Source organism: Bordetella saccharivorans (assembly GCF_045862855.1).
Lineage (GTDB): Bacteria > Pseudomonadota > Gammaproteobacteria > Burkholderiales > Burkholderiaceae_B > Bordetella_A > Bordetella_A petrii_F.
Map to the genome: position 1 here is coordinate 3,728,351 of NZ_BAAFZO010000001.1, position 54,062 is coordinate 3,782,412.

Here is a 54,062-nt window from a genome sequence, read left to right on the forward strand (position 1 = left end):
CGGCTTGCCGGCGTTGTCGGTGATGTACGGATTGGGCGCGGGGTTGAAGCTGGGCTGCAGCAGCATGACGCGCAGGCCGTCGTACGGGAACACCGTCACGCCCGGTGACTTCTTGAGCTTGTCCAGGTCGGACACCGACACCTTGTCGATCACATCCACGTCGCCGGCCAGCAGCGCGGCGGTGCGGGCCGCGGCGTTGTTGATGTAGCGGTAGTTGACCTTGTCCCAGACCTGCTTTTCGCCCCAGTAGCTTTCATTGCGCGCCATGACGACGCGGTCGCCCGGCGTGTAGGACACGAACTTGTACGGGCCGGTGCCGATGACGGCCTTGCCCGAGTTGTAGTCTTCGGTGCTGGATTTTTCGCCGACGTGCTTGCTGACGATGTGCACCGAGGCCAGGTTGAGTGGCAGGTCGGGGTTGGGGATCTTGGTCTTGATGACCAGCGTCAGCGGGTCGGGCGCCTGCATCGATTCGATGGTGCGCAGGTAGCCGGCGAAGGTGGCGACACTGCCCGGCACGTCGCGGGCGCGCGTATACGAGAAGATGACGTCTTCGGCGGTGAACGGCTGGCCGTCCTGCCACTTGACGTCGGGGCGCAGCTTGAATTCCCAGGTGGTGTTGTCGAGCGGCTTCCAGCTCACGGCCAGGCCGGGCTGCAGCTTGTTCCACTTGTTCTCGACCAGCAGGTCCCAGAAATGCAGGTCGACCGAGCGGTCGCCGGCGTGGTTGTTCAACTGCGGGTCCAGCGATGAAAGGGGGTCGGCGAAGCCGATGCTCAGGTCGTCCGCGGCGGCGGCGGCCGACAGGCCCACGAGGGCGGCGGCGAGGGAGGTCAGGATCAGGCGCTTCATGGTTCGGGTTTCCATTGGGAGGATTGGGGGCGGCGGCGAGCCGGCCGGTTCATTTCCCGTCATTCAGGTGACAGGCGCTCAGGTGGTTGATGGCAATGCCTTTCAGCGTGGGCGCTTCGACTTTGCAGCGCGGCATGGCGTGCGGACATCGCGGATGGAAATGACAGCCGGTGGGCGGGTCCAAGGGGCTGGGGATCTCGCCCTTGATGGCGGTGAAGGTCTTGTGGCGCGCGTCCAGGCGCGGGATCTCCGCCAGCAGCGCCTGGGTATAGGGATGGTTGGCACGGCGGAAAACCTGCTCGACCGGTGCGCTCTCGACCACGCGCCCCAGGTACATGATGACCACGCGGTCCGACAGGTGTTCGACCACGCCCAGGTCGTGGCTGATGAACAAGTACGTCAGGTTGAGTTCCTCGCGCAGGTCCATGAACAGATTGAGGATCTGCGCCTGGATCGATACGTCGAGGGCGGCCACGGCCTCGTCGCAGACCAGTGCCGACGGTTGCACGGCCAGCGCCCGCGCGATGCCGATGCGCTGGCGCTGGCCGCCGCTGAACTGGTGCGGGTAGCGATGGCGCAGCGCCGGGTCCAGGCCGGCGCGCCGCAACTGGGCGCTGACATAGTCGTCCAGTTCGCCGCGGCCGGCGATGCCGTGGATGGCGGCCGCCTCGCCGACAATCTGGTCGACGCGCAGCCGCGGGTTCAGGCTGGCGTACGGGTCCTGGAAGATCATCTGCACCTTCAGGCGCGCGCGATGCGCCTGGCGGGCATCCATGCGGCCGCGCGGCAGGCCGTCGAACCACACTTCGCCCGCCGAGGGCGGCAGCAGCCCGGCGGCGATGCGGCCGAGCGTCGATTTGCCGCAGCCCGACTCGCCCACCAGGCCGACCACTTCGCCGGGCCGCACCAGCAGGTCGACGTGGTCGACGGCGCGCGTCACCGCAGGCGGCCGGGCCAGCCCGAGCCGCTGTGCCAGCCGTCCGGCGGCGCCTACGCGGCGTTCGCCGAAGCGCTTGCTGACTTGCCGCAGTTCGATCATGGGCGCCGGCGCCATGGCGGGAGCGTTCATGCCACCTCCGCGATCTTGAGAGTCGGGTAAAAGCAGCGCACCAGGCGGCGCGGCACGGGTTGTGTCATGGCGGGACGCTCGCCGCAGGCGGCGCCGGCGCGCGGGCAGCGCGCCGCGAACGCGCAGCCGGCCGGCAGCTCGAGCAGGTTTGGAGTCATGCCGGGGATCTGGCGCAGGCGCTGGCCGCGGCGGTTGTTGCCGGGCAGGCTGCCGATCAGGCCGGCGGTGTAGGGGTGCAGCGGCGCGTCCAGCACGTCATCGACGGGACCGTGCTCGACGATGCGGCCGGCGTACATTACGGCGACTTCGTCGGCCAGCCCGGCCACCACCGACAGGTCGTGGGTGATCCAGATCAGGCTGGTGCCGTGCTGGCGCGCCAGCTTCTGCACTTCGGACAAAATCTGCGCCTGGATGGTGACATCCAGCGCGGTGGTCGGCTCGTCGGCGATGATCAGGTCGGGGCGGTGCAGCAGCGCGATGGCGATCGCCACGCGCTGGCGCATGCCGCCCGACAACTGGTGGGGGTAGGCGCGCAGCCGGTCTTCGGGGCTGGGGATGCCCATCATGCCGAGCGTGTCGCGCGCCAGCGCGCGCGCCTGCGCGCGCGTCATGCGGCTGTGGGCGCGTACGGCCTCGATCATTTGCGCGTCCACCCGCAGCACCGGGTTGAGCGTCATCATGGGGTCCTGGAAGATCATCGCAATGCGGTTGCCCTGCAGGGCGCGCAGTTCGCGCGGCGCCAGGCGGGCCAGGTCGCGGCCCTGGAACAGCACTTCGCCGCCGACGATGCGGCCCGGCGCATCCACCAGCCCCATGATCGAGAAGCCGGTCACCGACTTGCCCGAGCCGGACTCGCCCACCAGGCCCAGGATGCGGCCGCGCTCCAGCGTGAAGGACACGCCATCGACCGCCGGCAGCACGCCGGCGCGCGTGAAGAAGTGGGTGCGCAGGTCGCGCACTTGCAGGGTGGCCGGTGCGCCGGCGGCAGGCTGGGGCGCGGCGGTCATTTGTGCGTCCTTGGGTTCAGCACGTCGCGCAGGCGGTCGCCCACCAGGTTGATGGCCACGATGGTCACCAGCAGCGCGATGCCGGGGTAGAAGCTGATCCAGTAATCGCCCGACAGCATGTACTGGTAGCCGTTGGAAATCAGCAGGCCCAGCGACGGCTCGGTGATCGGCACGCCCAGGCCCAGGAAGCTGAGGGTGGCCTCCAGCGTAATGGCGCGCGCAATCTGCAGCGTGCCGATCACGATCAGCGGCGGCAGGCAATTGGGCAAAATGTGCCGCAGCATGATGCGCCAGCCGGGAATATCCAGGCAGCGCGCCGCCTCGACGTATTCGCGGCGCCGTTCGACCAGCGCCTGGCCGCGCGCGGTGCGCGCGTAGTAGGCCCATTCCAGGATCACCAGCGTCAGCACCACGTTGCCGACTCCCTTGCCCAGGTAGGCCAGGATCATCATCGCCACCAGGATCGAGGGGAACGACAGCAGCAGGTCGACCACGCGCATGATGAGCGCGTCGACGCGCCCGCCGGCGTAGGCCGCCAGCAGGCCCATCAGCGTGCCCACCACGCCGGCGATCAGCGCCGAGCCCACGCCCACCATCAGACTGATCCGCAGGCCGTACAGGATGCCGGAATACAGGTCGCGGCCCTGGCCGTCGGTGCCCAGCAGGTAGACGTAGGTGCCCAGGCCGTTTTCCGAGCCGGGCGGCAGGCGCGCATCGAGCACGTCCAGCTGCAGCAGGTCGTAGGGGTTCTGCGGCGTGATCCACGGGGCCAGCGCGGCGGCCAGGATCAGCACCGCCGACACTGCCAGGCCCAGTACCGCGACCCGGGAGGCGAAGAATTCCGCCAGGTTGCGGCGCCACGGCGATTCGCGGCGCAGGGGGATGGCGACGGTATTCATCGGGCGGCCTCCGCTTCGAGCCGCACCCGCGGGTCCAGCAGCTTATAGAGAATGTCGACGGCCAGGTTTAGCGTCACGAACAGGCAGACGATCACCACCAGGTACGACACGATGACCGGCCGGTCCAGGGCGTTGATGCTGTCCAGGATCAGCTTGCCGGCGCCCGGCCACGAGAAAATGCTCTCGGTGACGACCGCGAAGGCGATGGTCGAGCCCAGTTCCAGCCCCAGCACCGTGACCAGCGGGATCAGTGTGTTGCGCAGCACGTGCACGCCGACTACGCGCAGCGGCGACAGGCCCTTGGCGCGGGCGAACTTGACGTAGTCGAGCGGCAGCACTTCGCGCACGCCGGCGCGGGTCAGCCGGATCACCAGCGAGATCTTGAACAGCGACAGGTTCAGCGCCGGCAGGATCAGATGGCGCAGGCCGTCGAGCGTCAGCCATGACCACTGCGCGCCCAGCAGCTCGCGCGTCGCGCCGCGCCCGCTGGCCGGCAGCCAGCCCAGCGATACGCTGAAGGCCATGATCAGCATCAGGCCGACCCAGAACGTGGGCAGCGAAAAGCCCACGATGCTGCCGGCCATCAGCGCCTTGGACAGCGGGTGCTCGGGGTACAGGCCGGCCAGCAGCCCGAGCGGCAGGCCGATCACCACCGCCAGCAACAGTGCGGCCACGGCCAGTTCCAGCGTGGCCGGCATGCGGTCGAGGATGAGCTGGATGGCCGGCATGTTGTAGACGAAGCTGTTGCCCAGGTCGCCATGCAGGGCGCCGGACAGGAAGGCCAGGTACTGGCGCCACAGGGGCTGGTCCAGGCCCAGCCGGGCGATGATGCGCGCGCGCTCGACCTGGTCGACATCCTGGCCGATCAGGATGTCGACCGGGTTGCCGATGGCGTGCAGGCCGATGAAGACGATCAGCGTCATCAACAACACCACCACGAGCGCCTGGGCCAGGCGGCGAAGCAGCCAGGCGGTCATGCGAGCGGCTCCTGCACGCCCTCGGCAGGCACCCATTCGTCGCCGTACACCTCGGGCTCGGCAAAGGCTTCCATGTTGGCGTAGTGCTGGGCCACGTCCTCGCGGTAGAGCAGGCCGGCGATGCCCTGCGCCAGGCGCTTGGCGCCGTCGCTGATGGCGGGGATGTCGCCCGACACGGTGCCGTGCGTCAGCGCGGCGGGGTAGGCGAAGCAGTGCACGCGCTCCAGGCCCGGGCAGGCGCCCGGCGCTTTTTCCTGCAGCTCGAAGGCCGGGCCGAGGTCGGGGGAGTCGGTGAGCTCCTGGTCTTCCTGGCCGGGCGGCGGTGTGTAGCGGTCTCCCCAGGCGCGCACGTGCGGCGCCAGGGCGGCGAACTCCGGCCGCGCATGCCAGTCGATGCGGAATCCGGTCGACAGGATCAGGAAGTCCAGCGCGAACACGCCGCGCGGCGTGGCGATGCGGATCTCGTCGCCTTGCATGCTGGCATCCAGCACCGGGCAGCCGAGGTTGAAGCGCGCATTGGGGTGGGCCGACACGCGCAGGGTGCTGCCGCGCGGCGGCGGCACCTGCTGCACATTGATGTAGTGGCGGATCTTCCATTTCCAGTCGTCGGGCAGGCCCAGGTGGCCGTGCACCAACCCGGCATTGCCGGCGCCCTTGCCCTTGTTGACGCGCGGGATGTCGGCGCGGCGGATCAGCAAGTCGACGCTGGCCGCGCCGGCTTCCAGCGCGGTGGCCGCGCTGTCCATGGCCGAGGCGCCGGCGCCGATCACGCCGACCCGCTTGCCGGCCAGCGTGGCGTAGTCCATCGGGTCCGACGAATGCGCCCAGCGGTTGCGCGGCAGGGCGCGCGCGAATGCCGGCACATAGGCGCCGCCCAGGCCGTCGCGGCCAGTCGCCAGCACGACGCGGCGCGCCAGCACGCAGGCCGGGCCCGCCGGCGACAGGATATCCAGTTGCACCACGCCATCGCCGCGCGGCGCCACGCGCTGCACGTCATGCAGGTTGCGCACGTCCAGGTCCAGCACGCGGCGGTACCAGCGCAGGTAGTCCATCCATTGCAGGCGCGGGATCTTGTCCAGCTCTTCCCAGGCCCGCGCGCCGAACTGCGCCTCGAACCAGGCCCGGAACGTCAGCGCCGGCAGGCCCAGGGCAGGACCGGTCAGTTGCTTGGGCGAGCGCAGCGTTTCCATGCGCGCGGTGGTGGCCCACGGGCCTTCATAGCCTTGCGGCGCGCGATCGAAGACAGGGGCCTGCACGCCCAGGTGATGCAGCGCGGCGGCCGCCGCCAGGCCGGCCATGCCGCCGCCGATGATGGCGACGTCCAGCACGGGTTGGCCATCGACGGTACAGGGCGGCACCCAGCGCCGGGCCGGCAGGTCCAGCCAGGCCAGGTCCTGGCGCAGGCGCGCTTCCAGCGCGGCCAGGCCCGGCGGAGAGCTTGCGGCGGTCAAGGTCATGATGCGGAATCCGAAAGAGGGGCGGGATCGCCGTAGATCAATTGCAGCAGCGCGGCGTGCTCGCTGGCCGCATGGCGCACGAAGCCGGGCAGCAGTTCGGCGGCGGCCTCGGCCAGCGCTTCGGCGGTCGCCAGGACGGCGGGCAGGGGCGGCTGCGACTGCGGCGTGATGACGCCGAAGAAGAAGGGAATCTCCACGTCGAGCAGGCGGATCGCCACGCCTTCCATGGGCGCGCCGTAGGCGGTCACCGGTTCCAGCACCGCGGCGCCCAGCCCGGCCCGCACGGCCGCCAGCGCATTGACCGACGAGTTGGTCTCGATCAGGCCCGGCCGCTTGCCGCCGCGGTCGGCCAGCGCCTGGTCGAGCCGGCGGCGCAGCCGATAGGGGTTGGCCATGGTGATCAGGCGGCGGCCGGCCAGCGCCTCGGCCGGCACGGTGGCCTGCGCGGCCAGCGGATCGCCGGCTGGCAGCGCCACCACGCATGGCGCCTGGCCGATCCAGTGGACCGTCAGCCCGCGGTGTTCCAACGGCAGGCTGGTGGCGCCCAGTTGCGCGGCGCCGGTCAGCACGTCGTGCAGCACGCGCTCCGGCGAAGCGCTGCGGATGTGGATGTGCGAGGTGGCGGTATGCGCTTCGATGCGCTTGAGGGCGGCCGGCAGCAAGCCGGTGGACAGGGCCGAGGTCGCCGCCAGGCGCAGCGGCCGCGCGTCGCCGCGCGCGATTTCCTCGGCGCGGTTGCGGATCTGCTGCAGGTTGACCAGCGCCCGTTCGACGTCATCGTAAAGAAGAAAGCCTTGCTCGGTCGGCGTGACGCGCGGGCCGTTGCGGGTAAACAGCGCATAGCCGATCTCCGCCTCCAGTTCCTGGATCAGGCGGCTGATCGCGGGCTGCGAACGGCCCAGCAACCGGCCGGCAGCCGTCACGCTGCCGGTGGACATGACGGCCGCAAAGGCCTCCAGCTGGCGTAATTCCATTTCTTTGGTTTATGTCAAAGACGAATTCTTACGCCGCTAGTATGTGCTCTACAAATACTTAAATGACATAAGTAAATTCCCCTAGCGCTGGCCGTGCCAGCTGCCCGGCGCACCCGGGAGGCCGTCCGGAATTGTTGTGTAGGCGGAACACGCGCCGATGTGCAAACGTTACGCTGCTTGTACCGACGCCCGGCCGCAACCAAAATACCCGGGATTAATTGTTTTCCCCAGCGACGGTAGGGCCAATGACCGATGTAGCCAGCGCAGTGCCGGAAGCAGGTATGCCGAAGACGGCCGTTCTTGTCGTGGACGACAATGCCACCGTGCGCTGGCTCCTGGCCGAGCTTCTGGCGGTCGAAGGCTACGAAACATGTGAAGCCGGCGACGCCGACGAGGCGATGCAATGCATGGCATTGCGGCCCGATATCCAGGCGGTGGTGACCGATATCGAGATGCCGGGTTCCATGAACGGCCTGGCCATGGCGGCGAAGATCCGCGTCGCCTATCCCGGGACGGCCATACTGCTCACCTCTGGTCGTCATCACCCTGCGGCCGCCGACCTCCCGCCGGGCAGCATGTTCCTGCCCAAGCCGTGGCAGCCGGGCGACATCGTCGCCAAGCTGCAGCAGTTGCTGTTGCCCGGCGAGGATGCGGCGTGAATCGGCGCGTCCGCCGCCGCGGCGGCGGATGGCGCGGGCGGTTCAAGCGGCCGGCGCCACCCGGGGAAAGCGCAGGGTGAATGTCGTGCCGGCGCCCGGGGTGCTCGAGACATCAATATGCCCGCCTGACTGCGAGACGTAGCCGAACACCTGGCTGAGCCCCAGCCCGGTGCCCTGGCCGGCCGGCTTGGTCGTGAAGAAGGGTTCGAATATCTGGCCAAGCGTCTCCGCCGGCATGCCCGTGCCGCTATCCTTGATCACGATGGCTACTTGCCGCTCGCTGTCATGGTGGCCGTGCTGCGCTTTCCGCGCAACGTCGACACAGCGCACTTCGACCTCGATCCCGCCGCCCGACGGCATGGCATCGCGCGCGTTGATCACCAGATTCAGGAGCGACGTTTCGAGTTGGCTGCGATCGGCGCAGATGAAGCAGGGCTCGTCGACAAGCCGGTAGTCGAGCCGAATCGCCGAGCCGACCGTGGCGTCGAACAGCGGCTTCATTCCGTCGATGCAAGCGCGCACATCGAATGCGGTCGGCTGCAGTGGCTGGCGGCGGGCATAGGCGAGCATCTGCCTGGTCAACTGCGCCGCGCGCCGCGTCGTCTCTGCAATGGAGTCCAGATGGTAGAGGCGCTTGTCCGGCGGCAAGGCCGGGTTGCGCAGCAGCTCGGCATTGCCGCCGATGACCGACAGAAAGTTGTTGAAGTCGTGGGCCAGCCCGCCTGTCAGCCGGCCCAGCGCTTCCATTTTCTGGGCCTGGTGCAGCGCTTCCTGGGCGGCGCGCAGCTCTTCCCTGGCCTGGCGCTTGTCGGTTATGTCCCGGGTGATTTTGGCATAGCCTATCAGCCTGCCTGCATCGTCGCGGATCGGGTCGATGACCACGCTCGCCCAGAACTGGGATCCATCCTTCCGGACGCGCCAGCCTTCCGCTTCGAAGCGCCCCTCGGCGGCTGCGGTCTGCAGCGCCCGGCGGGGCACGCCGGCGGCGCGGTCGTCCGGTGTATAGAAGCAGGAAAAATGCTTGCCTATGATCTCGGCGGCGCGGTAACCCTTGAAGCGCTGCGCGCCGGCATTCCAGCTGGCCACGAAGCCGTTTGCGTCGAGCAGGAAAATGGCATAGTCGAGCACCGCGTCCACCAAGATCTTATAGCGGTAGGGCTCGTCGAGGCCGGCGAGGTTGGTGACTTGATTCTTTTCGTCCAGCCCGGCTCGGCGCGTGGTCATCGGGATTCCATGGGTAAGGCTGCTTGTCGCTGGAAGGCGCCCGAACCGATGGCGATCGATGCAGCTGATGCGGGGCCGGCTTGGCGTGCCCACCGCGCGGGCAAAGAAGCATACTCTCTATCCAGCATGCGCAGTTGGCAGCGTGGGGGCGGGACTGCTGATGGCCTTGCATATCCGGCAGGGCCGGGCGGCGCCCAGGCGGCGGCGCGCCGCGAGGGCGGTCACATTCCCTCGCGGCGCATGCCGCAAAAGGCATCGCACCCATTGCCATGGCGCGATGCCCGGGCGCTGGTGCAACGCGGCCGGCGCGCTCAGAAGTCCATGGCTTCGGCCGGCGCGGCCTGCCGCTTGGTCTCTTCCGGCACCTGGGCCACGGTGGCGTCCGTCGTCAAGATGAGCCCCGCGATCGACGCCGCGTTCTGCAGCGCGGTCCGCGTGACCTTGGTGGGATCGACGACGCCGATATCGACCAGGTCGCCGTATTCGCCCGTGGCGGCGTTGTAGCCGTAGTTTCCTTTACCGTCCGCCACCTTGGCTACTACGACCGACGGCTCGTCGCCGGCGTTGGCGACAATCGCGCGCAAGGGCGCCTCGAGCGCTTTCAGGACGATGCGGATCCCCGCCTCCTGATCGGCGTTGGCGCCCTTGAGCTGCGTAATCGCCGCGCGGGCGCGCAGCAGCGCCACACCTCCGCCCGGCACGATGCCCTCTTCGACGGCGGCACGCGTGGCATGCAAGGCGTCTTCGACCCGGTCTTTCTTTTCCTTCATTTCGACTTCCGTCGCGGCGCCGACCTTGATGACCGCCACGCCGCCGGCCAGCTTGGCCACGCGTTCCTGCAGTTTTTCGCGGTCGTAGTCGCTGGTGGCGTCTTCGATCTGCTTGCGGATCGACTTGACGCGAGCCTCGATGGCGTCCTGCTTGCCGGCGCCGTCGATGATGATGGTGTCTTCCTTGCGCACCTCGACTCGCTTCGCGCTGCCCAGGTCTTGCAGCGTGGCTTTCTCCAGCTGCTTGCCGGTTTCTTCCGAAATGACCGTCGCGCCGGTGAGGATCGCGATGTCTTCCAGCATCGCCTTGCGGCGGTCGCCGAAGCCCGGCGCCTTGACGGCCGCCACCTTCAGTACGCCGCGCATGGCGTTGACCACCAGCGTCGCGAGCGCCTCGCCTTCCACGTCTTCGGCCACGATGAGCAGGGGCTTGCCGGCCTTGGCGCTGCTTTCCAGCACCGGCAACAGCTCGCGCACGCTGGAGATCTTCTTGTCGTGCAGCAGGATGAGCGGATCCTCGAGCTGGGCGACCTGTTTCTCGGGGTCGGTCATGAAGTACGGGCTGAGGTAGCCGCGGTCGAACTGCATGCCCTCGACGATATCGAGTTCATTGTCCAGCGACTTGCCGTCTTCGACCGTGATCACGCCCTCGCGGCCGACTTTTTCCATTGCGTCGGCGATGATCTTGCCGATCGCCTCGTCCGCATTGGCCGACAACGCGGCCACCTGCGCCGTTTCCTTGCTGGTGGAAATCGGCTTGGACATCTTGCGCAGGGATTCGACCACTGCGGCTACGGCCTGATCGATGCCGCGCTTGAGATCCATCGGGTTCATGCCCGAAGCCACGTACTTCATGCCTTCCTGGACGATGGACTGCGCCAGGACTGTCGCGGTCGTCGTGCCGTCGCCGGCCACGTCGGCGGTTTTCGAGGCTACTTGCTTGACGATCTGCGCGCCCATGTTCTCGAACTTGTCCTGCAGTTCGATTTCCTTGGCCACAGAAACCCCGTCCTTGGTGATGACCGGCGCGCCGAAGCTGCGCTCGAGCAGCACGTTGCGCCCCTTCGGGCCGAGGGTGACCTTCACCGCGTCAGCCAGGATATTGACGCCCTTGACCACCCGGCTGCGGGCGTTATCGTGGAACTTAACGTCTTTGGCACTCATGTCTTGCTCCTTGATCTGTCATTGGCTTGGCGGGCTTTACGCCGCCTTCTTCAATTGATCATTTTGGGAAGCGAGCACGGCGAAGACATCTTCTTCGCGCATGACCAGCAGCTCTTCGCCCTCGACCTTGACAGCCTGGCCGGCGTATTTGCCAAAGAGCACCTGGTCGCCGACCTTGAGTTCGAGGGCGCGTATCGAACCGTCGGCATTGCGCTTGCCGCTGCCGACCGCGATTACCTCTCCCTGCTCGGTTTTTTCCGCCGCCGAGTCGGGAATGACGATGCCGGAGGCTGTCTTGCGCTGCTGTTCGATTCGCTTGACGACAATCCGGTCATAAAGGGGACGGATATTCATGACTCTATCTCCTTAAGTCTTGAATCATCAAAAAGTGAATTCCAGCGCGGCCGGGCGCGGCCGCATGCCGTACCACCCAGAACGGGTGCGCGAGAAATTTATGGGCGCCCGGAAGCGCTTCAAGAGCCTAGTTTGATTCTCGACGAAACCTATTGAATCAAAATGTTTCTTCCGCGGCCAAGGCGATAGAGCACCCGGCGGCGCAGTTGCCGCCCGTCCGCCTGTACAGGCACGGGACAAGGCGCCGAGCGCCCGCCATCGGCATCCAGGGTGCAATCGTCGTCGTCCAACTGCTTCCAGAGCCCGCCTTTCCGGGGCCTGAACAGCCAGCGCAAATAGCCGCGCCGGGCCGCCAGCTCGAGCAGCATCTGCTGGTCCGGGGCGTCGAGGATGACCGCGTTGTCGGACTCCGGCAGGTCGGAATAATCGCCAAAGGCCCGGTGGCCGGCCAGTGCTTCGGAGACGGGGGCGTTCAGGCGCCACCACGCCGGCCGGGCCACCCGCTCCACGTCCCAGGCGCCCAGCTTCCAGCCGGCATCCAGCACCGCGCGGTCGATATCGGCGTAGTCGTGCCAGCGCTGATTGATTTGCACCGCCGAGCCGGCGACGGAATCCAGCTCGCCCGGCCTCTGCCCGCTTTTGCGAAAGCCGTGCCAGTGCATGATCACCATGACCGGCGTGTCGGATTTCTGTATGGCGGTCGCCGTGACGGCATAAAGCGGCAGCCGCAGGGCGGCCGCGTGCGTAGCGATGGTCTCGAATATATCCATCCGTATACCTCATCGAGTTCGCCAGCCTTGCAACAAGGCCGAGGCAACGATATCGCTCGGATTAATTTATCGCCTCACATGGCGATGCTCAAGCCGACGGCGCGGCGACTTGAATCCGGGCGGTCCGCCCCTATATCGCCATCGCAGTCCGCCTGGTCCCCCGCCGGACCAGCAGGCTTTTCGTTGATTCTGATTCCCTAGTGACTCAAGGCGTGCCCTTTCTTGACGAGGGCAGAGAACATTTTGTGCTTAGGAGAATAAACGTTGAGCAACAACAGGCTAATCAGCACCGTCGTGGCCACTCACAACCGGCCCGACTTCGTGGTCAGGACGCTGCAGTGCCTTGCCCGGCAGACATACCGGCCGACAGAGGTCATCGTCATCGACGACGGTTCGCAACCCGATACCGAGCAGGCCATAGCGGCGTGGCGCCGCGCCTGTCGCCCGAATTTTCCGCTGGTTTATCTGTGGCAGCCCAACTCGGGTCCGGCCGTCGCGCGCAATCGTGGGGTCGCGGTGAGTTCATGCGATCTGATTCATTTCATCGACGATGACGACATCATGCATCCAGGTGCGCTCGAATCGTTGGTTGCGGCGCTGGATCCCGACGAGGTCGCCATCGCCATGGCGTCATACCAGGATCGCTGGGACAGCGGCGCGGTCGGCGAGCTGGTCGGACCGCCGGCCCTGAGCGTGGACGAGCGCCTGGCGGCGATGATCGCCGGAACCTGGTTCGTGCCGATCCACGGTTATCTGTTTACGCGCGCCGCGGTCGAGCGGATCGGCGGCTGGAATACCGCGCTGACTTCCCAGGAGGATGATGATTACCTCCTGCGTGCCGCCCTGGCGGCGATCGACTTCCGGCCGGCGCCGGCCTCCCGCGTTTACTACTGCCAGCATGCCGGCGTGCGCCGCGCCACGCCCGGCAAGCCGGGAGAATCCGTCCGGCGCGGGCTGGAGAAGCGTTTGCACGCCGACTTGGCGATTCGCGAGTCCATTTACGAGCATCTGCGCGACACGGGTCAGGCGCAGAAGTACCGGCACGCTTTCGGAATGTGGCGGGAGCGGTTGCGCGAGCGCTACCACACGGTGATGGGCAGCACGTGGCCGGAGAGTCGCGTGCTCGACTGGCTGGAGGCCACCGAAGAGCCCGCCGCCACGACGGCGGCCTGCGCGGCGCGGCAGAGCGCCGCGGCGCCGCAGCCGGCGGTCCGCCCCATGCTCGGCCCAGCCGATTTCACCCTGCGGCGCTCGATGAAGCGGACCGGCCGCAGGGTAGAGGAGCCCGCCGGGGCCCCGGCCGCGCGCAAGCCGGCGGCCGGGCCCTGGGCCAACGGAACATTGCGCCGGTCTCCTTGATGCCGCGCCGCCGCTTCGTTCATGCAAACGCCAGCCGCGTCGCATGGTCGCGCACGTCCGCCGGCCAGCCCGCCACGCATTCGGCGAAACGGTCCGGGTCGCCGGCGAACAGGGCGCGCGTGGCTTCTTCGAAGCCCGGCAGGTCGCCGGCGATGGACGACATGAAGGCGTAGGCGGCCTCTTGCCGCTGGCGCCGCCGGTCCTGCTCTTCATTGGCGCGGCGCGCTTCTTCGACCAGCTTGCGCAAGGCCACCGACGCGCCGCCCGGCTGCGCGGCCAGCCATTCCCAGTGGCGCGGCAGCAGGGTGACCTCGCGCGACACCACCCCCAGCTTGGGCCGGCCGCGGCCGCGGGCGCCAGGCGCGGCGTCGTCCGGCGGCGCGACTTCGGCTGGCGCCAGCCGCGCCACGATGTCGGCGTCGGTGCCGCGCAAGTCGACATCGACCAGGCGCCCGGTGGCGTCGCTATAGATCAGGACCGGCCCGGCCGCATTGGCGTCCACGGCCTGCTTGACCGCCAGCGCCACGGTGGCCAGGTCGCCCGTGGCGATGCGCCGGTGGCCGTCGAAGGCCGTGCAGGTGGACAGAGAGTCGCTCGTATTCATGGGTGCTCTCCCAGGTTGCTAGAGTCTTAATTATTATCCGGGTAAAAATTACAGTCAATATTACCCGGGTTAATTTGTGCAACAAGATTGGACTTGCCTCTGGAGCGGGAAAACCCTAGTAAAAACACCTCAACGGCGTATAATCTTGCTTTGCGCCCGGAGTTCCCCATGCGTCTCGTCCAAAAAGCGCTCACCTTCGACGATGTGTTGTTGGTGCCTGCGTACTCCGAGGTGTTGCCGCGCGACACCTCCCTGGTCACCCGCCTCACTCGCAACATCACCCTGAACATCCCGCTCGTGTCCGCCGCCATGGACACCGTCACCGAGTCGCGCCTGGCCATCGCCATGGCCCAGGAAGGCGGCATCGGGATCATCCACAAGAACCTGTCGGCCGACGAGCAGGCCAAGGAAGTGGCCCGCGTCAAGCGCCACGAGTTCGGCATTGTCATCGATCCGGTCACCGTCACGCCCGACATGAAAGTGCGCGACGCCATCGCCCTGCAGCGCCAGCACGGCTTTTCCGGCCTGCCGGTGGTCGAGGGCAAGAAGGTGGTCGGCATCGTCACCAACCGCGACCTGCGCTTCGAAGAGCGCCTGGACCAGCCCCTGCGCAACATCATGACGCCGCAGGAACGCCTGGTCACCATGCAAGAAGGCGCCACGCTGGATGAAGCCCAGGCGCTGATGCACAAGCACCGGCTGGAACGCGTGCTGATCGTCAACGACGCCTTCGAGCTGCGCGGCCTGGCCACCGTCAAGGACATCGTCAAGAACACCGAGCACCCGGTCGCCAACAAGGACGCCCAGGGCCAGTTGCGCGTGGGCGCCGCGGTGGGCGTGGGCGCCGGTACCGAAGAGCGGGTCGAGAAACTCGTGGCGGCCGGTGTCGACGTCATCATCGTCGACACCGCCCACGGCCATTCCGCCGGCGTGCTGGAACGCGTGCGCTGGGTCAAGCAGAATTTCCCCAAGGTCGAGGTCATCGGCGGCAACATCGCCACGGCCGAGGCGGCGCGCGCGCTGGTCGAGCACGGCGCCGACGGCGTCAAGGTCGGCATCGGCCCCGGTTCCATCTGCACCACCCGCATCGTGGCCGGCGTGGGCGTGCCGCAGATCACCGCCATCGCCGACGTCGCCAAGGCGCTCGAGGGTACCGGCGTGCCGCTCATCGCCGACGGCGGCATCCGCTATTCGGGCGACATCGCCAAGGCCTTGTCGGCTGGCGCCTTCGCCTGCATGATGGGCGGCATGTTCGCCGGCACCGAGGAAGCGCCCGGCGAAGTGGTGCTGTTCCAGGGCCGTTCGTACAAGTCCTACCGCGGCATGGGCAGCCTCGGCGCCATGTCCGACGGCTCGGCCGACCGCTACTTCCAGGACCCGGCCAACAACGCCGACAAGCTGGTGCCCGAGGGCATCGAAGGCCGCGTGCCCTACAAGGGCAGCGTGCTGGCCATCATCTACCAGCTGGTGGGCGGCATCCGGGCATCCATGGGCTATTGCGGCTGCGCCACCATCGACGACATGCGCACCAAGACGCAATTCGTCGAGATCACCTCGGCGGGGGTACGCGAATCCCACGTGCACGATGTGCAGATCACCAAGGAAGCGCCCAACTACCGCGCCGACTGATCCGCACCGGCCAGTACAATGCAATCCATCGCGCACCGGCAGAACTCCCGCGGTTCTGGCCGGTGCGCTTTTATTTAACCGGCAGAGTCTCCATGCACCACCAGCGCATTCTCATTCTTGACTACGGTTCGCAAGTCACCCAATTGATCGCCCGGCGCGTCCGCGAAGCCGGCGTCTATTCGGAAATCCACCCGGGCGACGTCGACGACGCCTTCGTGCGCGAGCAGGCGGGGCAGGGGCTCAAGGGCATCATCCTGTCCGGCAGCCATGCTTCCGCCTACGCGGAAGACTCGCTGCGCGTGCCGGCCGCCGTGTTCGACCTGGGCGTGCCGGTGCTGGGCATCTGCTACGGCATGCAGTCGATGGCGCAGCAGCTGGGCGGCACGGTCAGCTTTTCCGACCACCGCGAATTCGGCTACGCCGAGGTGCGGGCCCATGGCCACACCAGGCTGCTGGACGGCCTGGCCGATTTCACCACCCCGGAAGGCCACGGCATGCTGAAGGTGTGGATGAGCCACGGCGACAAGGTCACCGAACTGCCGCCCGGCTTCAAGCTGATGGCCTCGACCCCGTCGTGCCCGATCGCCGGCATGGCCGACGAGAGCCGCGGCTTCTATGCCGTGCAGTTCCATCCGGAAGTGACCCACACGGTGCAGGGCAAGGCCATGCTGTCGCGCTTCGTGCACGAGATCTGCGGCTGCCAGGGCGACTGGAACATGCCCGACTACGTGTCCGAAGCCGTGGCCCGCATCCGCGAACAAGTGGGCAGCGACGAAGTCATCCTGGGCCTGTCGGGCGGGGTGGACTCTTCCGTCGCGGCGGCGCTGATCCACAAGGCCATCGGCGACCAGCTCACCTGCGTGTTCGTCGACCACGGCCTGCTGCGCCTGGACGAAGGCAAGCAGGTCATGCAGACCTTTGCCGAGAACATGGGCGTGAAGATCGTCCACATCGACGCCACCGACCAGTTCATGGGCAAGCTGGCCGGCCAGGCCGACCCGGAGGCCAAGCGCAAGATCATCGGCCGCGAGTTCGTCGAAGTATTCCAGGCCGAGGCCGCCAAGCTCAAGAGCGCCAAGTGGCTGGCCCAGGGCACCATCTACCCCGACGTGATCGAATCGGCCGGCGCCAAGACGGGCAAGGCCACCTCGATCAAGTCGCACCACAACGTGGGCGGCCTGCCGGACACGCTGAACCTGCAACTGCTGGAGCCCTTGCGCGAACTGTTCAAGGACGAGGTGCGCGAACTGGGCGTGGCGCTGGGCCTGCCGCCGCAGATGGTGTACCGCCATCCGTTCCCCGGCCCCGGCCTGGGCGTGCGCATCCTGGGCGAGGTCAAGCAGGAATACGCCGACCTGCTGCGCCGCGCCGACGCCATTTTCATCGACGAACTGCGCAGCACCATCGACGAGACCAGCGGCAAGAGCTGGTACGACCTGACCTCGCAAGCCTTCGCGGTGTTCCTGCCGGTGAAGTCGGTGGGCGTGATGGGCGACGGCCGCACCTATGAATACGTGGTGGCCCTGCGCGCGGTGCAGACCTTCGACTTCATGACGGCCGACTGGGCACCACTGCCCCACGCGCTGCTGGCCCGGGTGTCGTCGCGCATCATCAACGAAGTGCGCGGTATCAACCGGGTGGTGTACGACGTGTCGAGCAAGCCGCCGGCGACGATCGAGTGGGAGTGATCCCGCGTCCGGCATGGGCTGGCACGGTCAAGCACCAAAACACACATAAGCCCGCAGAAATGCGGGTTTTTTTGCTTGTATGTCTGGCATGTTCCGGCAGATTCTTGCATCGCCAAGCACCACTTTTCTATGGCATGGCCAGTGGCGCCGAGTGCCAATGATGCCATGTTTGGCGCCCGATACCATGCTTTTGCCGTAGTGAACCGCCGTTCAAGGCACGTAAGGTCAGCGACATCACGGCAAGCCTGACCAATCAGCTAGCGAACGAGCGATATCATTTTGAACAAGGCAACGACGATGAATGGCGGAAAACCGTCAAATCCATTGCGGCAGCGTTGCGGGATACATGGGAAATCGCGGCGCGACGGATTTGGTCGCTGTTCCGAGCTGCTGCACAGCGCTGCCGCTGCGTTGAACCGTCCTCTGCCGAGGCCGGAAGCACTGACGGCAGAGATCGATGCGTTGGCGGCTTGGGCGGACAGTCTTCTTATTTTGGGCCACCGGCTTGGAGGCCTTTCTCTAGGCTCTGCGCTACCGTCAGATAGTAATTGCGCGCCGTGGCATTCATCTGACGTTCGCCCAGTTCTCTAAGCGCGCGCACTTTTATTGTGGTTGCCCGATTGCTCTGCGGTGCGATGGCAAGAACATAGTCGGCTTGTTCGGCGGCCCACTGAAATTCGCCCGCAGAGAGCGATGCTTCCGCGCCTTCCAACATTTTTTCTTTTCCACCTGCTAGCGCAACGAGTTTTGTCGCTCGTTCCTTTTCGGTCAGCGGGAAGATATGCGTTGGGTTGCCATCGAACCAACCAGCATTTTGCGAATAGATGCCGCGCACTGACCAAGCAACAGTGCCGTAATACTCTTGCAGATATGGGTGTTGCGCCAGCCGCGCTGGAAGTCTTATTTCCTGAACCAACTCATCTGGGGTCTTGCCCCTGCTGATCCCTTCCATGGTCTTGTCATAGACGAACTTGATGCCGTCCCGATAAGCCGTGAGAGCGTCCTTGACGTTGTCCGCGCCGGCTAGCGTGCTCATGTGGCCGGGAATCACATATTCGGCATTCAGGGCGATCAGCTTGTCTAGGCTGGCGACCCACTTGTCCGCCGGACGCGTGGGAAGTCCGCGAAGGGGCGCAATGTTGGGGAACGTTTTCAGAAATACGTCGCCTGCGATCAGTACCTTGCGGTCCGGCAGCCAGACTGAGATGTTTTCGTCAGCCTCGCCAGGGGTGAGGATGAGCTGCATCCGCACGCCGGCTATCGTCAGGCCTTGTTGCTCGCCGTCGAAGGTTTTCGTGGGCGGGAGAAAACCCTCGCGCGTGTGCGGCGTCTTCCTGCCGTATTCGAGTTGGGTGCCGGCATTGATGAACTGGTCGTCCGGCAGAGTGGTTCCGAATGCATCGCCGCCATCGCGTCGGCCGCGTCCCGTGTCGGGTTTAGCCGAGACCAGCAATTGATGGCTGTAGATCTCGGGCTTGTCATTGCCCGCGAATATCGTCGCACCGCCTGAATGGTCGGGGTGGTTGTGCGTATAGATGATCGCCCGCACAGGCCTGGTCATGCGATCCCCGAAGGCATTGATGATCGCTTGAGCATCGACCGGGTTGGCGGAGGTATCGACAATGATCGACCCGCCGTCGGCCTGGATCAGCGTGACGTTGCTGGCGGAGTAGCCGATGGCGGTGTACACGCCATCCGTGACTTCGACGACGCGCTTGCGAAACTCCTCGGAATGCGCCTTCAGCTTCTCGCTCCCCGCGAATTCGTCATGCGCCGCCACGCCATTTGCTGCCGTCAGCGTCCCTATTGTCGTGACTATCGCCATAAATGTCCTCATTCGACATGTCCACGTCTGTTGCATACGCGTCCTTATTCTTGGAATTGAGATATGGAAGCCAACAGGATATTATTTTCATAAATGAATTAGTATTGGCAAAAATTAGAAGCGGACTATCAAATATGATAGACGTGCCATATGGACCTGAACGCCACTCACATGTTTGTCGCCGTCGTCCAGGCGGGTAGTCTTTCTGCGGCGGCGAGCCGTCTTGGAATCCCATTGCCAACGCTGAGCCGTCGGATACGGGAGCTGGAACGGCAGCTCATGGTGCAGTTGCTGGAGCGCTCGGCGCGAGGGGTGAGGCTGACTGATGCCGGAACGAAGCTGTACGAGCAGGCTAGTCGTGGCATCGAGGCGCTACTTGAGGCCGAGCAAGCCATCGTAAGCGATCAGGCGCAGTTGAAAGGGCGCTTACGGCTATCGTTCCCTCAGTCTTTTGAGCCATGGTGGGACTTGCTGGCGGCGTTCCAGCGCAGCTATCCGGACATCCAGGTCCACGTCTACTCAACTGAACGTCGGGTGGACTTGATCGAGGACGGCATCGATGTCGCCCTGCGTGTCGGCTCGATCGTTCACGAGGCCATGGTGGCGCGACACGTCTTGTCCTATCGCCATGTTCTGGTAGCTAGCCCGAAGCTAGTGGAGCGCCTCGGCGTGCCGGCACTACCCGACGAACTCTATCGCTTCCCGTGCGCTGTATGGATGTCGCGTGTCGATGCTCCGGCACGATGGGACTTGGCTGGGCATATCATCGAGCCAAAGGCCCTTCTGTCTACCAACGATTATCATCACTTGCGCGTGCGTGCGCTCGCTGGTGATGTGGTAACCGAGTTGCCGCCTTTTCTAGCGGCGGCTCCTATTCAGGAGAAGCGCCTAGTGCAATTGCTGCCGCAGCTTCCGTTGCCCGAGCAGCCCATCAACCTCCTTTATCCATCCCATCGCCATCCCTCGACTATTGTTCGGACATACCTGACTTTCTGCCAGAACTATGCCCCGAAGATCCTTCATGCCTGCGACATCGGATGGCGGCCGTGAGGAAGGCAGGGCGGAATTGCGAGTTGACGTGCCGGGCCTGTCCTTACCAGCCAGGATGACTCCTTCCGAAGTGGCATGGTTTTTTTACGGTATGCGTAGTGACTTCTCTTCGTAACTCATTGGATAAAAGAGAATTCAGTCAGTTGAATATCATCGAATGGGAGTGAAAGCGGGTCCTTCGGAACTACCGCCACCTATCGAGAGTCCGCCGTTCATCCCGTTCACTGTTGAGGCCTAACCGGTCTTTGACGGTAGAAGTCTCCTCGGGAAAGCGGCTTTCATGCAGCTTTCCGGGCGTCAGCAGGTCTCCCGGCCCCTGCCGGTAAAAGCCGTCCCCAACGGGAGAAAAAGCGCCGCGACCTGGATCAGCAACTGATCAGCTGTGGCAAAGGCCGGCGTGATCTGGGCCTTGGCGGCGAGGCCAAACACGCGATGCAGCAGCACGCCGACGTCCTGGCCGGGCAGAGGCTACGCGGGCGACGCGGGCAGCAGTTTGGATCACAAGTCATTGCCACGATGCGAGATGGCGGGGTCCTGGAAGATCGGGCGAAATGGGGGGCCGTCAATTGCTTGAGCCATCACCCGCCATTTCATCGCCCGGAACCTTCTTCACGAATAGCGCATCACGCTGTTCCGCCCACTTCAGCATTGCATCCAAGGCAGGGCACAAGGCTTGTCCCCAATCCGTTAGTCGGTACTCGACCTTGGGGGGAACCTGCGGATACAGCTTCCGTGAAACAACCCCGTCGGCTTCCAGCTGCCGCAATTGTTGGGCCAGCATCTTCTGGGAGATGCCTGGGATCAGCCGCTCGAAGTCCGAATAGCGTTGCACTTTTCCATCGAAGAGATGAAAAAGGATGATGAGCTTCCATCGGCCTTCCAGCAGTCGAAGGGCTTCCGCTACCCCCAGTGCGGCAGTGGCAGGCGTATATACCTTTCTCATGGCTCAGTAACTTACTTTTTAGTGCGTTCTTGCCGAATAGCGAGTCTATGTCGAAAATGCCTGTACGGCAATTCACCGCGAGAACGCACCAACCATGGCTCTTTCACTACCAGATCCCATTTCCGCCTACTTCGAGCTCAGCAACGGCTCGGACACCGTTCGCGTCGACTACTGCTTCGCGCAGGATGCGGTTGTTGTTGATGAAAGACACACACACCGAGGCCATGAGGCTATCCAGTCCTGGAAGCGTGAAGCACGGAAGAAATTTGAGTGCACCGTTGAGCCTGTCAACGTTTCCCGAGAGGGGGGCCGGATAACCATTTTGGCAAATGTTGTCGGCAACTTCCCCGGTAGCCCTGTTCAACTTGGCCATGTTTTTGAACTGGCGGACGACAAGATCAAATCGTTGGAGATCCGCTAATGCCCCTGAACCTGGAACTACAAGGCAAGCGGGTCCTGGTGACGGCGGGTACCAAAGGCGTCGGAAAAGCTGTCGTTGAGCTGTTCCGAGAACTCGGCGCGAAAGTGCTCACCACTGCGCGGGAGCAACCCGCCGATATGTCAGCAGACATTTTCGTCGCTGCTGACCTGACAACAGTCGAAGGCTGCAACTCTGTGGCAAATGCAGTTATTGCCAGCTTTGGCGGCGTGGACATCATCGTCCATGTTCTGGGTGGCTCGACCGCACCTGCCGGAGGCTTCGCGGCTTTGGGTGAAGAGGAGTGGCAACGCGAATTGAGCCTCAATTTGCTGCCCGCCGTCCGACTTGACCGTGCGCTGCTGCCTGGCATGTTGGCTCAAGGCGCGGGCGTTGTCATTCACGTCACTTCAATCCAGCGCGAGTTGCCTCTGCCGGAGTCAACCACCGGCTATGCGGCAGCGAAGGCCGCGCTCTCGACTTACAGCAAGAGCCTGTCGAAGGAGGTTTCGCCCAAGGGCATCCGCGTCGTGCGGGTCGCGCCAGGCTGGATCGAGACAGAGGCAGCCGTGGCCCTTGCCGATCGCCTGGCCTTGCAGGCTGGGACGGACTATGAGGGTGGCAAGAAGATCATCATGGACTCTCTAGGGGGCATTCCGTTGGGGCGACCATCAAAGCCCGTCGAGGTTGCGAATCTCATCGCCTTCCTGGCTTCGCCACGCGCGGCCACGATCACGGGTACTGAGTATGTGATCGACGGCGGCACGGTCCCGACTGCATAGGGCTGGCCCGCCCCGCAGCGCAAGACGCTCCAGTCGTCGCTCCCTAGTCAGTGCGGCATTTTCTCGCCTGGGCGCAGCGTCAGAATCCTCACGCCATTGCGGGTCACGGCCACGGTGTGCTCGAACTGGGCCGACAGTTGGCCGTCGCGTGTAACGACCGTCCAGCCATCGTCTTCGGTTTGGACGGCCCCTCTGCCTTGGTTCAACATGGGTTCGATGGTGAACACCATGCCTTCGCGCAGCACCAGGCCGGTACGCGGCTTGCCCCAGTGCAGCACCTGGGGCTCTTCGTGCATTTCGCGCCCGATGCCGTGCCCGCAGTATTCCCTCACGACCGAATAGCCTTTCCTGCGGGCATGTCGCTCGATGGCATGGCCCACGTCGCCCAGCGTGGCGCCGGGGCGGACGGCGTGGATGCCTTTCCACATCGCTTCATAGGTTGCCTCCACGAGCCTGCGGGCGGGCGGCGACACCTTGCCCACCAGGTAGGTCTTGCTGGAGTCGGCGATGTAGCCATTTTTTTCCAGCGTGATGTCGAAGTTGACGATGTCCCCGTCCTGCAGAACGTCCTTCGCAGAGGGAACTCCGTGGCATACCACCTGGTTGCGGGAGGCGTTGAGCGCGTAGGCGTACCCGTACTGCCCCTTGCTGGCCGGACGTGCATGCAGCTTATGCACGATGAGGTCTTCGACCAGGTCGTTGACCTGCATGGTGGAGATGCCGATCAGGTCCAGCCTGTCGAGGTGATTGAACACCGCTGCCAATAATCGGCCCGACTCTGCCAGTAGCGCGATTTCTTCCGGCCGTTTCGTCATGCCGGCTCCATCTTGACAGGCTGTGCCACGATGCCTGCGGCCCGCAGTTCACGCCCCATGATCTCGTTGAACGTCAATGTCGGATTCGTTTCGCACAGCATGCCGACCCTGATCCAGAAGGCCGCTTGTGCGTTGATCGACCGGCACGACACCGCGCTGGCCTTTCGCAACTGGTCGTGCAGCTCGTCGTCGATGTTTACGATGCCCATGGGTGCAGGTCTATATGAAATGTATACGGATCATATATTTCTTTTGCGTGGCGGCGCAAGTGCATGCCTGCCATGACCGTAGGGAAGGGAGCGGGTTGGCCGTTTTGAGCCAAAGTCATGCCGCGCTAAGATGCGTCCTGTTTCGAGGGCCCGCGGCACTGCCGTGGTGGCCCCGTCAAGCGTTGAAACGTCGTGCGGCGGTGTCTTCGCGTCCCCGCCGCGATGGCCGAGGCCGGACAGCCCCGGCATGGGGCGCGCACCGGGCGCGCCCGATCTCCGAGTACACCAGGAAACCATTTACACAGCCCGACGGCTGCCTGATTTTCGCTGGCTGCCATGCCTCGCCGCGCCGCCGGCCTGCACCATTGCCATACATGACAGAACAAGAACGAACCAAGCACTATTCCATGCCCGCTTCCGCTTCGCCCGAGACGATGCCGTCGGGCGACGAGGTGTCGCATTTGCGGCGGGTCCTGAAGCCGCGCCATTTGACCATGATCGCTATTGGCGGGGCCATCGGCACCGGCCTGTTCGTGGCGTCGGGCGCCACGATCGCGCAGGCCGGGCCGGGCGGCGCGCTGCTGACTTATCTGATCATCGGCGCGATGGTCTATTTCATCATGACCAGCCTGGGCGAACTGGCGGCCTTCATGCCGGTGCCCGGTTCCTTTGCCACGTATGCGTCGCGCTATGTCGACAAGGGCTTCGGCTTCGCGCTGGGCTGGAATTTCTGGTTCAGCTGGGCGGTGGTGGTGGCGGTCGACCTGGTGGCGGCGCAACTGGTCATGGCGTACTGGTTCCCGGATGTTCCCGGGATTCTCTGGAGCGGGCTGTTCCTGTTGTTGATGCTGGGGCTCAACGCGTTTTCGGCGCGCGGCTTCGGCGAGAGCGAGTACTGGTTTTCGCTGATCAAGGTGGTTGCCGTGATCTGTTTCCTGGCTACGGGCGTGGCGATCCTGGCCGGCATCGTCCATACCGGGCACATGCCGGGGTTGGCCAACTGGACCGTGGGCGAGGCGCCATTCGTCGGCAACTTCGCCACCATGGTCGGGGTGGCCATGGTGGTGGCGTACTCGTTCCAGGGCACGGAGCTGGTGGGCGTGGCCGCCGGCGAGTCGGAGGACCCGCGGCGCAACGTGCCGCGCGCCATCCGCCGCGTGTTCTGGCGCATCTTGCTGTTCTATGTGCTGTCGATTGCCGTGATCGGCTTCCTGATCCCTTATACGGACCCGCATCTGTTGCGCAGCGAGGTGAGCGACATCGCGGTCAGCCCGTTCACGCTGGTGTTCGAGCAGGCCGGGCTGCTGGCGGCCGCCACGGTGATGAACGCGGTGATCCTGACGTCGGTGCTGTCGGCCGGCAATTCCGGCATGTACGCGGCGACGCGGATGCTTTTCAACATGGCCCGCGAAGGCATGGCGCCGCGCCGCTTCGCCCGGCTGAGCCGTTCCGGCGTGCCGCTGTACGCGCTCTTGGGAACCACGGCGCTGGCCAGCCTGTGCCTGTTGAGCGCGGTGTACAGCCCGCAGGCCGTCTATATCTGGCTGCTCAACCTGGCGGGCATGACGGAGTTCATTGTGTGGCTGAGCATCGCGGTGAGCCACTACCGGTTCCGCAAGGGCTATGTCCTGCATGGCCACGATGTGCAGGCGCTGCCTTACCGGGCGGGGCTGTTCCCGTTCGGGCCGCTGTTCGCCTTCGTGCTGTGCCTGGTGATCACCCTGGGCCAGAACTACGAGGCCTTCCTGCAGGACCGCATCGACTGGGGCGGCGCCTTGTCCACGTACCTGGGCATCTTGTTGTTCCTGGCGACCTGGGCGGGCTACCGGATCGTGTGCCGCTCGCGCTGGGTGCGCTACGCGGATATGCGCTTCGATTTCGACGACGTCGAAGACGCCGCGGGGCCGCCGGCGCGCGGCTGACCGGCCCGGCCCGGCGCCTACGAAACCTTGCGCACTTCGGTGGCGGCGGGCGGCAGCCCGGTGCCATCCCTGGCCTGCGGAGCCATGAACGGGATGGGCTTGCCGGTGCGCTTGTCGACCAGCACGGAGTGCGGTTCGCCCCGGGCGAACAGGTGCCGTTCGCCCCATTGCCGCAGCGCCACCACCAGCGGGAACAGGCTTTCGCCCTTGCCGCTGAGCACGTATTCCTGGTAGGCGCTGCCGTCCGAGGCCGCCTGGGTCTCGAGTATGCCGGCCTCGACCAGTTTGCGCAGTCGGTCGGCCAGGATATTGCGGGCCACCCCCAGGCTGCGCTGGAAATCGCCGAAGCGCCGCATGCCGTCGAAGGCGTCGCGCACGATCAGCAGCGACCAGCGGTCCCCGACGAGATCGACGGAGCGCGCGACGGGGCAGGATTGGCCGTTCAACGGATTGCGACGTGGCATGACAGGGCAGGGCAGCTCGTGAGAATGACGATCGGGTGGTTGCATTTTAAAACTACATGACCTAGCATTCAACTGGTTTTGTTTTGAAACTAGATTGGATGGTGATCGATCATGGCGGCTTCTTGTGATGCGGCGGCGGTCGGCCGCGGCGTGGCTTGCGCGGCGCGCGTCGGCATGCCGCGCGGCCTGGTGATGTTGTTTGCCGCGGCGTGCGGCCTGAGCGTGGCGAACGTGTATTACGCGCAGCCGTTGCTGGACGCGCTGGCGCTGGAGTTCGGCATCGGCCACGCGGCGGTGGGCGGCGTGATTACGGCCACGCAGGCCGGCTGTGCGCTGGCCTTGCTGCTGCTGGTGCCGCTGGGCGACCGTGTCGACCGCCGCCGCCTGATGGCTGCGCAGGCGCTGGCGCTGGCGGCGGCGCTGGCGGTGGTGGGCGTCGCGCCATCGGCGCCGGTGCTGCTGGCGGGCATGCTGGCGGTGGGCTTGCTGGGCACAGCCATGACGCAAGGCTTGATCGCCTACGCCGCCAGCGCGGCGGAGCCGGGCGAGCAGGGGCGGGTGGTCGGCGCGGCGCAGGGCGGCGTGGTCATCGGCCTGCTGGGGGCGCGGGTGTTCGCGGGCGGCGTCAGCGACCTGGCGGGCTGGCGCGGCGTGTATTTCTGCGCGGCCGCGCTGATGCTGGCGATCGCGCTGCCGCTGTGGCGGCGCTTGCCGGCGCTGGCGATCCGGCCGGATCCCATGAGCTACGGCCGCCTCGTCCTGTCCATGCTCGGGCTGTTGCGCGCCGAGCGGGCGCTGCAGATCCGCGGCGTGCTGGCGCTGTTGATGTTCGCGGTGTTCAACATTTTCTGGAGCGCGCTGGTGCTGCCGTTGCGTGCGCCGCCGTATGGCTTTTCGCATGCGGTCATCGGTGCGTTCGGACTCGTCGGCGTCGCGGGCGCCCTGGCGGCGGCGCGCGCGGGGCATTGGGCCGACCGGGGCCACGGCCAGCGGACCAGCCTGGTCGCGCTGGCGCTGTTGCTGCTGGCCTGGTGGCCGCTGTCGCTGCTGGAAAGCTCGCTATGGGCGCTGGTGATCGGCATCGTGCTGCTGGACATGAGCGGCCAGGCGCTGCATGTCACCAACCAGAGCATGATCTTCCGCGCCCGGCCGCAGGCGCATAGCAGGCTGGTCGGCCTCTACATGCTGTTCTATGCGGTGGGCAGCGGCCTGGGCGCGGCCGCCGCGACCGCCATGTATGCCCACGCCGGCTGGCACGGCGTGTGCCTGCTGGGCGCGGCGGTCAGCCTGCTGGCGTTGGTGTTCTGGGCAGCGACCCGGCGCTACATGCCGCCGGCCTTGCCGGGCACGCCGCCAGGGCGGGGGCCGGCGGCTGCTGCCCCGGGGCACGGGTAAAGCGCGGGCGGCGCGGCAGGCTCAGGGCGCGTGCCGGCGACTGCTGTCGCGCACCACCAGTTCGCAGGGCACGCTGTGCACGGTGGGGCCAATCGCCTCCTCGGGCGCGGCCTGCATGGCGGCGAGCAGGGCGCGGGCGGCCTGCCGGCCGATTTCGTAGGGGCGCGTGCGCACGGTGGTCAGGCCCGGTTCCACGATGCCGGCCAGCGGCACGTCGCCAAAGCCGGCCACCGCGCAGTCGCGCGGTATGGATACGCCGAAGGCCGGCGCGCGCAGCAGGGCGCCGATGGCGAGGTGGTCGTGCGCGAACACGATCGCCTCGGGCCGGCGCCCGGCCGGCTCTTGGGCGAACCGGGCGATGTGGGCGATACCGGCGGCGTAGTCGTCGGTTTCGTCGGCGCGCGCGATGTCCGCATCCAGCCCGGCTTGTTGCATGGCTTCGGCATAGCCTTGCGCGCGGCGCGCGGCGCGCGTGTCGTGCTGCGCGCCGCTGAGCGCGAAGCGGATGCGGCGCGCGCCCTGTTGCAGGAAATGCCCGGCCAGCATCCGGCCCACGTCGCGCTGCGCGAAGCCGACTTGGTGATAAGGGCGGCCGTCGAGGATTTCCCAGGCCTCGACCACGGGAATGCGCAAGCTCTGCAGCAGCGTCTCGATAGCCGGCGCATGGTCGCCGCGGGTCAGGATCAGCCCGCTGGGGTGCCAGCCGGCCAACGCGCGGACCGCCCGGGCCTCGGTGTCCACGGAGTATTCGCTGTTGGCCAGCAGCAGTTGCAGGCCTTGGGCGTCCAGCGTCTCGCTCATGCCGCGCACCAGCTCGGCGAACGTGGGGCTGCTGACGTTCTGCATGACCGCGCCCACCGGTCCGCCCTGGGTAGAGGCGAGGCGGCGCGCCACCTGGCTGGGCATGTAGCCGGTGTCGGCGATCACCGCGTCGATGCGCGCCCGCAGCTTGGGCGAGACTTTATGCGGCGTATTGAAATAGCGCGAGGCCGTGACGGAGGAGACGCCGGCCAGGGCGGCCACGTCGTGGATGGTGTAGTGACCGAGCTTGGGCCGCGCGCGGGGCCGCGCCTGCGCGGCGTCGTCGTCGTCCGCCTGGGGCGGCCCGGGAGGCTTGGGCCGGGAAGGCCGTGGGGGTGTCGTCATGGTTCGCACTATACCTCTTGCACGCCATGGATGATACCGGTACCATCTGAAATGAAACCGGTATCATTTTGGCCGGCGCCGCCATAACCACAACCCTGCATCCACCAGACAGGAGACAAAACCATGAAGACTTCACGCATTCGCGGCGGGCTGGGCGCCCTGGCCGCGTTCGCCATCCTGGCCGCCGCGCCGCTGGCCCAGGCGGCCGGCTATCCGGAAAAGCCGGTCACGCTGGTGGTGCCGCAGCCGCCCGGCGGGGCCGCCGACGCGGTGGCGCGGCCGTTCGCGCAGGCGCTGTCGGACCGGCTGGGCCAGCCGGTCGTGGTCGAGAACCGGGCGGGCGCCAACGGCAACATCGCGGCCGCCTATGTGGCGCAGCGGCCCGCCGACGGCTACACCATTTTCTATGGCTCCATCAGCACGCTGGCGGTCAACCCGCACCTGTACAAGTCGCCGGGCTTCGATCCATTCAAGGATTTCCAGCCCATCACCCTGACCAACCAGACGCCCAATGTGCTGGTGGTGGGCGCGCAGACACCGTACCAGTCGGTGGCCGACGTGGTGAAGGCCGCCAAGGCGCAACCCGGGCGGCTGGCCTTCGGGTCGGCGGGCAATGGCAACACCATGCACCTGACCGGGCTGCAGTTCCAGGCCAGCACCGGGACCGAGCTGGTGCACGTGCCGTACAAGGGCGGCCCGGCCGCGCTGACCGACGTGATGGGCGGGCAGATTCCCATGATGTTCCACAACCTGTCGGCGGTCTTGCCCGTGGCGCAGACCGGCAAGGTGCGCATCCTGGCAGTGGCCGACGAGAAGCGCGCGCCGCTGGCGCCGGACGTGCCCACCATGGCCGAGGCCGGCGCGCCCGGCACGGTGCAGATCGCCTGGAGCGGCATGCTGGTGCGGCGCGGCACCCCCGCGCCCATCGTGCAGCGCCTGCACCAGGAAATGGCGGCCATCCTGGCCACGCCGGAATTCCGCAAGCCGCAGGAAGCCCAGGGCAGCGAGATCCTGTCTTCCACCCCCGAGGAATTCGAGGCCCGGCTGAAGGCCGACTCCCGGCGCATGGCCGAGGTGATCAAGGCCGGCAATGTGCATATCGACTGAGTTTCATTGATGCCCGCTCCCAATCTTTTCAAGCGCGCGCTGCAGGCGCGCCAGCCGCAGATCGGCTTGTGGTCGACCCTGCCGTTTCCCATGGTGTCCGAGTTGATCGCGGGCGCCGGCTTCGACTGGCTGCTGATCGATACCGAACACACGCCGAGCGACCCGATCGTGGTGCAGCAGTTGCTGCAGGCCGTGGCCGCCGAGCGCGAGCGGCCGTCATCGGCGGTGGTGCGGCCGGCCTGGAACGACACGGTGCTGATCAAGCGCCACCTGGACGTGGGAGCGCAGTCCTTGCTGCTGCCGTTCGTGCAGAACCGCGCCGAAGCCGAAGCCGCGGTGGCGGCCACGCGCTACCCGCCGCGCGGCGTGCGCGGCATGGGCGGCTCGATGCGCGCCTCGCGTTTCGGCCGCGACGCCGACTACGTGCGGCAGGCCGAACGCGAATTGTGCGTGCTGGTGCAGATAGAAACCATGGAGGCGCTCGAGCAGCTCGAGCAGATCGCCTCGGTCGACGGCGTGGACGGCGTGTTCGTCGGGCCCGCCGACCTGTCGGCCAGCCTGGGAGTGGCCGGCGAACTGCAGCATCCGAAGGTGCGCAAGGCCATCGACGATGCCATCGCCCGCATCCTGGCCTGTGGCAAGGCGCCCGGCATTCTCATGCTGGACGAGCCGCGCGCGCGCCAGTGCCTGGCGCAGGGCGCCCTGTTCGTGGCGGTGGCCACCGACCAGGTGCTGCTGCGCAAGGCTTGCGACGAGACCGCGGCGCGCTTTGCCGGGCGCCCGGATGGTGGCGCGCCCGCTGCCTATTGATGCCCCAGGAAACGCCCCCATGACCGACACTCCCGCGCGCAAGACGCCCGCGACCCTGCGCAGCCATCGATGGTTCGCCAGCGACGATATCCGCGGTTTCGCGCACCGCCAGCGCATGCAGCAGCAAGGCCTGAACCGCGAAGAATTCATGGGCCGGCCGGTGATCGCGCTCATCAATACCTGGAGCGACCTGTCGCCGTGCCATGCGCACCTGCGCGAGCGCGCCGAGGCGGTCAAGCGCGGCGTGCTGCAGGCCGGCGGCTATCCGCTGGAGCTGCCCGCATTGAGCCTGGGCGAGGTGATGGTCAAGCCCACCACCATGCTGTACCGCAACCTGCTGTCGGTCGAGTGCGAAGAGCTGCTGCGCAGCCTGCCGATCGACGGCGCGGTGCTGATGGGCGGCTGCGACAAGACGCCGCCCGCGCTGGTGATGGGCGCATTGTCGATGGACCTGCCGGTGATCTTCATGCCGGCCGGCCCCATGCTCAACGACCGCTACCGGGGCCAGGCCGTGGGCGCCGGCACGCATACCAAGAAATTCTTCGCCGAATACACCATCGGCGCCATCGGCAAGGCCGAATGGGTGGCGCTGGAGTCGCGCATGACGCGCAGCGTGGGCACCTGCAACACCATGGGCACGGCCAGCACCATGACCGCCATCGTCGAGGCGCTGGGGTTGTCGCTGCCGGGCGCGATGGCGATCCCGGCGGTGGACGCGGCGCATACCCGCATGGCGTGGCAGTGCGGCTACCGCGCGGTCGAGATGGTGTGGGAAGACCTGCGGCCTTCACGCATTTGCAGTGCCGCGGCGTTTCGCAATGCCGTGGTGGCCTACGTGGCGCTGGGCGGCTCCACCAATGCCGCCGTGCATCTGCCGGCCATGGCGGGGCGGGCCGGCATCGCGCTGTCGATCGACGAGATCGACGCCATCGCGCGCGACGTGCCGGTGATCGCCAACCTGTATCCATCGGGCGAGCGCCTGATGGAGGATTTTTTCTACGCGGGCGGACTGCCGGCGGTATTGCGCAAGGTGGCCGCGCACCTGGACCTGTCGACTCTGACCTGTACCGGCCGCACCCTGGGGGAGAATCTCGCCGCCTGGCCGGTCGCGGACGACGACGGCACCATCCTCGATCCGTCGGCGCCCCTCAAGCACGGCGTGGCGGAGTGCCCGGAAGCCGGCCTGGCCATGGCGGTGGTGCGCGGCAACCTGGCGCCGGACGGGGCCGTGATCAAGCCTTCGGCGGCCAGCCCGCGCCTGCTGCGGCATACCGGCCCGGCGCTGGTATTCGATTCGAATGCCGAGATGTTCGCGGCCATGGCCGACCCCGACCTGGACGTGGACGAGAATACCGTGCTGGTGCTCCGCAACGGCGGGCCGATAGGCGGGCCCGGCATGCCGGAATGGGGCAACCTGCCGATTCCGAAGAAGCTGCTGCAGCGGGGCGTGCGCGACATGCTGCGCATTTCGGACGCGCGCATGAGCGGCACGCATTACGGCACCTGCGTGCTGCACGTATCGCCCGAATCCGCCGTGGGCGGGCCGCTGGCGTTGTTGCGCAGCGGCGACCTGGTGCGGCTGGACATCGGCGCGCGCAGCCTCGACATGCTGGTGTCCGAGGCCGAGCTCGAGGCGCGCCGGCGCCAGTGGTCGCCGCCGCCGCGGCCCCATGCGCGCGGCTACTCCCGCATCTACCAGAACGAAGTCACCCAGGCCCACCTGGGCTGCGACTTCGCCAGCCTGGCCGGCAACGCGCCGACGCCCGAACCGCCTATCTACTGAGTCCGCCATGCCCGCCGAACCCCTCGTCATCGAGCGCCTGGAAGCCTTTGTTTTCCGCGCGCCCGCCGAACCACCCGTGCAGACTTCGTTCGGCATCATGAAGAGCCGGCCGGCGGTGCTGGTGCGCGTCGCCGATGCCGATGGATGCTTTGGCTGGGGCGAGATCTGGTGCAACTTCCCGACCGTCGGCGCCGAACACCGCGCGCGGCTGGCGCTGGCGTATTGCCGCCCGCTGGTCGAAAGCCGCGCCTGGCCCGGACCCGCCGCATGCTGGCGCGCGCTGCAGGCGCAACTGGCGGTGCTGGCGCTGCAGACCGGCGAGCATGGACCGCTGCAACAAGTCATGGCGGGCGTCGACACCGCCATGTGGGACCTGGCCGCGCGCCGGGCCGGCGTGCCGCTGTGGCAGTTGCTGGGCGGGCCCGCCGAGGCGCCGCCGGTGGCGGTGTATGCGTCGGGCATCAATCCGACCCGGCCGGCGGAGCTGGCGGCCGCCAAGCGCGCCGAGGGCTATCGGGCCTTCAAGCTGAAGGTCGGCTTTGGCGCCGGGCGCGACCTGGCCAACCTGCGCGCCATGCGCGAGGCCATCGGGCAAGACGCCGCGCTGATGGTCGATGCCAACCAGGCGTGGGACGAACAAGAGGCCGCGCAGGCGGGCCGGCGCATGGCCGATTTCGGCCTGCTGTGGCTGGAGGAGCCGATGCGCGCCGACGTGCCGCTATCGCGCTGGGCGGCGCTGGCGCAAGCCCAGCCGTTGCGGTTGGCGGGCGGCGAGAACTATGCCAGCCTGGCGCAATACCAGGATGCCATCGCCCGCCCCGGGCTGGCCGTGCTGCAGCCGGACGTGGGCAAATGGGGCGGCATCACGGGTTGCCTGGAAGTCGGGCGCGCCGCCGTCGCCGAGGGCAAATGGTATTGCCCGCACTGGCTGGGCGCGGGCATCGGCCTGCGCGCGTCCATGCACTTGAAGATCGCGGCCGGCGGCGCGGGCTATGTGGAGGTGGACGCCAATCCGAACCCGCTGCGCGACTTGCTGGCCGAACCCTCGTTCGCTGTCCGGGACGGCCTGGTGCGCCTGCCCGCGGCGCCTGGCCTGGGCGTGGCGCCGGACCTGCAGGCATGCCGCCCATATGCGGTGGCGGTGGCAACGGCAGAGGTCTAGGTCGGCGCATCACGTGCCGCGGATGCCCGCCTGTTCGATCACACCTGCCCACTTGCGCATTTCCGCGTCGATGAAGCGGCCGAAGTCCGCCGCGCTGCCGGGATGCGGTTCCATGCCTTGCGCCAGGAAGCGGCGCTTGATGTCGGCGTCGGCCAGGGCCTGGTTGATGGCTTCGTCCAGCTGCCCGACCACCGCGGGCGGCACCTGGGCCGGCGCCATGAAGCCATACCAGCCCGCCGCGACCACGCTGGGCAGGCCCTGTTCGCGCAAGGTCGGCGCCTCGGGATAGATCGCGCTGCGTTCCGCGGACGCCACGCCGAGCACGCGCAGTCTGCCGCTCTCGATATGGGGCAGCGCTGCCGTGATCGCCGTGAGGGTGGCGTCCAGCCGGCCCGCCAGCAAGTCCGTATAGGCCATGACGTCGCCCCGGTACTGCACCACCAGGCCCTTGGCGCCGGCATCGCGCAGGAACAGCTCGGCCGCCAGGTGGGGCAGCGAGCCATTGCCGGGCGAGCCGAACGTCAGGCCATCGGGCAGCGACTTGCCATGGGCGACCAGTTCCTTGGCCGTCTTGGCGGGCGATTGCGCGTTGACGACCAGAAACAGCGGCACGGTGGCGGACATGGCCACTGGCTGCAGGTCTTTCCTGGGGTCATAGCCGAGCTTGCCGTACAAGGCTTCCAGGGTGGAGTAGGGCGCCGCGGCATAGAGCAGCGTGTAGCCGTCGGCGGGCGCCTGGGCCACGAATTCATTGGCCACGCGCGTGCCCGCGCCGGCCTTGTTTTCGACCACGAACGGCTGGCCCAGGCGCCTGGCCAGGTATTCGCCGAGCAGCCGCGCCGACAGGTCGCTGGGCCCGCCGGCCCCGTACGGCGCGACGATCTTCACCGTCCGCGCCGGCCACGCGCCCTGCGCGAACACCCGCGGCAGCGCCGCCATGCAGGCGGCCGCGCCCAGCAGGGTCCTCCGGTTCATTTTCATGGTTGTCTCCTGATTGTTCGAATAGGCAGCGGCGGGGCGCCGGTCGGCGCGGTGGTCGAAGGATCGGCGATAGCGGGGCCCGCCACCGGATGATAGATGGCGAGTTCTATCAGAACAATTTTCAAATTATTGACGACTTAAAAGCCTGGGTTATAAATAGGTTTTGCCGCATCGACAGGAGACCTTCCATGGCGTTCGAAGTCACGCTGAGGCAGCTGCGGGCCTTCATCACCGTGCTGGAGTGCGGCAGCTTTTCCGAGGCGGCCGAGACCATGCACTTGTCCCAGGCGGCGCTCAGCGGCCTGGTCAAGGAACTGGAGAGCCGGCTGGGCGTGCGGCTGCTGGACCGGAATACGCGCAGCGTCGGTGCCTCGGTGGTGGGCACGGCGTTCGAGCCGATGGTCCGGCGCGTGCTGGCCGACCTGGACGAGGCGCTCAGGCAGGTCACCAATCTGAAGGAGCTGCGGCGCGGGCTGGTGCGGGTGGCCGCGCCCGAACCGCTGTCGTGCACGTTGTTGCCGGAACTGATCGCCGCCTATGGCGCGCGCCATCCCGGCGTGGACGTGCGCTTCGACGACGTGCCGATCGAGCAAGTTCTGGCGGGCCTGCATAACGGCAGCGCCGATATCGGCTTCGGTCCGGCCGGCGTGCTGGCCGACGACGCGGTGCAGGCGCATGTGGTGCGCGTCGACCCCTTGTGGGCCGCGCTGCGCGCGGATGATCCCCTGGTCGCCAATCCCTCGATCGCCTGGCGGGACCTGCGCGAACGGCCGTTGATCAACTACATGCCCAACCTGGCCGCCAACGTGCTGGGCAACGTGCCGTCGCGCAATCACCCGCGGCACATCGTGCCGGTCCATCGGGTCAACACGGCCCTGGCCCTGCTGCGCGTGCAGCCGGGGTATGTGATCTGCCCGTCCATGGCGCGGCCCCTGGTGGAAGGCTTCGGCCTGGCGTTCCGGCCGCTGTGCCAGCCCACGGTCACCTGGCGCATCGCGCTGTTCGTGCGCGGGCGCCAGTTCCTTTCGCCCGCGGTGGAGAGCTTCCTGGATTTCGCGCTGGCGAGCGCGGAAGGCTGACGGCCGCCGGGCGGGCCGGCCCGGCTTGGATAAATAATCCAAGCTTATTAAAGATTCGGAAAACTCAGATTGTCCGATAAAAGGCCGGCGCGTATCTTTGGCGGCCAGCCTTGGCTGTCCGCATGGTGTGGCGGCCGGATCGCAGTGCGCGAGGGCGTTGCTCAACCGAAACCCGCCCCATGACCTCGTCAGACCTGGATGCCTTTCTGTCGCCGCGTTCCATCGCCATCGTCGGCGCGTCCTCCCACGCCGGCAAGATAGGCGCCGTACCCGTGAAGTATCTCGCCGAGCATGGCTATGCCGGCGCCATTTACCCGATCAATGCCAACGCCGGCGAAATCGGCGGGCGGCGCGCGTACCGTTCGCTGCAGTCGGTGGGCGCGCCCATCGACCTGGCCATTTTCGCCATTCCGGCGGCCGGCGCGGATGCCGCGCTGGACGACGCGATCGCGGCGGGCGTGAAGAACATCGTCATGTTCTCGGCGGGCTTCGCCGAGATGGGCGCGCAAGGCGACCAGGCGCAGCGCGCCTTCGCGGCCAAGGCCCGCGCCGCCGGCATCCGGGTGCTGGGGCCCAATTGCCTGGGCTTCATGAACGTGGCGCGGTCGGTGTACGCGACGTTCTCGCCCGTGGTGATGGCCGGGGCGGCCCGGCCCGGCAAGGTCGGCCTGGTCAGCCAGAGCGGCGCGTTCGGCGCCTATGCCTATGCCATGGCGCGCGAGCGCGACCTGGGGCTGTCCGTGTGGGTGACCACCGGCAACGAGACTGACATCGACGTTGCCGACTGCATTGCATGGATGGCGCGCGATTCCGCGACGCAGGTCATCATGGCCTATCTCGAGGGATGCCGCGACGGCGCGAAGCTGGGGCGCGCGCTGGAGCTGGCGCGCGCCGCCGGCAAGCCGGTGGTGGTCGTGAAGGCCGGCCGTACCGCCCTCGGCGCCCAGGCCGCCGCCTCGCATACCGCGGCGCTGGCGGGTGACGACGCCATCTACCAGGCGCTGCTGCGCCAGCATGGCGCCTGGCGGGCGCACAGCATGGAGGAGTTCTTCGACATCGCCCATGGCCTGGCGGTCGCCGGGCTGCCGCCTAATACGCGGGTTGGCCTGCTGACCGTGTCGGGCGGGGTCGGCGCGATGATGGCCGACGACGCGGCCGAGGCAGGGCTGGACGTCGCCGAATTGCCGGCCGCGGCGCAGGCCGGCATCCGGGCCCGCGTGCCGCTCGCGGCAACGCGCAATCCGGTCGATGTGACCGGGCAGGTTACTGCCGAGCCCGCGTTGCTGGAGCACGCCGCGCGCACCATGCTGGCCGAGGCGGACCATGGCAGCGTATTGATCTTCCTCGCTGCTTTTGGCGCGACGCCGGCCATGCTTGCGGTTCAACAGCAACTGGCCCGCGACCTGCGGCGCGATTTCCCCGGCCGGCTGCTGATCTTCAGCACCCTGGCCGACCCGGCGCAGCGGCGCGCGCTCGAAGCGCACGGCTGCCTCTCGTTCGCGGACCCGGCCCGGGCCATACGCGTCCTGGCCGCCATGGCTTTCTTCAGCGCCCAGTTGCGGCGGCCCGCCACGCTGCCTGACGCGGACCCGCCCGGGTCGCCGCCGGCCCTGCGGCGCGGCGCCTATAACGAGGCCGATGCGCTGCAGTTGCTGCGGGAGCACGGCATTCCCGCCGTGCAAGTGTTGCGCGCCACGTCCCGCGACAGCGCGATCCGCCACGCGTGCGCGCTGGGATTCCCGGTCGCCATGAAGGTGTTGTCCGCCGATATCGTGCACAAGAGCGAAAGCGGCGGCGTGGTGCTGGACATTCGCAGCGCCGAACAGGCTGGCGCGGCATACGAGCGGATCATGGCGGCCACCGCGGACGCGGCGCCCCAGGCCCGCATCGATGGCGTGGTGGTGGCGCCGATGGTCCGCGGCGGCGTGGAATGCATCCTGGGCGCGCGCCGCGATCCCGCGCTTGGCGTGGTCGTGATGCTGGGGGCGGGCGGCGTGAACGTCGAGCTGCTGCGCGACACGGTCTTCCGGCTGGCGCCGGTAGATCGCGGGCAGGCCCGCGAGATGATCACCGAACTGAAAACCGCCGCGCTGCTGCACGGCTTTCGTGGCGGGCCGCCGGCGGACGTGGACGCCCTGGCCGAGGCGATCGTGCGGCTCTCGCAGTTCGCGCTGGCGGCGGGCGACCGGCTGGAGTCCGTGGAGCTGAATCCTTTCGCGGTGTTGCCCGCCGGCGAGGGCGCTTGCGCGCTGGATGCCGTGCTGCTGACAAGCCCCGCGCCGCCTGCCGCGCCGGCCGCCCGCGAGTTCGTGATGGCCACGCTGCCCCTTTTCGAGATGGCGCGCATGCGCGCCTCCAACACGGCCCGCAAGCATCCCGACGCGGGATTCGCCGGCGACAGCCCGGCATCCAGGATGCGCTGGGTGAACCAGTTCACGCATACCCGGCGCTTGCGCAGCCCGGAAGACAAGGAAGTCGTGACGCCGAACAATGACACCTTGTTCAGCAATGCCTGGCTGGATCTCTCCGGCGGCCCGCTGGTCATCGACATTCCCGAGATGGGGCGGCGCTACTGGGTGCTCGGCTTCCTCGATGCCTGGACCAACCCTTGGGCCTACGCCGGACGCCGCACCACCGGCGGGGCGGCGCAGCGCCTGTTCGTGCACGGGCCTTCGTGGCGCGGCGAGGCGCCGGCCGGCATGCATTGCATCAGCGCGCCCAGCGACGACGTATGGGTGATCGGCCGCATCCTGGTCGATGCCGATCCCGCCGACCTGGCGCGCGTCCATGCGCTGCAAGACCGTTTCGCCATCCGCCGGCCCGACGGGGCGAGCGCCCTGTCGCGCGTCGACACCCTGCTGGGCAACCGCGCCACCGGCGTGCCGGACGCCGACGAATACCTGGCCGTGCTGGCTACCATGCTGGCGCGCAATCCGTCCGTCACGCCGCTGCCGCCACGGCCGCATTCCGCGTCCGAACTGCAGGCGGCGCTGGAGGAGGTCTATACCGAACTGCGCGAAGTGGTCCAGCCTTCGGAACTGGGCGGCGGCTGGACAACGGCGGTGTCCGTCCGCACCAGTTTCGGCGACGACATCGTGACGCGGGCCCGGGTGGCGCGCAACTGGATCGGCACGCTGGGCATCGACGAGGCGATGTACATCATGGCCGAAGTGGATGCCGACGGCGCGCCGCTGACGGGCAGCCATCGCTATGTGCTGCGCTTCCCGCCGGCGGGCGGGCCGCAAGTGGGCGCGTTCTGGTCCATCACCCTGTACCGCCGCAGCGATTGCCTGCTGGCGGCCAACCCCATCGGCCGCCATTCCATCGGCGACCGCACGCCCGGCCTGCTGCGCGATGCCGACGGCGGACTGAGTATCGCAATACAGGCGGACGACCCCGGCGCGGGCCAGAACTGGCTGCCCGCGCCTGCCGGCGAAGGTTTTTATCTGACCTTGCGGCTCTACCAACCGCAACGCGCGCATCTGGACGGCACGTTCGCCTATCCGCCGGTGCGGCGGGCGGACTGAGCGCGGCGGCGCGGCCGTCCCGGCGTGCGGCCGCGAATTGGCAACGAGTTCATGGAGAGGACATGTCGGATCGATTGAAGGGCCGGGTGGCCATCGTCACCGGGGCGGGTGGAGGGCTCGGCCGGGCCCATGCGCTGGAACTGGCGCGGCATGGCGCAGCCATCGTGGCCAACGACCTGGGCGGCGCGGCGCAGGAGGTGGCCGACCGCATCGGCGCGTCAGGCGGCCGGGCGCTTGCCGTGGCCGGCGATGTGACGCGCTACGACGACATGCTCGCGCTGGCCGAGCGGACCATGGCCGCGTTCGGGCGCGTCGACATCCTGGTGAACAACGCCGGGGTCCTGCGCGACCGCACCTTCGCCAAGATGAGCCTGGATGACTTCCGCCTGGTCCTGGATGTGCATGTCATGGGAGCGGTCAACGCGACCCAGGCAGTCTGGCCGCACATGCAGCGGCAAGGCTACGGCCGGGTGGTGATGACCACCTCTTCGTCGGGGCTGTACGGCAATTTCGGGCAATCGAATTATGGCGCGGCCAAGATGGCGCTGGTCGGGCTGATGCAGACCTTGGCGCTGGAAGGCGCCCGGCACGGCGTGCGCGTGAACTGCCTGGCCCCCAGCGCCATGACGGCGATGACCGAAGGCCTGCTGGACCCGGAAGCCGCCGCGGTGCTGACGCCGGAGCGGGTCAGCCCCGGCCTGGTCGCCCTGGTGGGCGAAGACGCCCCGACCCGCATGATCCTGCTTGCCGGCGGGGGCAGCTATGAGTGCGCGCACATCACGATGACGCGCGGCATCCATGTCGGCGATGCGCGGGATCCAGTGGCGGCGCTGTGCGGGGCCATGGCCGAGGTCCAGGCGCAGGCCGGCCAGAGCGTGCCCGCGTCGGGCTGGGAGCAGCCGCGCCACGAGCTGGCGAAGGCACTTGGGCGGAGCGGGTGAGGGTAGCGGCAATGAGTGCGCCTAGCCCGCCGGCTCGGCCGCCTCTTGCGCCAGCCATTCCATGAACTGCGCAATGGCGCGCTTGCGGGCGGCGCCCGGCAAGGTCACCGCGTAATAGGCGAACTCGGTGGGCCAGGGGCGGTCGAGCGCGACCGCCAGCCGTCCGCTGGCAATTTCTTCGCGCGCGTAGAGGTCGCGCACCAGGGCGATGCCCTGTCCGGTTTCCGCGGCGCGGATGAGCAGGAAATCGTCGTCGAAGGCCGGGCCTCTTTCGATGCGCGGATCGTCCTTGACGCCCATCGCCTCGAGCCACAGGCGCCAGTCGCTGCGGTCGGAATCCTGCAGCAGGGGGTAGGCCAGGCAGTCGGCCGGCTGTGCAATGCGCGGCCCCTGCGCCAACAGGGCCGGCGCGGCCACCGGCAGCAGCGCCGGCGCCATCAAGTAGCGGGCGTCAAGGCCGGGGTAGCGGCCCAGGCCATGGCGGATGGCGATATCCACTTTGTCGCGGCGCAGGTCCACGAGGGCGGGCGATGCCTCGACGCGCACCTCGATGGCCGGATGCAGGCGGGTGAATTTCCCCAGGCGCGGCACCAGCCAGGATGCCGCGAAGGAGGGCACGGTGCTGACCGTCAGCGTCTGGCGGGCATGGATGTCGTCCAGCCGCGCCAGGCTGGATTCGATCTGGTCGAACGCCTGCATCAGCGATGGATAGACCTGCGTGCCGGTGTCGGTGAGCTGCAGGCCCTGGCGCGTGCGCACGAACAGGTCGCAGCCGACGCGTTCTTGCAGCAGCTTGATCTGCTGGCTGACCGCGCCCGGCGTGACGCCCATCGCTTCGGCGGCGTTCTTGATGCTGCCGTGCCGCCCGGTTTCCACGAAAGCGCGCAGCGCCAGCAGGGGAAGGACTTTGCCCATCGAGGCGCCCCCGAAAGAATTCAAAAAATTTAGATTAACTAATTTCGTTGCTTAGATCATATCGTTTTTCGCTTTGCATAAGGCTGCCTAGAATTCCAATCGAAGACAGGTAAGTTTAGTAATTCTTTGGATTTGCGAATGCCGGAGGCCTGCCATGCCCGCTTCTGAATTGGTCCTATATACCGACAGCTCGCCAAACGGCTTCAAGGCCACGATCGCCCTGGAAGAACTGGCGCTGCCTTACGAACTGCGCCACGTCCGGGTCGAGCATGGCGAGAACCGGACGGCGGATTTTCTCGCGCTCAATCCGCACGGGCGCATTCCGGTGCTGGTCGATGCGTCGGCCGGCATCACGTTGTTCGAGTCCGCCGCCATTCTGTTGTACCTGGCCGAGAAAACCGGCCGGCTGCTGCCGCGCGACGCGGCCGGCCGGTGGGAAGCCATCAAGTGGCTGATGTTCCATGCGTCCAGCGCCGGGCCGATCCTGGGGCAGCGCGTGCACTTCGAGATGTTCGCGCAGGACCGCCATGCCCCGGCCATCGAACGCTACCGGCGCCTGTCGGCGGAGATTTTCGCCACCCTGGATGGCCGCCTGGCCGAGCGCGAATGGCTGGCGGGGCACGAGTATTCGATCGCCGACATTGCCCATTTCGGATGGCTGCACATCGCCCGGATTATCGACTTCGATTTCAGCGGCTACCCACGGCTGGAGGCCTGGTTCCGGCGCGTCGCCGCGCGCCCCGCGGTCCAGCGCGGCGTTGCGTTGCCGGCGCCCGCCACCGGCCCATGAATCATTGCAGACAAGGAGCACGAACCATGAACGATACGAATTGCCTGGAGTATCAGCCGCTATGCCGGGGCGCCTCCGCGCCGGCCTTTCGCATGCATGCCGGCTACCAGCGCATGTTCCGCCCCGATGCGCTGACCATCGGCACCTTCCTGCCGCTGCGCTTTTTCCAGGGCGACATGCAGGTGCTGGCGGGGCAGGCCGACCTGGTGGAGCGGATCGACCAGTACGGTTTCGCGGCCACCTGGGTGCGCGACGTGCCGCTGTTCGATCCGCGCTTCGGCGACGCGGGCCAGGTGTTCGATGCCTACGCTTACCTGGCCTACCTGGCGGCGCGCACGCGCCGCGTCGCGCTGGCCACGGGCAGCGTGATCTTCCCGCTCAGGCACCCGATAGACCTGGCCAAGTCTGCCGCCACGATCGACCGGCTGTCGGGCGGGCGCCTGGTGCTGGGCATCGCGTCGGGCGACCGGCCGGTGGAGTTTCCCGCCTATGGCTTGAGCCACGAGCAGCGCGGCGAACGTTTCGCCCAGGCGGTGGATCATTTCCGGCAGCTGCTGCGTCCAGACGGTGGCGCCGTCGCGTCGCCGCTGGGAAAAATGGATGGCGTCGATCTGCTGCCGAAGCCGGCCGCCGGCGCCATTCCCCTCATCGTGACGGGCTCCTGCCGCCAGAGCCTGCCGTGGATCGGCGAGCAGGCGGACGGCTGGCTGACCTATCCCGGGAGTTCGCAGAACATCATGGGGCCACGCCGGCTGGCCGAGAAGATCAGCGCCTGGCGCGCGTTGATCCTCGACGGGGGATTTCGGCCGCACATGACCAATGAGTGGCTGGACCTGGTGGCCCGCGCGGACTATCCGCGCACGCCGCTCAACAATGGATTCATCCTGCGCACCGGGCGCAATGGCCTGATCGACCTGCTGGGGGAATGGCAGGATGCCGGCGTCAACCACGCGGCCCTGGGCATCCAGTTTTCCGCTCGGCCCGCCGCGGAAATCATCCAGGAGCTCGCTGAAGAGGTGTTGCCGCATTTCCCGTCCCACGAAGCAGTCGAGCCGGCCTGGCAGGGGTGGTAGGCGAGGGCGCTCGCCGCGGGGCATCTGATACGATCGGTCCTCCATCGAGCCAGTCCGAGCAGATTCCCCGCCCGTGAGAACCGACAGCCGACTTTCCCGCATGCTGCACGTATTGCTGCACATGGCGCGGGCCGACCAGCCGCTGACGTCCGAGCAGATCGGCCGCATGCTTGGCACCAATGCGGCCGTGGTCCGCCGCACCATGGCCGGCCTGCGCAAGGCCGGCTATGTGCAGTCCGAGAAAGGCCACAATGGCGGCTGGCGGATCGCCTGCGACCTGCGCCAGGTCAGCTTGCTCGACATCCACCACGCCGTGGGCGGGCCGCGCATCTTCGCCATCGGCCCCGACCACGATCATCCCGACTGCGCCGTCGAGCGCGCCGTCAACGCGGCGCTGGCCGATGCCTTGCGGCAGGCCGAGGCCTTGCTGGTCGAGCGCCTGGGGGCCGTCACCCTGGCCGACCTGGCCGGCGATTTCGATGCGCTGTGCCGCGGGCACGCCGCATCCCCCGACGCCTTGCTCCACCGCTAGAACGAACCGGCGCGCGCCATTTGCGCCATTGCGCGGAATTTAATGTATCATTAAAAGATACGTGAAATGCGATGGAGCAGCACAATGGACTATGACGTGATCATCATCGGCGGCAGCTATGCCGGTTTATCGGCCGGTCTTCAATTGGCGCGCGCCCGGCGCAGCGTCCTGGTCATCGACGCGGGCGAGCGCCGCAACCGTTTCGCGGCCGCGTCGCACGGTTTCCTGACGCAGGATGGCGCCGCGCCGGGCGACATCGCGGAACTGGGGCGTGCGCAGTTGCTGGAGTACGGCACGGTGCGCTGGCTGCGGGACGAGGCGCTCGACGCGCAAGCGCTGGATGGCGGCTTCGCGGTGATGGCCGGCGCAGGCTCGCGGCATACGGCAAGCCGCCTGGTGCTGGCCACCGGCGTGCGGGACGAGCTGCCCGATATTCCCGGGCTGGCCGAGCGCTGGGGGCGGCATGTTTTCCATTGCCCGTATTGCCATGGATACGAACTGGATCGCAGGCCGGTGGGCGTCCTGGCGGTGAGCGAGCTGTCCTTACACCAGGCCTTGATGCTGCCGGACTGGGGGCCGACCACGTTGTTCCTGAACGAGGCGTTCGAGCCTGATGCCGGGCAATGCAGCCAGTTGCAGGCGCGCGGCGCGCGGGTCGTGCGGGGGCGGGTGGCGCGCCTGGACGGAACCGCCGATGTCGTCATGCAGGACGGCAGCGTGCACGCGCTGGCGGGCTTGTTCGTCGCGACCCGGATACGGCCGGGCGGCTTGCCCGCGCAACTCGGCTGCGCGCTGGAGGACGGGCCGATGGGGCCATTCGTGCGCACCGACGCGATGAAGGCGACCACGGTGCCGGGCGTATTCGCCTGCGGCGATGTGGCGCGCCCGGCGGGGTCGGTGGCGCTGGCTGTGGGCGATGGCGCCATGGCGGGCGCGGCGACGCACCGCTCGCTGATGTTCGGGTTGTGACCGGCCGGCGCCTGCGTCCGGCCCTGTGGCATCAGAGGATGCCGTGGCGCCGCAGCACTTCCTGTTCGTCGCCGGAAACCCAGCCGAAGATCTGCGGTTTGCCGTCGGCCAGCCGCAGCAGGTAGTGCACGTCGAAATCGATGTCCAGGTCGTCGCGCCCCTGGCGCGTATAGGTAGCGCGCCAGGCGACGTGGGCCAGGCAGTGCAGCGCGTCGATGGCGTCGATGGCGATGCCGCGGATGGCCATGCCGCGGGTGCCGATCGCGCGATAGCGCGCGTAGCCGGCGCGCATGACCGCTATCAGCTGGCTGTCGTTCTTGCCGGCCATGACGCCTTGCGGGACGGCGGCGATGAATTCGGCCGCGTAGCAGCGCGACAGGGCATCGGCGTCGACCCGGCCGTCGATGCCGTCCTGGAACAGCCGCTGATAGCGGTGAAAAAACTCGTGCACGGCGTCGTTCATGACCAGGCCTCCGCGAAAAACCACCAATACAGGATACGGCGGCCACGCGGCGCGCGCCAGGCCAAGCCTGGCCGCAATGCCGTCTACTGGTCGTAGCCCGGATACCGGCGCTGCAGGCGGCGCAGCAGGCCGGGCCATACCAGGCCCTCGGGACCGCGGCCCAGCCGGACCTGCTCCAGCTGCTTTTCCGCCATTGCCAGCACTGGCGGCGCGATGGACCGCAGCTGGACCTGGCCCGCCAGCGCGCGCACTTGCGCCATGCACGCCGCCTCGAGCCGGTGCATGCCCACGAAAGCCTGGGCCACCGAACGGCCCGTCGTCAACAGGCCATGGTTGCGCAGGATCATGTACTGCTTGTCGCCCAGGTCGCGCACCAGGCGGGGCTTCTCGTCTTCCAGCAGCGCGAAGCCTTCGTAGTCGTGATAGGCCAGCGAATGCAGCACCGACATGGCGAACTGCGACAGCGGCAGCAGGCCTTCTTCCTGGGCCGATACCGCGACGCCATTGATCGAGTGGGTGTGCAGCACGCAGACGACATCCGGGCGCGCCGCATGAATACAGCTATGGATGGTGAAGCCCGCTGGATTGACGTCGCCGTCGCTCTGCAGCACCTTGTTGCCCTGGATGTCGATCTTGACCAGGCTCGATGCGGTGATTTCCTCGAACATCGAGCCGTAGGGGTTGATCAGGAAGTGTTCGGTGCCGGGGATCTTGGCGCTGATATGGGTGAACACCAGATCGTCCCAGCCGAACATGGCCACCAGCCGGTAGGCGGCGGCCAGGTCTACACGCATCTGCCATTCCTCGGGGCTGACCTGTGCGCGGATGGAATTCGTCGGGTTCGTCGTCATGCGGGTTCCTTGGTTGGGCTGGATCGGCCGGCGCGAGCAGCGCCGGGTTGTCCGCCAGCATAGACCCTCCCGCGCCGCCTGGGCGAGCGGGCGGTCTCGACCGGCTCGCTTCAGCCCGCCAGCATGTTGAAGGCCCATCCTGCCAGGTACAGGCCCACGCCGAACGACGCGTGCGCCATCAGGCTGCGCAGGCGGGCCGTACCGGGGCGGGGCGTGCGCGAGGCGGCGATGCCGGCGCCCAGGCCCGGCTGCAGGATGAAGAACGGCGCCACGACGGTCAGCACGCCGACGCCCAGGGCGGGCAGGAATGCCGGGGCCTGCAGCCATGGGGGGCCGGCCACCGCCAGCAGGAGCGCCGCGAAGACGACGCCGATGGCGTAGTGCAGGAACCAGCCCAGCGCGGCTTCGCCCGGGACGGGCGCGGCTTGTGCGATGCTGTCGTGGACGACCCGGCCGCGCGGCAGGTGCCCGGCCCAGCGGCCGACCATGGCGTAGTCCAGCGAGGGAATGCCGCAGGCGCGCTTGAGCAGCAATGCCCACAGGTCCATGACCAGGGTGGCGCCGATGCCGATCGGGATGGCGGGAAGGAGCAGCGAGGGGGAATTGTCCATGTCGGGAATTCACGAAGCCTAGAAAGAAGTGGGCGATGGGCCATGAAATGCAGTGCCGGTAAGCGATGCACTTTCATTTAAAACATTCAATTAATTGATTGAATATTAGATTGAGCTTACGATCACGTCAATGAGCCGCGCTTCCGCCCATCCCTCCGACCGCTTCGACGCCCTGGCAGAGCTGGCCCGGACGCTAGGCCATGCGCATCGCCTGGCACTGCTGGAACACATTGCCCAGGGCGAACGCTCGGTGGAACGCCTGGCGGAACTCGCCGGCCTGTCGCTGGCCAATGCGTCCCAGCACCTGCAGCTCCTGCGCCGCGCCGGGCTGGTGCAGACGCGCCGCGACGGCAAGCGGGTGCTGTATCGCCTGGGGGGCGGGCCGGTGGCCAACGTGCTGGCCGCGCTGCGCGATTTCGCCGCCTACCAGCATGCCGAGATCCAGGCCCTGGCGGCCGACAGCCTGCATCGGCCCGAGCGGCTGGAAGGCGTTGCCATCGAGGAATTGCTGGGCCGCATGGCGGAGGGCGAGGTGGTGCTGCTGGATGTGCGTCCACCGGATGAGTACGCGCTGGGCCATCTGCCCGGCGCCATCAACATACCCGCGGAAGAGCTGGCCCAGCGCCTGGGCGAATTGCCGCCAGGCCGGGACATCGTCGCGTATTGCCGGGGGCCGTACTGCGTGTTGTCGACCGAGGCGGTGGCCGCGCTGCAGGCGCACGGTTTGCCGGCGCGCCGGCTGGGAGCAGGTTTCCCGGAATGGAAGGCGGCCGGCCTGCAGGTGGAACGGGCGGCCTGAAAGGGCCGCCGGCCCCGGCGCCTATGCGCGGGCCGGCGCGGCCAGGCGCGGCAGGCGGCGCTGGATGAGCGTTGCCACTGCCAGCGCCAGGATGAGCAGCCCGCAGGCCGCCAGCGCGTTGACGTGCAGGCCCTGGCTGTCGACCACCTGCCCGCCCAGGAACGAGCCCGCCGAGATGGCCAGGTTGAAGACCGCCACCGACCAGGCCGTGGCGGGTTCGAGGTCGGACGGCGCGGCTTTCATGGTCCATGTCATCACGGACACCGACACCCCGCCGTAGGCCAGGCCCCATAGCAACAGCACCAGCGCGCCGCCCCAGGCGCTGCCGGCGCTGGCGAACAATAGCAGCAGCGTGGAGGCCAGGCCGGCCGCGATGACGATCAGCGTCCAGCCCACGCGCCGCGCCGCGTTCAGGCCGGCGATGAAGTTGCCGGCGATGCCGGCCATGCCGTAGGCGAACAGCAGCACGCCGATCCACTCGGCCTCGAAGCCCGACACCGACAGCAGCCAGGGGCGCACGAAGGTGAACGCCATGAAGTGGCCGGCCACCAGCAGCAGCGTCATGGCCAGGCCGAGCCGCAGGCCGGGGTTGGACAGGGCGTGGCGCAGGCTGTGCAGCGATACCGACCGGCCGACTGGGAGGGGCGGCATGGACCACAGGTGCAAGCCCAGCACCAGCGCGGCGAGCAGGGCCATGCTGCCGAAGGCCATGCGCCAGCCGGCCAGGTCGCCGATCAGCGCGCCCAGCGGCACCCCAAGCACCGAGGCGGCGGCCACGCCGCCGAAAATGATGGACGTGGCCAGGCCGACCGATTCGGGCGGCACCAGGCGCACGGCCAGGCCGCTGGCGATGGCCCAGATGCCGCCGATGCACAGGCCCACCAGCACGCGCGCGGCCAGCAGCCAGGCCACGCTGGGCGCCAGGGCGGTGGCGAGGTTGGCGGCGATCAGCAGCACGAACAGGATCGACAGAATATGGCGGCGGTCGATGCCGCCTGCCGCCACGATCACGACCGGCGCGAACAGGGCCGCCAGCAGCGCGGGTACCGTCAGCAGCAGCCCCATGGTGCCGGTCGACGCGCCGACCGTCTGGGCAATAGAGGTGAGCAGCCCGACCGGCAGCATTTCGGTGGTGACCACGGCAAAGGTGGCGAGCCCGCCGCTGGCCACGGCCAGCCAGGGATGCGGGGTGCGGGGGCGGGCGGGACGGGTGCGGTGCGGGCGGGTCATGAGGCGGTTGGGGGTGAGACGTGGTTGCGGCATAATAGGTACATACGCCTCGTATGTCAATTTACATACGTTTCGTATGTTAAAGGAGACAACATGCCGCGCCGCACCCGTTCCGAGATGATCGAAGAGACCCGCGCCAAGCTGGTCGCCGCGGCGCGGCACGCGTTCGGCGCGCAGGGCTATGCCAATACTTCGATGGACGACTTCACTGCCGCGGCGGGATTGACGCGCGGCGCGCTGTACCACCATTTCGGCGACAAGCGCGGCTTGCTGGCGGCGGTGGTGGAGCAGATCGACGAGGAAACCGATGCGCGCCTGCAGGCGGTGTCCGACGCCGCGCCGGATGCCTGGGAAGGGTTTCGCAATCGCTGCCGCGCCTATCTGCACATGGCGCAAGAGCCCGAAATGCGGCGCATCGTGCTGCAGGACGCCCGTGCCGTGCTGGGCGGGGTATCGCCTGTTTCGCAGCAGTTCTGCGTGACCTCGATGGCCGAGCTGCTGGCCACGCTGATGGACAAGGGCGTGGTGCGGCAGGCCGATCCGGCGGCCCTGGCGCGCCTGGTCTATGGCGCGCTGGCCGAAGGCGCGTTCTGGGTGGCCGAGTCGGACGGCGATCCCGATGACGGCCACGCCCGCTTGCGTGCCACCCTGGATGCGCTGGACGCACTGCTGGCCGGCATGCTCGCCGGGCCGCAGCGGCCGGCCGCTGGCTAGCTGCACCAGGTGTCAGACACCCCGGGGAGACGGCCAGGAATCTGCCGCGCTTCCTCGCGGGGTGTCTGACACCTCGCGAGCATCCCGAACGTCACCCAGGTGTCAGACACCCCAGGGAAGACGGCCAGGAACTTGCCGCGTTTTCCCGCGGGGTGTCTGACACCTCGCGAGCATCCCGAACGTCACCCAGGTGTCAGACACCCCAGGGAAGACGGCCAGGAATTTGCCGCGTTTTCTCGCGGGGTGTCTGACACCTCGCGAGCACCCCGAGCGTCACCTAGGTGTCAGACACCCCAGGGGAGACGGCCAGGAATTTGCCGCGTTTTCCCGCGGGGTGTCTGACACCTCGCAGACATCCCGCAGCGCGAAGACTGGCGGCGTCACGCCTAGGCTTCAGCCGGCCTGGCGGCGCGGCTTGCCTCGGACTCCTGGAACGGCCGCAATTGGTCGGCCAGCGCCTTGCGGAACGCCGCGCGCGCTTCGCAACGCGCCTGGTAGGCCGCCAGCGCGGGCCGGTCCGCCACCAGCGTGGTGTGCCGCAGGATGCGCAGCACGCTGGTCATCATCAAGTCGCCCGCGGTGAACGTATCTTCCAGGTAATCGCGTCCGCCCAGCCAGTCCTGCAATTCGTCCAGGCGCTTGCAGACGGCCTGTTCCGCCGTGGGCCGGGCGGCCGCCGCCCACGGCTGGCCGGCGTGGAACAAGTCCAGCCCCGCCAACTGCTGGATGGGCGGCTCCAGCGTGTTCAGCGCGGCCAGGACCCAGGCGCGGGCGCGGGCTCCTTGCCGGGCGTCGCGCGGCATCAGCGCCTCGCTGCGCTCGGCGATCTCCAGCACGATGGCGCCGGATTCGAACAGCTGAAGGCCGTCTTCCTCGATGGCCGGGACCTGTCCGAACGGCTGCAGCGCGCGGTATGCCGGGCTGGCCTGGTCGGCCGGGCCGATCAGGCGTTCCCGGTAGGCGATGCCGGCTTCTTCCAGGGCCCAGCGCACGCGCAGGTCGCGCACCAGGCCTTGCGCGAACGGCGGGACCGAGCGGAATGCGGTCAGGGTCATCATGGGCCGATCCTCCGGTCAGGCGGCATAGTGCCGCACGAGTTTGTCCAGCGCGCCGCCCCAGCCGCTTTCGTGGCTGCGCGCGGTGGCCTCGTCGCGCAGGCCGTCGTGGGTGAAGGTCAGTTCAGTGCCGCTGTCGATGGCGCGCAGGGCGACCACCACGCGCGAGTCGGGGCCCTCGGCATCGTCCGACCAGCGCCAGCTCATTTCCAGGTGGTGAGGCGGCTCGACCCGCAAGTATTCGCCGCTGCTTTCGTGTTCGCTGCCGTCGAGCATGCGGAAGCGCACCCGGAAGCGGCCGCCGACCCGCACGTCGGTTTCGGCCAGCAGGACGGGGCCGTCGTCGGGGCCCCACCAATGGGAGATGCCTTCGGGCGTGGTAAGCGCCTCGAACACGGTGGCGGGTTGCGCATTGATGCGCCGTATCAGGGTGAGGCTGGTCATGGCTTGCGGCTCCTTGGGGCGGTTTCGCGGCTTTCCGCGTAGGCGGCCAGGCGGTCGAGGCTGTGGGTCCAGAAGTGCTCGTAGCGGCGCAGCCAGTCCATGGCCTCCTGCATGGGCGCGGGGGACAGGCGGACTGTGACGGTGCGGCCGACCTTGATGCGCTCGATGAGGCCAGCCTCGTCGAGCACGTCCAGGTGTTTCATGACCGCCGGCAGCTTGATGGCGAATGGCTGCGCCAGCTGGCTGACCGTGGCGTCGCCGTCGCGCTCGAGGCGCGCCAGGATGGCCCGGCGGGTCGGGTCGACCAGCGCCGCGAACGTCTGGTCCAGGGGATTCGAATACTTCACCATGTAGTGAAGTATTTGCGTGGCCGCCAGGCTTGTCAAGCCCGGCCGTTCGCGGGCGTGTCACATGCGCGGACTAGATTGGGGATATTCCCGGGAGCCGCGCCGATGAACCTGTCCGCCCTGACGATCGCCACTTTCAATCTGTACAACCTGAACCAGCCGGGCCGGCCCATCTACACCGACAAGAAGGGCTGGAGCCGCGCCGAGTACGAGCGCAAGATCGAATGGACCGCCCGGCAGTTGCGCGAACTGGAGTCGGACGTGTTCGGCTTCCAGGAACTGTGGCATGCCGATTCGCTGGCGGCGGCGGTCGAGGCGGCCGGCATGGCCGATGACTATGAGATGCTGGCGCCGGCCGATGCCGATGGGTCCGGCATCGTGTGCGCGGCGCTGGTGCGCAAGGGGTTGCTCAGCGGCGAGGCCGAATGGATCACCGACTTTCCCGATGGCTTCGTGCTGCATTCGAGCGGCGACGACCCCCAGACGCCGCTGATCGAAGTCAACATCAGCGGGTTCTCGCGGCCGGTGCTGCATTTCACCATCAAGCCGCGCAAGGCCGAGCCGGATGCGCACGTCTACGTGTGCCACTTCAAGTCCAAGGCCGAGACCAAGGTGTACAACGAAGACTGGTTCAAGGACGACAAGGATTTCTACGGCAAGCACCAGAAGAACCTCGGCGCGGCCTTGTCCACCATCCGCCGCACGGCGGAGGCCGCGGCGCTGCGGTTCCTGTTGACCGAGCAGATGAAAGGCACCGACGTGCCGGTGATCGTGCTGGGGGACATCAACGACGGCCAGCACAGCAATACGGCCAATATCCTGACCGAGCAGCCGCGCTACCTGGTGGGCGAGTCGCGCGGCGGCGGCGATGCGGTGCTGTACACGGCGCAGACCCTGCAGGAATATCGCGACACGCGCGACGTGTACTACACCCACGTGTTCCAGGACATGCGCGAGTCGCTCGACCATATCCTGGTGAGCCAGGAGTTCTACGACAACAGCCGCAAGCGGCGCTGGATCTTCGACGGCATGGTGGTCAACAACGACCATCTCAACTTCGACGATCACAAGGCGCGCGGCACCAATGACCACGGGATCATCCGCGCCGCGTTCAAGTACCGGCCGGCGGAGCGCCACGAGGTCGCCTGAGGGCTTCGCCCGCCCCGGCGCGGTACCATTGCATCCGGGCCTGACCGGCGCGGGGCTGGCAGGCGGGTATTCGTGGCGAGGAACAGGGTGGCATGACCGACACGCAGGGCGGCGCCGGGCAGCGCGGGCGCTGGAAACGCGGGGCCTATATGGCCCTGGGCATGCTGATGCTGGCCCTGGCGCTGATCGGCGCGGCGCTGCCCGTCATGCCCAGCACCATCTTCGTGATCCTGGCGGCCGCCTGCTTCGGCCGCGCCTCGCCGCGCTGGGAGGCCTACTTGCTGCAGCATCCGCGCTTCGGGCCGGCCCTGGTGGCATGGCGCGAGCAGGGCGCGATCTCGGCGCGCGGCAAGGCGTTCGCGGTGGCCGGCATCGCGCTCGGGCTGGCCGTGTTCTGGTATACCTACCGGCCGGCCTGGTGGCTGGGCGCGCTGGTGAGCGCCTTCATGGCGGGCTGCGCGCTCTGGCTGCTGAGCCGGCCCGCGCCGCGCGAGGACCGGACATGACATTCATCGTGACCGCGGCGCGGCCGCAGGACCTGCGTGAACTGCCGCATATCGAGGCGCGGGCGCTGGCGCTGCTGGCCGGTCACCCTGCCCACGAGATATTCGGCCGCCATGCCACGCCGGTCGACGATTTCGCCGCCGGGCTGCGGCGCGATTGCCTGTGGGTGGCGCGCCTGGATCCCGCCGGGCCGCCGGTCGGCCATGTGCTGGCGGGCGAGCTGGATGGCGGTTTCCACATCCAGCAAATGGACGTGTCGCCCGCGCACGGCCGGCGCGGCATCGGCCGCGCCTTGCTGGAACACGCCTGCGACGTGGCGCGGGCGCGCGGCTACCGGCATGCCGTGCTGACCACGCTGGCCGATGTGCCCTGGAATGCGCCGTTCTATGCCAGCGCCGGCTTTCGTCCGCTGGCGCCGGCCGATTGGGGCGCCGGCCTGCGCGCCGTCATGCGGCACGAGCAGGCGCTGGGCTTCCCGATGCGCCTGCGTATTGCCATGCGGCGCGACCTGGCGGCGGGGCAGCGTCAGCCGCCCGCCTCGACATAGCGCAGGCCGATCAGGCCGGCGGCGGTGACGGCCAGGAACAGCAGCCGCTGCCATTGCATGCTTTCGCCGAAGGCGGCGACGCCGATGACCACCAGGCCGAGCGCGCCCAGCCCGGTCCAGATGGCGTAGGCGGTGCCGACGGGCAGCGTCTGCAAGGCCCTGGCCAGCAGATAGATGCTGCCCAGCCCGGCGCCCACCGCCACCGCGCTGGGCAGCGGCCGCGTCCAGCCTTCGTTCAGCTTCAGCGCCACCCCCATCACGATTTCCAGGCCGGCGGCCGCCAGCAGCATGAGCCATGCCATGTCAGGCCTGCGCCGGCTGGCCGTCGCGCGCGGCGGCCAGGGCCTGCCGCACTGCCGGGCGCGCCTCGATGCGTTGCAGCCAGTCGCGCAGGCGCGGGTAGGGCGCCAGGTCCAGGCGCAGTTCGGCGTGGGTGCGCAGCCAGGGAAAGGCGGCGATATCGGCAATCGAATAGCGGTCCAGCGCCAGGTAGGTGGAGGCTTCCAGGCGGCGCTCCACCACGCCGCACAGGCGCAGCGCTTCCCGGGTGTAGCGCTCGATGGCTTCGCGGTTGCCGCCGTCCGAGGCGTGCAGGAACCACCACAACTGCCCCAGCATGGGGCCGATGCCGCCGATCTGGAAATGCAGCCACTGCTGCACCTGCCATTGTTCGGCGGCGCCGGCCGGCTGCAGGCAGCCGTAGCGCGCCGCCAGGTAGCTGAGGATGGCGCCCGACTCGAACACGGTCAGGCCCGCGGTGTGATCGACAATGACCGGGATCTTGCCATTCGGGTTGATGGCCAGGAATTCGGGGCGGCGCTGGTCGCCGCGCCCCAGGTCCAGCGTCACCTGCCGGTGCGGCAAGGCGGCTTCGTGCAGGTAGATGGCGATCTTGTGGCCATTGGGCGTATCGGCGGTGTAGAAGGTGAGGGGGGTCTCGGTCGGCATGGTGTTTGATCCGTATGAATTGCAATTGCAATCGTTGCGGATGCAAATCTAGCCCGCCGCGGCCGATCCGGCAAGCGAAATCTTGCTTGGCGGCGATCAGGCGCCGGCGGACTGCCGCGCGGCGCGGGCGGCTTCGTCCAGGGCGGCGGCAAAGCGCGCCTGATCGGCGGCGTCGAAGCGCGCCAGGAACAGTTCGGCCACCGTGGCCTGGTAGACCTTCCACATCTTCTTGCGCAACGCCCGGCCCTCGCGCGTGATGGTGGCGTAGGCGGCGCGCCCGTCCTGGGGCGAGCGGGCGCGCGTGAC

Annotated in this window: 56 protein-coding genes (2 of these 56 running past the window's edge); 25 read left to right on the forward strand and 31 right to left on the reverse strand. The window is 67.6% G+C overall.

Annotated elements, in window-relative coordinates; all coding sequences use genetic code 11:
- The 7 genes in view from ACKTT0_RS17905 to ACKTT0_RS17935 are tightly spaced (at most 49 nt apart) and all read right to left on the reverse strand, a layout consistent with a single transcriptional unit that may run on beyond the window.
- On the reverse strand, nt 1-852 hold the 5' portion of the coding sequence (locus tag ACKTT0_RS17905; RefSeq protein ID WP_407851137.1) for an ABC transporter substrate-binding protein. It extends 720 nt beyond the left edge of the window; the window shows 852 of its 1,572 coding nt (coding positions 1-852); its start codon is at nt 850-852; the stop codon falls past the left edge of the window.
- 49 nt (nt 853-901) lie between these two features.
- Nucleotides 902-1,921, reverse strand: coding sequence for an ABC transporter ATP-binding protein (locus ACKTT0_RS17910; RefSeq protein WP_407851138.1), 1,020 nt, complete (start codon nt 1,919-1,921; stop codon nt 902-904).
- Nucleotides 1,918-2,928: an ABC transporter ATP-binding protein gene (locus ACKTT0_RS17915; protein WP_407851139.1), complete on the reverse strand. Its 1,011-nt coding sequence runs from the start codon at nt 2,926-2,928 to the stop codon at nt 1,918-1,920. Before ACKTT0_RS17915 ends, ACKTT0_RS17910 begins: the two co-directional genes overlap by 4 nt.
- Nucleotides 2,925-3,827 carry an ABC transporter permease gene (locus tag ACKTT0_RS17920; protein ID WP_407851140.1) on the reverse strand — a complete coding sequence of 301 codons (903 nt, stop codon included), beginning with the start codon at nt 3,825-3,827 and terminating at the stop codon, nt 2,925-2,927. The genes ACKTT0_RS17915 and ACKTT0_RS17920 overlap by 4 nt, the downstream gene beginning before the upstream one ends.
- Nucleotides 3,824-4,804, reverse strand: coding sequence for an ABC transporter permease (locus ACKTT0_RS17925; RefSeq protein ID WP_407851141.1), 981 nt, complete (start codon nt 4,802-4,804; stop codon nt 3,824-3,826). The genes ACKTT0_RS17920 and ACKTT0_RS17925 overlap by 4 nt, the downstream gene beginning before the upstream one ends.
- The gene (locus ACKTT0_RS17930; protein WP_407851142.1) at nt 4,801-6,261 is read right to left on the reverse strand and encodes a SidA/IucD/PvdA family monooxygenase; all 1,461 of its coding nucleotides are present in this window, start codon (nt 6,259-6,261) and stop codon (nt 4,801-4,803) included. The genes ACKTT0_RS17925 and ACKTT0_RS17930 overlap by 4 nt, the downstream gene beginning before the upstream one ends.
- Nucleotides 6,258-7,235: a LysR family transcriptional regulator gene (locus ACKTT0_RS17935; RefSeq protein WP_407851143.1), complete on the reverse strand. Its 978-nt coding sequence runs from the start codon at nt 7,233-7,235 to the stop codon at nt 6,258-6,260. The genes ACKTT0_RS17930 and ACKTT0_RS17935 overlap by 4 nt, the downstream gene beginning before the upstream one ends.
- Nucleotides 7,236-7,480: 245 nt before the next feature.
- Here ACKTT0_RS17935 and ACKTT0_RS17940 point away from each other — a divergent pair, with 245 nt between their 5' ends.
- Complete coding sequence (locus ACKTT0_RS17940) at nt 7,481-7,894, forward strand: response regulator (protein ID WP_407851144.1); 414 nt, start codon at nt 7,481-7,483, stop codon at nt 7,892-7,894.
- A 42-nt stretch (nt 7,895-7,936) separates the two neighbouring features.
- On the opposite strand, the gene ACKTT0_RS17945 is transcribed toward ACKTT0_RS17940, so the two are convergent.
- The 4 genes from ACKTT0_RS17945 to ACKTT0_RS17960 all read right to left on the reverse strand — a co-directional run bounded on the left by ACKTT0_RS17945 (nt 7,937) and on the right by ACKTT0_RS17960 (nt 12,176).
- A complete protein-coding gene (locus ACKTT0_RS17945; protein ID WP_407851145.1) occupies nt 7,937-9,118 on the reverse strand; it encodes a two-component system sensor histidine kinase NtrB in 1,182 nt (393 codons plus the stop codon).
- A 311-nt stretch (nt 9,119-9,429) separates the two neighbouring features.
- Complete coding sequence (gene groL / locus ACKTT0_RS17950; RefSeq protein WP_407851146.1) at nt 9,430-11,052, reverse strand: chaperonin GroEL; 1,623 nt, start codon at nt 11,050-11,052, stop codon at nt 9,430-9,432.
- Between the two features lie 36 nt (nt 11,053-11,088).
- Nucleotides 11,089-11,406 (reverse strand): co-chaperone GroES, encoded by a 318-nt coding sequence (locus tag ACKTT0_RS17955; protein ID WP_407851147.1) that lies wholly within the window; start codon nt 11,404-11,406, stop codon nt 11,089-11,091.
- 149 nt (nt 11,407-11,555) lie between these two features.
- On the reverse strand, nt 11,556-12,176 hold the full coding sequence (locus ACKTT0_RS17960) for a diguanylate cyclase (RefSeq protein ID WP_407851148.1): 621 nt from the start codon (nt 12,174-12,176) through the stop codon (nt 11,556-11,558).
- Nucleotides 12,177-12,440: 264 nt separating this feature from the next.
- On the opposite strand from ACKTT0_RS17960, the gene ACKTT0_RS17965 reads away from it, so the two are divergent.
- Nucleotides 12,441-13,535, forward strand: a complete 1,095-nt coding sequence (locus ACKTT0_RS17965; protein WP_407851149.1) for a glycosyltransferase family A protein — start codon at nt 12,441-12,443, stop codon at nt 13,533-13,535.
- 19 nt (nt 13,536-13,554) lie between these two features.
- Here ACKTT0_RS17965 and ACKTT0_RS17970 read toward each other — a convergent pair whose 3' ends face one another.
- Nucleotides 13,555-14,139 (reverse strand): DUF2239 family protein, encoded by a 585-nt coding sequence (locus tag ACKTT0_RS17970; protein ID WP_407851150.1) that lies wholly within the window; start codon nt 14,137-14,139, stop codon nt 13,555-13,557.
- A gap of 168 nt (nt 14,140-14,307) precedes the next feature.
- Between ACKTT0_RS17970 and guaB the strand changes: the two genes are divergently transcribed.
- Both guaB and guaA read left to right on the forward strand, forming a co-directional pair.
- Nucleotides 14,308-15,768, forward strand: a complete 1,461-nt coding sequence (guaB, locus tag ACKTT0_RS17975) for an IMP dehydrogenase (protein ID WP_407851151.1) — start codon at nt 14,308-14,310, stop codon at nt 15,766-15,768.
- A 92-nt stretch (nt 15,769-15,860) separates the two neighbouring features.
- The gene (gene guaA, locus ACKTT0_RS17980) at nt 15,861-17,456 is read left to right on the forward strand and encodes a glutamine-hydrolyzing GMP synthase (protein WP_407851152.1); all 1,596 of its coding nucleotides are present in this window, start codon (nt 15,861-15,863) and stop codon (nt 17,454-17,456) included.
- Nucleotides 17,457-17,943: 487 nt separating this feature from the next.
- On the opposite strand, the gene ACKTT0_RS17985 is transcribed toward guaA, so the two are convergent.
- Nucleotides 17,944-19,281 carry an alkyl sulfatase dimerization domain-containing protein gene (locus tag ACKTT0_RS17985; RefSeq protein ID WP_407851153.1) on the reverse strand — a complete coding sequence of 446 codons (1,338 nt, stop codon included), beginning with the start codon at nt 19,279-19,281 and terminating at the stop codon, nt 17,944-17,946.
- Between the two features lie 150 nt (nt 19,282-19,431).
- Between ACKTT0_RS17985 and ACKTT0_RS17990 the strand changes: the two genes are divergently transcribed.
- Nucleotides 19,432-20,331 carry a LysR family transcriptional regulator gene (locus ACKTT0_RS17990; protein WP_407851154.1) on the forward strand — a complete coding sequence of 300 codons (900 nt, stop codon included), beginning with the start codon at nt 19,432-19,434 and terminating at the stop codon, nt 20,329-20,331.
- A 297-nt stretch (nt 20,332-20,628) separates the two neighbouring features.
- Here ACKTT0_RS17990 and ACKTT0_RS17995 read toward each other — a convergent pair whose 3' ends face one another.
- Nucleotides 20,629-20,775: a hypothetical protein gene (locus ACKTT0_RS17995; RefSeq protein WP_407851155.1), complete on the reverse strand. Its 147-nt coding sequence runs from the start codon at nt 20,773-20,775 to the stop codon at nt 20,629-20,631.
- 118 nt (nt 20,776-20,893) lie between these two features.
- The gene (locus tag ACKTT0_RS18000) at nt 20,894-21,274 is read right to left on the reverse strand and encodes a winged helix-turn-helix transcriptional regulator (protein ID WP_407851156.1); all 381 of its coding nucleotides are present in this window, start codon (nt 21,272-21,274) and stop codon (nt 20,894-20,896) included.
- A gap of 94 nt (nt 21,275-21,368) precedes the next feature.
- Between ACKTT0_RS18000 and ACKTT0_RS18005 the strand changes: the two genes are divergently transcribed.
- Nucleotides 21,369-21,695, forward strand: a complete 327-nt coding sequence (locus ACKTT0_RS18005; RefSeq protein WP_407851157.1) for a nuclear transport factor 2 family protein — start codon at nt 21,369-21,371, stop codon at nt 21,693-21,695.
- Nucleotides 21,695-22,474 carry an SDR family oxidoreductase gene (locus ACKTT0_RS18010; RefSeq protein WP_407851158.1) on the forward strand — a complete coding sequence of 260 codons (780 nt, stop codon included), beginning with the start codon at nt 21,695-21,697 and terminating at the stop codon, nt 22,472-22,474. Before ACKTT0_RS18005 ends, ACKTT0_RS18010 begins: the two co-directional genes overlap by 1 nt.
- A 47-nt stretch (nt 22,475-22,521) precedes the next feature.
- Here ACKTT0_RS18010 and map read toward each other — a convergent pair whose 3' ends face one another.
- Both map and ACKTT0_RS18020 read right to left on the reverse strand, forming a co-directional pair.
- Nucleotides 22,522-23,289, reverse strand: a complete 768-nt coding sequence (map, locus tag ACKTT0_RS18015; RefSeq protein ID WP_407851159.1) for a type I methionyl aminopeptidase — start codon at nt 23,287-23,289, stop codon at nt 22,522-22,524.
- Nucleotides 23,286-23,498, reverse strand: coding sequence for a ParD-like family protein (locus ACKTT0_RS18020; protein WP_407851160.1), 213 nt, complete (start codon nt 23,496-23,498; stop codon nt 23,286-23,288). Before ACKTT0_RS18020 ends, map begins: the two co-directional genes overlap by 4 nt.
- 407 nt (nt 23,499-23,905) lie before the next feature.
- Here ACKTT0_RS18020 and ACKTT0_RS18025 point away from each other — a divergent pair, with 407 nt between their 5' ends.
- A complete protein-coding gene (locus tag ACKTT0_RS18025; protein WP_407851161.1) occupies nt 23,906-25,420 on the forward strand; it encodes an amino acid permease in 1,515 nt (504 codons plus the stop codon).
- Between the two features lie 17 nt (nt 25,421-25,437).
- Here ACKTT0_RS18025 and ACKTT0_RS18030 read toward each other — a convergent pair whose 3' ends face one another.
- Nucleotides 25,438-25,884: a winged helix-turn-helix transcriptional regulator gene (locus ACKTT0_RS18030; RefSeq protein WP_407851162.1), complete on the reverse strand. Its 447-nt coding sequence runs from the start codon at nt 25,882-25,884 to the stop codon at nt 25,438-25,440.
- A gap of 111 nt (nt 25,885-25,995) precedes the next feature.
- Here ACKTT0_RS18030 and ACKTT0_RS18035 point away from each other — a divergent pair, with 111 nt between their 5' ends.
- Complete coding sequence (locus ACKTT0_RS18035) at nt 25,996-27,279, forward strand: MFS transporter (RefSeq protein ID WP_407851163.1); 1,284 nt, start codon at nt 25,996-25,998, stop codon at nt 27,277-27,279.
- Nucleotides 27,280-27,300: 21 nt separating this feature from the next.
- On the opposite strand, the gene ACKTT0_RS18040 is transcribed toward ACKTT0_RS18035, so the two are convergent.
- Nucleotides 27,301-28,425 carry a LacI family DNA-binding transcriptional regulator gene (locus ACKTT0_RS18040; RefSeq protein ID WP_407851164.1) on the reverse strand — a complete coding sequence of 375 codons (1,125 nt, stop codon included), beginning with the start codon at nt 28,423-28,425 and terminating at the stop codon, nt 27,301-27,303.
- Between the two features lie 123 nt (nt 28,426-28,548).
- Between ACKTT0_RS18040 and ACKTT0_RS18045 the strand changes: the two genes are divergently transcribed.
- The 4 genes from ACKTT0_RS18045 to ACKTT0_RS18060 are packed head-to-tail and all read left to right on the forward strand — an operon-like array spanning nt 28,549 to nt 33,287.
- A complete protein-coding gene (locus ACKTT0_RS18045; RefSeq protein WP_407851165.1) occupies nt 28,549-29,532 on the forward strand; it encodes a Bug family tripartite tricarboxylate transporter substrate binding protein in 984 nt (327 codons plus the stop codon).
- A gap of 9 nt (nt 29,533-29,541) precedes the next feature.
- A complete protein-coding gene (locus ACKTT0_RS18050; protein ID WP_407851166.1) occupies nt 29,542-30,342 on the forward strand; it encodes an aldolase/citrate lyase family protein in 801 nt (266 codons plus the stop codon).
- 19 nt (nt 30,343-30,361) lie between these two features.
- Entirely contained in the window at nt 30,362-32,125 is a 1,764-nt protein-coding gene (locus tag ACKTT0_RS18055; protein ID WP_407851167.1) for an IlvD/Edd family dehydratase, read from the forward strand.
- A 7-nt stretch (nt 32,126-32,132) separates the two neighbouring features.
- The gene (locus ACKTT0_RS18060) at nt 32,133-33,287 is read left to right on the forward strand and encodes a mandelate racemase/muconate lactonizing enzyme family protein (RefSeq protein ID WP_407851168.1); all 1,155 of its coding nucleotides are present in this window, start codon (nt 32,133-32,135) and stop codon (nt 33,285-33,287) included.
- A gap of 9 nt (nt 33,288-33,296) precedes the next feature.
- Here the strand turns inward: ACKTT0_RS18060 and ACKTT0_RS18065 are convergent, their stop codons facing one another.
- Nucleotides 33,297-34,268: a Bug family tripartite tricarboxylate transporter substrate binding protein gene (locus ACKTT0_RS18065; RefSeq protein WP_407851169.1), complete on the reverse strand. Its 972-nt coding sequence runs from the start codon at nt 34,266-34,268 to the stop codon at nt 33,297-33,299.
- Between the two features lie 188 nt (nt 34,269-34,456).
- Between ACKTT0_RS18065 and ACKTT0_RS18070 the strand changes: the two genes are divergently transcribed.
- The 3 genes from ACKTT0_RS18070 to ACKTT0_RS18080 all read left to right on the forward strand — a co-directional run bounded on the left by ACKTT0_RS18070 (nt 34,457) and on the right by ACKTT0_RS18080 (nt 39,815).
- Nucleotides 34,457-35,347: a LysR family transcriptional regulator gene (locus ACKTT0_RS18070; protein WP_407851170.1), complete on the forward strand. Its 891-nt coding sequence runs from the start codon at nt 34,457-34,459 to the stop codon at nt 35,345-35,347.
- Nucleotides 35,348-35,526: 179 nt separating this feature from the next.
- On the forward strand, nt 35,527-38,874 hold the full coding sequence (locus tag ACKTT0_RS18075; protein WP_407851171.1) for an acetate--CoA ligase family protein: 3,348 nt from the start codon (nt 35,527-35,529) through the stop codon (nt 38,872-38,874).
- A 62-nt stretch (nt 38,875-38,936) separates the two neighbouring features.
- Nucleotides 38,937-39,815 (forward strand): SDR family NAD(P)-dependent oxidoreductase, encoded by an 879-nt coding sequence (locus ACKTT0_RS18080; protein ID WP_407851172.1) that lies wholly within the window; start codon nt 38,937-38,939, stop codon nt 39,813-39,815.
- A 21-nt stretch (nt 39,816-39,836) separates the two neighbouring features.
- Here the strand turns inward: ACKTT0_RS18080 and ACKTT0_RS18085 are convergent, their stop codons facing one another.
- Entirely contained in the window at nt 39,837-40,730 is an 894-nt protein-coding gene (locus ACKTT0_RS18085; RefSeq protein WP_407851173.1) for a LysR substrate-binding domain-containing protein, read from the reverse strand.
- Between the two features lie 154 nt (nt 40,731-40,884).
- On the opposite strand from ACKTT0_RS18085, the gene ACKTT0_RS18090 reads away from it, so the two are divergent.
- From ACKTT0_RS18090 to ACKTT0_RS18105, 4 genes are all read left to right on the forward strand, one after another.
- Entirely contained in the window at nt 40,885-41,520 is a 636-nt protein-coding gene (locus tag ACKTT0_RS18090; protein WP_407851174.1) for a glutathione S-transferase family protein, read from the forward strand.
- A gap of 26 nt (nt 41,521-41,546) precedes the next feature.
- A complete protein-coding gene (locus ACKTT0_RS18095; protein ID WP_407851175.1) occupies nt 41,547-42,593 on the forward strand; it encodes an LLM class oxidoreductase in 1,047 nt (348 codons plus the stop codon).
- Between the two features lie 73 nt (nt 42,594-42,666).
- Nucleotides 42,667-43,125 (forward strand): Rrf2 family transcriptional regulator, encoded by a 459-nt coding sequence (locus ACKTT0_RS18100; RefSeq protein WP_407851176.1) that lies wholly within the window; start codon nt 42,667-42,669, stop codon nt 43,123-43,125.
- Nucleotides 43,126-43,209: 84 nt separating this feature from the next.
- Nucleotides 43,210-44,094, forward strand: a complete 885-nt coding sequence (locus ACKTT0_RS18105) for an NAD(P)/FAD-dependent oxidoreductase (protein WP_407851177.1) — start codon at nt 43,210-43,212, stop codon at nt 44,092-44,094.
- 31 nt (nt 44,095-44,125) lie between these two features.
- On the opposite strand, the gene ACKTT0_RS18110 is transcribed toward ACKTT0_RS18105, so the two are convergent.
- From ACKTT0_RS18110 to ACKTT0_RS18120, 3 genes are all read right to left on the reverse strand, one after another.
- On the reverse strand, nt 44,126-44,557 hold the full coding sequence (locus ACKTT0_RS18110) for a nuclear transport factor 2 family protein (protein ID WP_407851178.1): 432 nt from the start codon (nt 44,555-44,557) through the stop codon (nt 44,126-44,128).
- A gap of 83 nt (nt 44,558-44,640) precedes the next feature.
- On the reverse strand, nt 44,641-45,408 hold the full coding sequence (locus ACKTT0_RS18115) for a class II aldolase/adducin family protein (protein WP_407851179.1): 768 nt from the start codon (nt 45,406-45,408) through the stop codon (nt 44,641-44,643).
- Between the two features lie 110 nt (nt 45,409-45,518).
- Nucleotides 45,519-46,019, reverse strand: a complete 501-nt coding sequence (locus tag ACKTT0_RS18120) for a DUF2938 domain-containing protein (protein ID WP_407851180.1) — start codon at nt 46,017-46,019, stop codon at nt 45,519-45,521.
- 130 nt (nt 46,020-46,149) lie between these two features.
- Between ACKTT0_RS18120 and ACKTT0_RS18125 the strand changes: the two genes are divergently transcribed.
- Entirely contained in the window at nt 46,150-46,818 is a 669-nt protein-coding gene (locus ACKTT0_RS18125; RefSeq protein ID WP_407851181.1) for an ArsR/SmtB family transcription factor, read from the forward strand.
- Nucleotides 46,819-46,839: 21 nt separating this feature from the next.
- Here the strand turns inward: ACKTT0_RS18125 and ACKTT0_RS18130 are convergent, their stop codons facing one another.
- The gene (locus ACKTT0_RS18130) at nt 46,840-48,048 is read right to left on the reverse strand and encodes an MFS transporter (protein WP_407851182.1); all 1,209 of its coding nucleotides are present in this window, start codon (nt 48,046-48,048) and stop codon (nt 46,840-46,842) included.
- Between the two features lie 93 nt (nt 48,049-48,141).
- On the opposite strand from ACKTT0_RS18130, the gene ACKTT0_RS18135 reads away from it, so the two are divergent.
- On the forward strand, nt 48,142-48,762 hold the full coding sequence (locus tag ACKTT0_RS18135; RefSeq protein WP_407851183.1) for a TetR/AcrR family transcriptional regulator: 621 nt from the start codon (nt 48,142-48,144) through the stop codon (nt 48,760-48,762).
- Between the two features lie 386 nt (nt 48,763-49,148).
- Here the strand turns inward: ACKTT0_RS18135 and ACKTT0_RS18140 are convergent, their stop codons facing one another.
- Genes ACKTT0_RS18140 through ACKTT0_RS18150 form a run of 3 tightly spaced genes read right to left on the reverse strand, consistent with a single transcriptional unit; the run spans nt 49,149 to nt 50,611 of the window.
- Nucleotides 49,149-49,820 carry a glutathione S-transferase family protein gene (locus ACKTT0_RS18140; protein ID WP_407851184.1) on the reverse strand — a complete coding sequence of 224 codons (672 nt, stop codon included), beginning with the start codon at nt 49,818-49,820 and terminating at the stop codon, nt 49,149-49,151.
- Between the two features lie 15 nt (nt 49,821-49,835).
- Entirely contained in the window at nt 49,836-50,261 is a 426-nt protein-coding gene (locus ACKTT0_RS18145) for an SRPBCC family protein (protein WP_407851185.1), read from the reverse strand.
- Complete coding sequence (locus ACKTT0_RS18150; protein WP_407851186.1) at nt 50,258-50,611, reverse strand: ArsR/SmtB family transcription factor; 354 nt, start codon at nt 50,609-50,611, stop codon at nt 50,258-50,260. Before ACKTT0_RS18150 ends, ACKTT0_RS18145 begins: the two co-directional genes overlap by 4 nt.
- A 102-nt stretch (nt 50,612-50,713) precedes the next feature.
- Between ACKTT0_RS18150 and ACKTT0_RS18155 the strand changes: the two genes are divergently transcribed.
- The 3 genes from ACKTT0_RS18155 (at nt 50,714) to ACKTT0_RS18165 (ending at nt 52,808) form a co-directional block, all read left to right on the forward strand.
- On the forward strand, nt 50,714-51,757 hold the full coding sequence (locus ACKTT0_RS18155) for an endonuclease/exonuclease/phosphatase family protein (protein ID WP_407851187.1): 1,044 nt from the start codon (nt 50,714-50,716) through the stop codon (nt 51,755-51,757).
- A gap of 92 nt (nt 51,758-51,849) precedes the next feature.
- Nucleotides 51,850-52,263 carry a YbaN family protein gene (locus tag ACKTT0_RS18160; protein WP_407851188.1) on the forward strand — a complete coding sequence of 138 codons (414 nt, stop codon included), beginning with the start codon at nt 51,850-51,852 and terminating at the stop codon, nt 52,261-52,263.
- The gene (locus ACKTT0_RS18165; RefSeq protein WP_407851189.1) at nt 52,260-52,808 is read left to right on the forward strand and encodes a GNAT family N-acetyltransferase; all 549 of its coding nucleotides are present in this window, start codon (nt 52,260-52,262) and stop codon (nt 52,806-52,808) included. Before ACKTT0_RS18160 ends, ACKTT0_RS18165 begins: the two co-directional genes overlap by 4 nt.
- On the opposite strand, the gene ACKTT0_RS18170 is transcribed toward ACKTT0_RS18165, so the two are convergent.
- The 3 genes from ACKTT0_RS18170 to ACKTT0_RS18180 form a co-directional block, all read right to left on the reverse strand.
- The gene (locus ACKTT0_RS18170; protein WP_407851190.1) at nt 52,787-53,110 is read right to left on the reverse strand and encodes a DMT family transporter; all 324 of its coding nucleotides are present in this window, start codon (nt 53,108-53,110) and stop codon (nt 52,787-52,789) included. The two genes, ACKTT0_RS18165 and ACKTT0_RS18170, sit on opposite strands and share 22 nt — an antisense overlap.
- A gap of 1 nt (nt 53,111) precedes the next feature.
- Entirely contained in the window at nt 53,112-53,756 is a 645-nt protein-coding gene (locus ACKTT0_RS18175) for a glutathione S-transferase family protein (protein WP_407851191.1), read from the reverse strand.
- Between the two features lie 96 nt (nt 53,757-53,852).
- Nucleotides 53,853-54,062, reverse strand: partial view of a MarR family winged helix-turn-helix transcriptional regulator gene (locus ACKTT0_RS18180; RefSeq protein WP_407851192.1) — the end only. It continues 240 nt past the right edge of the window; only the last 210 of its 450 coding nucleotides appear in the window; its start codon lies beyond the right edge, outside the window; the stop codon is at nt 53,853-53,855.

Bases quoted from the DNA above. Each gene is read 5' to 3' on its own strand.
- ACKTT0_RS17930 (WP_407851142.1), bottom strand. From the start codon at position 6,261: ATGACCTTGACCGCCGCAAGCTCTCCGCCGGGCCTGGCCGCGCTGGAA.
- ACKTT0_RS18005 (WP_407851157.1), top strand. From the start codon at position 21,369: ATGGCTCTTTCACTACCAGATCCCATTTCCGCCTACTTCGAGCTCAGC.
- ACKTT0_RS18155 (WP_407851187.1), top strand. From the start codon at position 50,714: ATGAACCTGTCCGCCCTGACGATCGCCACTTTCAATCTGTACAACCTG.
- ACKTT0_RS17955 (WP_407851147.1), bottom strand. From the start codon at position 11,406: ATGAATATCCGTCCCCTTTATGACCGGATTGTCGTCAAGCGAATCGAA.
- ACKTT0_RS18175 (WP_407851191.1), bottom strand. From the start codon at position 53,756: ATGCCGACCGAGACCCCCCTCACCTTCTACACCGCCGATACGCCCAAT.
- ACKTT0_RS17990 (WP_407851154.1), top strand. From the start codon at position 19,432: ATGGACCTGAACGCCACTCACATGTTTGTCGCCGTCGTCCAGGCGGGT.
- ACKTT0_RS18045 (WP_407851165.1), top strand. From the start codon at position 28,549: ATGAAGACTTCACGCATTCGCGGCGGGCTGGGCGCCCTGGCCGCGTTC.
- ACKTT0_RS17970 (WP_407851150.1), bottom strand. From the start codon at position 14,139: ATGAATACGAGCGACTCTCTGTCCACCTGCACGGCCTTCGACGGCCAC.
- ACKTT0_RS18035 (WP_407851163.1), top strand. From the start codon at position 25,996: ATGGCGGCTTCTTGTGATGCGGCGGCGGTCGGCCGCGGCGTGGCTTGC.
- ACKTT0_RS18070 (WP_407851170.1), top strand. From the start codon at position 34,457: ATGGCGTTCGAAGTCACGCTGAGGCAGCTGCGGGCCTTCATCACCGTG.
- map (WP_407851159.1), bottom strand. From the start codon at position 23,289: ATGACGAAACGGCCGGAAGAAATCGCGCTACTGGCAGAGTCGGGCCGA.
- ACKTT0_RS18150 (WP_407851186.1), bottom strand. From the start codon at position 50,611: ATGGTGAAGTATTCGAATCCCCTGGACCAGACGTTCGCGGCGCTGGTC.
- ACKTT0_RS18020 (WP_407851160.1), bottom strand. From the start codon at position 23,498: ATGGGCATCGTAAACATCGACGACGAGCTGCACGACCAGTTGCGAAAG.
- ACKTT0_RS18105 (WP_407851177.1), top strand. From the start codon at position 43,210: ATGGACTATGACGTGATCATCATCGGCGGCAGCTATGCCGGTTTATCG.
- ACKTT0_RS18075 (WP_407851171.1), top strand. From the start codon at position 35,527: ATGACCTCGTCAGACCTGGATGCCTTTCTGTCGCCGCGTTCCATCGCC.
- ACKTT0_RS18030 (WP_407851162.1), bottom strand. From the start codon at position 25,884: ATGCCACGTCGCAATCCGTTGAACGGCCAATCCTGCCCCGTCGCGCGC.
- ACKTT0_RS18115 (WP_407851179.1), bottom strand. From the start codon at position 45,408: ATGACGACGAACCCGACGAATTCCATCCGCGCACAGGTCAGCCCCGAG.
- ACKTT0_RS17935 (WP_407851143.1), bottom strand. From the start codon at position 7,235: ATGGAATTACGCCAGCTGGAGGCCTTTGCGGCCGTCATGTCCACCGGC.
- ACKTT0_RS18000 (WP_407851156.1), bottom strand. From the start codon at position 21,274: ATGAGAAAGGTATATACGCCTGCCACTGCCGCACTGGGGGTAGCGGAA.
- ACKTT0_RS18085 (WP_407851173.1), bottom strand. From the start codon at position 40,730: ATGGGCAAAGTCCTTCCCCTGCTGGCGCTGCGCGCTTTCGTGGAAACC.
- ACKTT0_RS17960 (WP_407851148.1), bottom strand. From the start codon at position 12,176: ATGGATATATTCGAGACCATCGCTACGCACGCGGCCGCCCTGCGGCTG.
- ACKTT0_RS18140 (WP_407851184.1), bottom strand. From the start codon at position 49,820: ATGATGACCCTGACCGCATTCCGCTCGGTCCCGCCGTTCGCGCAAGGC.
- ACKTT0_RS18080 (WP_407851172.1), top strand. From the start codon at position 38,937: ATGTCGGATCGATTGAAGGGCCGGGTGGCCATCGTCACCGGGGCGGGT.
- ACKTT0_RS18110 (WP_407851178.1), bottom strand. From the start codon at position 44,557: ATGAACGACGCCGTGCACGAGTTTTTTCACCGCTATCAGCGGCTGTTC.
- ACKTT0_RS18170 (WP_407851190.1), bottom strand. From the start codon at position 53,110: ATGGCATGGCTCATGCTGCTGGCGGCCGCCGGCCTGGAAATCGTGATG.
- ACKTT0_RS18160 (WP_407851188.1), top strand. From the start codon at position 51,850: ATGACCGACACGCAGGGCGGCGCCGGGCAGCGCGGGCGCTGGAAACGC.
- ACKTT0_RS18165 (WP_407851189.1), top strand. From the start codon at position 52,260: ATGACATTCATCGTGACCGCGGCGCGGCCGCAGGACCTGCGTGAACTG.
- ACKTT0_RS17940 (WP_407851144.1), top strand. From the start codon at position 7,481: ATGACCGATGTAGCCAGCGCAGTGCCGGAAGCAGGTATGCCGAAGACG.
- groL (WP_407851146.1), bottom strand. From the start codon at position 11,052: ATGAGTGCCAAAGACGTTAAGTTCCACGATAACGCCCGCAGCCGGGTG.
- ACKTT0_RS17945 (WP_407851145.1), bottom strand. From the start codon at position 9,118: ATGACCACGCGCCGAGCCGGGCTGGACGAAAAGAATCAAGTCACCAAC.
- ACKTT0_RS17915 (WP_407851139.1), bottom strand. From the start codon at position 2,928: ATGACCGCCGCGCCCCAGCCTGCCGCCGGCGCACCGGCCACCCTGCAA.
- ACKTT0_RS17985 (WP_407851153.1), bottom strand. From the start codon at position 19,281: ATGGCGATAGTCACGACAATAGGGACGCTGACGGCAGCAAATGGCGTG.
- ACKTT0_RS18060 (WP_407851168.1), top strand. From the start codon at position 32,133: ATGCCCGCCGAACCCCTCGTCATCGAGCGCCTGGAAGCCTTTGTTTTC.
- ACKTT0_RS18125 (WP_407851181.1), top strand. From the start codon at position 46,150: ATGAGCCGCGCTTCCGCCCATCCCTCCGACCGCTTCGACGCCCTGGCA.
- ACKTT0_RS18120 (WP_407851180.1), bottom strand. From the start codon at position 46,019: ATGGACAATTCCCCCTCGCTGCTCCTTCCCGCCATCCCGATCGGCATC.
- ACKTT0_RS18135 (WP_407851183.1), top strand. From the start codon at position 48,142: ATGCCGCGCCGCACCCGTTCCGAGATGATCGAAGAGACCCGCGCCAAG.
- guaA (WP_407851152.1), top strand. From the start codon at position 15,861: ATGCACCACCAGCGCATTCTCATTCTTGACTACGGTTCGCAAGTCACC.
- ACKTT0_RS18145 (WP_407851185.1), bottom strand. From the start codon at position 50,261: ATGACCAGCCTCACCCTGATACGGCGCATCAATGCGCAACCCGCCACC.
- ACKTT0_RS18090 (WP_407851174.1), top strand. From the start codon at position 40,885: ATGCCCGCTTCTGAATTGGTCCTATATACCGACAGCTCGCCAAACGGC.
- ACKTT0_RS18050 (WP_407851166.1), top strand. From the start codon at position 29,542: ATGCCCGCTCCCAATCTTTTCAAGCGCGCGCTGCAGGCGCGCCAGCCG.
- ACKTT0_RS18095 (WP_407851175.1), top strand. From the start codon at position 41,547: ATGAACGATACGAATTGCCTGGAGTATCAGCCGCTATGCCGGGGCGCC.
- ACKTT0_RS17910 (WP_407851138.1), bottom strand. From the start codon at position 1,921: ATGAACGCTCCCGCCATGGCGCCGGCGCCCATGATCGAACTGCGGCAA.
- ACKTT0_RS17920 (WP_407851140.1), bottom strand. From the start codon at position 3,827: ATGAATACCGTCGCCATCCCCCTGCGCCGCGAATCGCCGTGGCGCCGC.
- ACKTT0_RS18010 (WP_407851158.1), top strand. From the start codon at position 21,695: ATGCCCCTGAACCTGGAACTACAAGGCAAGCGGGTCCTGGTGACGGCG.
- ACKTT0_RS18130 (WP_407851182.1), bottom strand. From the start codon at position 48,048: ATGACCCGCCCGCACCGCACCCGTCCCGCCCGCCCCCGCACCCCGCAT.
- ACKTT0_RS18055 (WP_407851167.1), top strand. From the start codon at position 30,362: ATGACCGACACTCCCGCGCGCAAGACGCCCGCGACCCTGCGCAGCCAT.
- ACKTT0_RS18040 (WP_407851164.1), bottom strand. From the start codon at position 28,425: ATGACGACACCCCCACGGCCTTCCCGGCCCAAGCCTCCCGGGCCGCCC.
- ACKTT0_RS18065 (WP_407851169.1), bottom strand. From the start codon at position 34,268: ATGAAAATGAACCGGAGGACCCTGCTGGGCGCGGCCGCCTGCATGGCG.
- ACKTT0_RS18025 (WP_407851161.1), top strand. From the start codon at position 23,906: ATGCCCGCTTCCGCTTCGCCCGAGACGATGCCGTCGGGCGACGAGGTG.
- guaB (WP_407851151.1), top strand. From the start codon at position 14,308: ATGCGTCTCGTCCAAAAAGCGCTCACCTTCGACGATGTGTTGTTGGTG.
- ACKTT0_RS17925 (WP_407851141.1), bottom strand. From the start codon at position 4,804: ATGACCGCCTGGCTGCTTCGCCGCCTGGCCCAGGCGCTCGTGGTGGTG.